Annotated in this window: 46 protein-coding genes and 1 riboswitch (2 of these 47 only partly in view); of the genes, 31 read left to right on the top strand and 15 right to left on the bottom strand. The window is 50.4% G+C overall.

Annotation, left to right across the window (positions count from 1 at the left end):
- Positions 1–62 carry the start of a hypothetical protein gene (locus tag R2083_RS03175; protein ID WP_317537482.1) on the bottom strand. 499 nt of this gene lie to the left of the window's left edge, so only the first 62 of its 561 coding nucleotides appear in the window; the start codon lies at positions 60–62; its stop codon lies off the left edge, out of view.
- Between the two features lie 337 nt (positions 63–399).
- A riboswitch (guanidine-I (ykkC/yxkD leader) is annotated at positions 400–505 on the top strand.
- A gap of 62 nt (positions 506–567) precedes the next feature.
- Here R2083_RS03175 and R2083_RS03170 point away from each other — a divergent pair.
- The 5 genes from R2083_RS03170 to R2083_RS03150 are packed head-to-tail and all read left to right on the top strand — an operon-like array spanning position 568 to position 7,733.
- Positions 568–2,016, top strand: coding sequence for an APC family permease (locus R2083_RS03170; RefSeq protein WP_317537481.1), 1,449 nt, complete (start codon positions 568–570; stop codon positions 2,014–2,016).
- Between the two features lie 13 nt (positions 2,017–2,029).
- Complete coding sequence (locus tag R2083_RS03165; RefSeq protein WP_317537480.1) at positions 2,030–2,755, top strand: urea amidolyase associated protein UAAP1; 726 nt, start codon at positions 2,030–2,032, stop codon at positions 2,753–2,755.
- On the top strand, positions 2,752–3,411 hold the full coding sequence (locus tag R2083_RS03160) for an urea amidolyase associated protein UAAP2 (protein ID WP_317537479.1): 660 nt from the start codon (positions 2,752–2,754) through the stop codon (positions 3,409–3,411). Before R2083_RS03165 ends, R2083_RS03160 begins: the two co-directional genes overlap by 4 nt.
- 27 nt (positions 3,412–3,438) lie before the next feature.
- Positions 3,439–7,047, top strand: coding sequence for an urea carboxylase (uca, locus tag R2083_RS03155; RefSeq protein ID WP_317537478.1), 3,609 nt, complete (start codon positions 3,439–3,441; stop codon positions 7,045–7,047).
- Positions 7,044–7,733, top strand: a complete 690-nt coding sequence (locus R2083_RS03150) for a thiopurine S-methyltransferase (protein ID WP_317530040.1) — start codon at positions 7,044–7,046, stop codon at positions 7,731–7,733. Before uca ends, R2083_RS03150 begins: the two co-directional genes overlap by 4 nt.
- A 33-nt stretch (positions 7,734–7,766) precedes the next feature.
- Here the strand turns inward: R2083_RS03150 and R2083_RS03145 are convergent, their stop codons facing one another.
- The 7 genes from R2083_RS03145 to R2083_RS03115 form a co-directional block, all read right to left on the bottom strand.
- Entirely contained in the window at positions 7,767–11,093 is a 3,327-nt protein-coding gene (locus R2083_RS03145) for a PAS domain S-box protein (RefSeq protein ID WP_317537477.1), read from the bottom strand.
- A gap of 641 nt (positions 11,094–11,734) precedes the next feature.
- On the bottom strand, positions 11,735–12,706 hold the full coding sequence (locus tag R2083_RS03140) for a septal ring lytic transglycosylase RlpA family protein (RefSeq protein WP_411172433.1): 972 nt from the start codon (positions 12,704–12,706) through the stop codon (positions 11,735–11,737).
- Positions 12,703–13,803 carry a rod shape-determining protein RodA gene (rodA, locus tag R2083_RS03135; RefSeq protein WP_317530037.1) on the bottom strand — a complete coding sequence of 367 codons (1,101 nt, stop codon included), beginning with the start codon at positions 13,801–13,803 and terminating at the stop codon, positions 12,703–12,705. The genes R2083_RS03140 and rodA overlap by 4 nt, the downstream gene beginning before the upstream one ends.
- A gap of 62 nt (positions 13,804–13,865) precedes the next feature.
- A complete protein-coding gene (mrdA, locus tag R2083_RS03130; RefSeq protein WP_317537475.1) occupies positions 13,866–15,794 on the bottom strand; it encodes a penicillin-binding protein 2 in 1,929 nt (642 codons plus the stop codon).
- On the bottom strand, positions 15,791–16,276 hold the full coding sequence (gene mreD / locus R2083_RS03125; protein ID WP_317530035.1) for a rod shape-determining protein MreD: 486 nt from the start codon (positions 16,274–16,276) through the stop codon (positions 15,791–15,793). Before mreD ends, mrdA begins: the two co-directional genes overlap by 4 nt.
- 46 nt (positions 16,277–16,322) lie before the next feature.
- Positions 16,323–17,213, bottom strand: coding sequence for a rod shape-determining protein MreC (gene mreC / locus R2083_RS03120; protein WP_317530034.1), 891 nt, complete (start codon positions 17,211–17,213; stop codon positions 16,323–16,325).
- 77 nt (positions 17,214–17,290) lie between these two features.
- Positions 17,291–18,349 (bottom strand): rod shape-determining protein, encoded by a 1,059-nt coding sequence (locus R2083_RS03115; protein WP_090317483.1) that lies wholly within the window; start codon positions 18,347–18,349, stop codon positions 17,291–17,293.
- Between the two features lie 129 nt (positions 18,350–18,478).
- Here R2083_RS03115 and gatC point away from each other — a divergent pair, with 129 nt between their 5' ends.
- From gatC to R2083_RS03050, 13 genes are all read left to right on the top strand, one after another.
- Positions 18,479–18,766, top strand: coding sequence for an Asp-tRNA(Asn)/Glu-tRNA(Gln) amidotransferase subunit GatC (gatC, locus tag R2083_RS03110; RefSeq protein ID WP_090317486.1), 288 nt, complete (start codon positions 18,479–18,481; stop codon positions 18,764–18,766).
- 100 nt (positions 18,767–18,866) lie between these two features.
- On the top strand, positions 18,867–20,315 hold the full coding sequence (gene gatA / locus R2083_RS03105; RefSeq protein WP_317537474.1) for an Asp-tRNA(Asn)/Glu-tRNA(Gln) amidotransferase subunit GatA: 1,449 nt from the start codon (positions 18,867–18,869) through the stop codon (positions 20,313–20,315).
- Positions 20,316–20,361: 46 nt separating this feature from the next.
- Positions 20,362–21,801 carry an Asp-tRNA(Asn)/Glu-tRNA(Gln) amidotransferase subunit GatB gene (gatB, locus tag R2083_RS03100; RefSeq protein ID WP_317537473.1) on the top strand — a complete coding sequence of 480 codons (1,440 nt, stop codon included), beginning with the start codon at positions 20,362–20,364 and terminating at the stop codon, positions 21,799–21,801.
- A gap of 85 nt (positions 21,802–21,886) precedes the next feature.
- Positions 21,887–23,512 carry a class I SAM-dependent DNA methyltransferase gene (locus R2083_RS03095; protein WP_317537472.1) on the top strand — a complete coding sequence of 542 codons (1,626 nt, stop codon included), beginning with the start codon at positions 21,887–21,889 and terminating at the stop codon, positions 23,510–23,512.
- Positions 23,509–24,639, top strand: coding sequence for a restriction endonuclease subunit S (locus R2083_RS03090; protein WP_317537471.1), 1,131 nt, complete (start codon positions 23,509–23,511; stop codon positions 24,637–24,639). The genes R2083_RS03095 and R2083_RS03090 overlap by 4 nt, the downstream gene beginning before the upstream one ends.
- Positions 24,640–24,684: 45 nt before the next feature.
- Positions 24,685–25,224: a transposase gene (locus R2083_RS03085; RefSeq protein ID WP_317537470.1), complete on the top strand. Its 540-nt coding sequence runs from the start codon at positions 24,685–24,687 to the stop codon at positions 25,222–25,224.
- 78 nt (positions 25,225–25,302) lie between these two features.
- Complete coding sequence (locus tag R2083_RS03080; protein ID WP_317537469.1) at positions 25,303–25,497, top strand: type II toxin-antitoxin system VapB family antitoxin; 195 nt, start codon at positions 25,303–25,305, stop codon at positions 25,495–25,497.
- 8 nt (positions 25,498–25,505) lie between these two features.
- Positions 25,506–25,880: a type II toxin-antitoxin system VapC family toxin gene (locus R2083_RS03075; protein ID WP_317537468.1), complete on the top strand. Its 375-nt coding sequence runs from the start codon at positions 25,506–25,508 to the stop codon at positions 25,878–25,880.
- Positions 25,873–29,121 carry a type I restriction endonuclease subunit R gene (locus R2083_RS03070; RefSeq protein ID WP_317537467.1) on the top strand — a complete coding sequence of 1,083 codons (3,249 nt, stop codon included), beginning with the start codon at positions 25,873–25,875 and terminating at the stop codon, positions 29,119–29,121. The genes R2083_RS03075 and R2083_RS03070 overlap by 8 nt, the downstream gene beginning before the upstream one ends.
- 138 nt (positions 29,122–29,259) lie before the next feature.
- Positions 29,260–29,847, top strand: a complete 588-nt coding sequence (locus tag R2083_RS03065; RefSeq protein WP_317537466.1) for an SCP2 domain-containing protein — start codon at positions 29,260–29,262, stop codon at positions 29,845–29,847.
- Between the two features lie 93 nt (positions 29,848–29,940).
- Complete coding sequence (ubiB, locus tag R2083_RS03060) at positions 29,941–31,455, top strand: ubiquinone biosynthesis regulatory protein kinase UbiB (RefSeq protein ID WP_317530024.1); 1,515 nt, start codon at positions 29,941–29,943, stop codon at positions 31,453–31,455.
- 277 nt (positions 31,456–31,732) lie between these two features.
- Positions 31,733–32,713: a fatty acid desaturase family protein gene (locus R2083_RS03055; protein ID WP_317537465.1), complete on the top strand. Its 981-nt coding sequence runs from the start codon at positions 31,733–31,735 to the stop codon at positions 32,711–32,713.
- 164 nt (positions 32,714–32,877) lie between these two features.
- On the top strand, positions 32,878–33,963 hold the full coding sequence (locus tag R2083_RS03050) for an ABC transporter ATP-binding protein (protein WP_317537464.1): 1,086 nt from the start codon (positions 32,878–32,880) through the stop codon (positions 33,961–33,963).
- Positions 33,964–34,037: 74 nt separating this feature from the next.
- Here the strand turns inward: R2083_RS03050 and R2083_RS03045 are convergent, their stop codons facing one another.
- The gene (locus R2083_RS03045; RefSeq protein WP_317537463.1) at positions 34,038–34,613 is read right to left on the bottom strand and encodes a class I SAM-dependent methyltransferase; all 576 of its coding nucleotides are present in this window, start codon (positions 34,611–34,613) and stop codon (positions 34,038–34,040) included.
- A gap of 227 nt (positions 34,614–34,840) precedes the next feature.
- Here R2083_RS03045 and R2083_RS03040 point away from each other — a divergent pair, with 227 nt between their 5' ends.
- From R2083_RS03040 to R2083_RS03020, 5 genes are read left to right on the top strand one after another with little or no spacing between them, the layout of a single operon-like run.
- Positions 34,841–35,737, top strand: a complete 897-nt coding sequence (locus tag R2083_RS03040) for an ABC transporter permease (RefSeq protein ID WP_317537462.1) — start codon at positions 34,841–34,843, stop codon at positions 35,735–35,737.
- A gap of 4 nt (positions 35,738–35,741) precedes the next feature.
- A complete protein-coding gene (locus tag R2083_RS03035) occupies positions 35,742–36,545 on the top strand; it encodes an ABC transporter permease (RefSeq protein ID WP_317530019.1) in 804 nt (267 codons plus the stop codon).
- Between the two features lie 5 nt (positions 36,546–36,550).
- Positions 36,551–37,663: a spermidine/putrescine ABC transporter substrate-binding protein gene (locus R2083_RS03030; RefSeq protein ID WP_317537461.1), complete on the top strand. Its 1,113-nt coding sequence runs from the start codon at positions 36,551–36,553 to the stop codon at positions 37,661–37,663.
- A gap of 35 nt (positions 37,664–37,698) precedes the next feature.
- Positions 37,699–38,007 carry a (2Fe-2S) ferredoxin domain-containing protein gene (locus tag R2083_RS03025; protein WP_317537460.1) on the top strand — a complete coding sequence of 103 codons (309 nt, stop codon included), beginning with the start codon at positions 37,699–37,701 and terminating at the stop codon, positions 38,005–38,007.
- 6 nt (positions 38,008–38,013) lie between these two features.
- Positions 38,014–38,676, top strand: coding sequence for an alpha/beta hydrolase (locus tag R2083_RS03020; protein WP_317537459.1), 663 nt, complete (start codon positions 38,014–38,016; stop codon positions 38,674–38,676).
- Between the two features lie 18 nt (positions 38,677–38,694).
- On the opposite strand, the gene R2083_RS03015 is transcribed toward R2083_RS03020, so the two are convergent.
- From R2083_RS03015 to R2083_RS03000, 4 genes are read right to left on the bottom strand one after another with little or no spacing between them, the layout of a single operon-like run.
- The gene (locus R2083_RS03015) at positions 38,695–39,327 is read right to left on the bottom strand and encodes a response regulator transcription factor (RefSeq protein WP_317530015.1); all 633 of its coding nucleotides are present in this window, start codon (positions 39,325–39,327) and stop codon (positions 38,695–38,697) included.
- Complete coding sequence (locus R2083_RS03010) at positions 39,320–40,777, bottom strand: response regulator (RefSeq protein ID WP_317537458.1); 1,458 nt, start codon at positions 40,775–40,777, stop codon at positions 39,320–39,322. Before R2083_RS03010 ends, R2083_RS03015 begins: the two co-directional genes overlap by 8 nt.
- Positions 40,778–40,783: 6 nt before the next feature.
- On the bottom strand, positions 40,784–41,191 hold the full coding sequence (locus R2083_RS03005) for a response regulator (protein WP_317537457.1): 408 nt from the start codon (positions 41,189–41,191) through the stop codon (positions 40,784–40,786).
- Between the two features lie 40 nt (positions 41,192–41,231).
- Positions 41,232–42,875 (bottom strand): ATP-binding protein, encoded by a 1,644-nt coding sequence (locus tag R2083_RS03000; RefSeq protein ID WP_317537456.1) that lies wholly within the window; start codon positions 42,873–42,875, stop codon positions 41,232–41,234.
- Positions 42,876–43,430: 555 nt separating this feature from the next.
- Here R2083_RS03000 and R2083_RS02995 point away from each other — a divergent pair.
- Both R2083_RS02995 and R2083_RS02990 read left to right on the top strand, forming a co-directional pair.
- Positions 43,431–45,176, top strand: coding sequence for a methyl-accepting chemotaxis protein (locus R2083_RS02995; RefSeq protein WP_317537455.1), 1,746 nt, complete (start codon positions 43,431–43,433; stop codon positions 45,174–45,176).
- Between the two features lie 159 nt (positions 45,177–45,335).
- On the top strand, positions 45,336–46,385 hold the full coding sequence (locus R2083_RS02990; RefSeq protein ID WP_317537454.1) for a hydrolase: 1,050 nt from the start codon (positions 45,336–45,338) through the stop codon (positions 46,383–46,385).
- Here R2083_RS02990 and yegQ read toward each other — a convergent pair.
- On the bottom strand, positions 46,341–47,708 hold the full coding sequence (gene yegQ, locus R2083_RS02985; protein ID WP_411172426.1) for a tRNA 5-hydroxyuridine modification protein YegQ: 1,368 nt from the start codon (positions 47,706–47,708) through the stop codon (positions 46,341–46,343). The genes R2083_RS02990 and yegQ overlap by 45 nt on opposite strands.
- Before the next feature lie 62 nt (positions 47,709–47,770).
- On the opposite strand from yegQ, the gene dnaE reads away from it, so the two are divergent.
- Positions 47,771–51,259, top strand: coding sequence for a DNA polymerase III subunit alpha (dnaE, locus tag R2083_RS02980; RefSeq protein ID WP_317537453.1), 3,489 nt, complete (start codon positions 47,771–47,773; stop codon positions 51,257–51,259).
- A gap of 37 nt (positions 51,260–51,296) precedes the next feature.
- Here dnaE and R2083_RS02975 read toward each other — a convergent pair.
- A protein-coding gene (locus R2083_RS02975; RefSeq protein WP_317530936.1) for an IS5 family transposase occupies positions 51,297–52,060 on the bottom strand; the annotation gives its coding sequence in 2 pieces (ribosomal slippage) (positions 51,297–51,745 and positions 51,745–52,060; 765 coding nt in all).
- A gap of 226 nt (positions 52,061–52,286) precedes the next feature.
- Between R2083_RS02975 and R2083_RS02970 the strand changes: the two genes are divergently transcribed.
- The 5 genes from R2083_RS02970 to R2083_RS02955 form a co-directional block, all read left to right on the top strand.
- On the top strand, positions 52,287–53,552 hold the full coding sequence (locus tag R2083_RS02970) for an NAD(P)/FAD-dependent oxidoreductase (protein ID WP_317537452.1): 1,266 nt from the start codon (positions 52,287–52,289) through the stop codon (positions 53,550–53,552).
- A gap of 268 nt (positions 53,553–53,820) precedes the next feature.
- Positions 53,821–54,432, top strand: a complete 612-nt coding sequence (locus R2083_RS02965; RefSeq protein ID WP_317537451.1) for a hypothetical protein — start codon at positions 53,821–53,823, stop codon at positions 54,430–54,432.
- Positions 54,433–55,014: 582 nt separating this feature from the next.
- The gene (locus tag R2083_RS15375) at positions 55,015–55,272 is read left to right on the top strand and encodes a phosphopantetheine-binding protein (protein WP_411172422.1); all 258 of its coding nucleotides are present in this window, start codon (positions 55,015–55,017) and stop codon (positions 55,270–55,272) included.
- Positions 55,269–56,567, top strand: a complete 1,299-nt coding sequence (locus R2083_RS02960) for a hypothetical protein (RefSeq protein ID WP_317537450.1) — start codon at positions 55,269–55,271, stop codon at positions 56,565–56,567. The genes R2083_RS15375 and R2083_RS02960 overlap by 4 nt, the downstream gene beginning before the upstream one ends.
- Positions 56,560–57,671, top strand: the 5' portion of a protein-coding gene (locus tag R2083_RS02955; RefSeq protein ID WP_317537449.1) for an FAD-dependent oxidoreductase. It continues 157 nt past the right edge of the window; the window shows 1,112 of its 1,269 coding nt (coding positions 1–1,112); its start codon is at positions 56,560–56,562; the stop codon falls past the right edge of the window. Before R2083_RS02960 ends, R2083_RS02955 begins: the two co-directional genes overlap by 8 nt.

Here is a 57,671-nt window from a genome sequence, read left to right as displayed (position 1 = left end):
GCGGATAACCAATTAGCAAAACTGTTAATACATTCCCAAGTTTCGCACGGCTGTATGTTCATGTGTTGACGTTTAACTAGAATTAGACGTCGGAAATGACGCAATATAATGCGTCACAAATGAAATCTAATACGGTATTGTTCATATCATCCCCTTATGTTTTAAGCTAATTGATCAATCTGACTGCCATCATATCAGGCTTATTTAGACCCACAAATACAGAATGAAAACAACAAGACGCTGGAATCCAGTTCTGCAATTTACATATCAAAACAAGCAATAATTCAATCTCCAAAACCATTGCTTTTTCCAAAATTCAAACTTAAAATGCCACCCGTTATTCGCTTTCTAAAATGCCCATTGAACGATTGGCGGCATAGCAACTCAAAAAGCGGTAGCGCAATGGGAAACTAGGGTTCCGGCCGGTTCAGTTAACGGCGTCAGGTCCAAGAGTTTCCGGTCTCGTGATAACGAGGCTCCACGGAGGGATAAAAGCCCGGGAGATTAAGCGTAATGTGCTCGAAGTACATTACAATCCCGGAAAACCCTTTGGTATGGAGACTGGTTATGTCAGGTTCAACAAAACAAATCTCTGCTGCGCAAAATGCCCCTGTGACAAGCGATACGCTTAGCCGCAGCATGAGTGTATGGCACAGTTTCACGCTCGGTTTCGCGGTGGTCTCACCGGTGGCCGGACTGTATGCCATCATCGGTGTGCAAACGGTGGTCGCCGGTGGCGGCTGGTTTGTAGCGCTGGCGGTTTGCTTGCTCATGCAGTTACTGGTGGCGACTGTTTACGCGGAGCTGTCATCACAATTCCCGATTGCCGGTGGCGCCTATAAATGGGCACGGCAACTCGGCGGCGCGATCGCCGGGCAATATGCCGGTGTGATTTATATTTGCTCCACCATCGCCATGGTCACCACGACCGCGTATACCGGCGGCTTCTGGCTCGCCACTTTTTGCGGATCGCCCGGTACTGGCGGCGGTTTGATGGTGCTGTGGGGTGCTCTTTTTCTGCTGCTTTGCACATTCCTCAATTTGGCTCCGGTCAGTATTTTCAATCTGGTGATCAAACTGGGTGTTTACGCGGAAGTCGCCGGGTCATTCGGCGTAGCGCTGCTATTATTTTTTTTCTTCCGCCAGCATCCTGTCTTGGAATTGTTCCAGCACATGGGCACCGGCACAGCCCCCAGCGAAATGGCTGCTTTTCTGGCCGCGTTGGCCATTGCCGGTTGGGCTTTCATCGGTTTTGACGCCTGCTCCACCACAGCGGAAGAAACGCATCAACCGAAACGCATGGTGCCCCGTGCCATTTTCATGTCGCTACTCGTCGTCGGCACAGTCGTTTTGTTCAATTCAGCCGCGCTGATTCTGGCCTTTGAACACGACACCTTGAGAAATTCCAGCCATACCGCCGATCCGGTCACTCCCTTGATAGCCAGCAGCATCGGCGATTGGTTTGAAAAACCGTTTCTGGCCATCGTGATGACGGCTTTCCTGGCCTGCGGCGCGTCCATGGTCAAATACACCTCGCGCATTGTTTTTTCCATGGCGCGCGAAGGCAATATGCCAGCGGTATTGAGTCAAGTCACGGTGAGCAAAACGCCACGCAATGCGATTCTCTTTACCGTTCTTCTGGCGGGTTGCGGATTGATCTTCGGACTCAATGACGATGCCGTGGCCACTATCATCGCGTTCGGTACCGGCGGTTTATACGCCATGTTCACGTTCACCACCGGCTTTGCCTTGTTTGCCCGGCTCACAGGGCGGTGGAATCCCGCGCTGGGCGAATTAAAACTGGGTGCATGGGGATTAGTCATCAATATTCTGGCATTCATCTGGTCATTGTTTGAGCTCATCAACATCGCCTGGCCGCGCCCTTATGCCATCTCCGCGGATGCGCCGTGGTGGCAGTTATGGGCGACGCCGCTGGTACTGGGATGTATTTTAACTTGCACCACACTGTACATCCTGTGCAAAAAATGGATGCCCAGCAAGTCAACCCATTTTTAATGAGGAATTCATCATGAATCAACACAATAAACCCATCTGGCAACAACTCATTCCAGGCGGATGCCATTGGTCCGGGGTACTACGGCGCGGCACCACGCTGCGTCTCACCGATGTCAGCGGAGGCGCGAATGCTGCTGTGCTATTCTTCAATCAGGAAGAAAAGCTGGAGCGCTACAACATGGCCGACACCCTGAAATCGCAGCATACTTTCCGCCTCACCAAAGGCCATGCGTGCCATTCCGATATGGGACGGATATTTTGTTGCATCACAGCCGATACCGCCGGTTGGAACGACACCGTATGCGGCTTGAGCGATGCCAATCTGATCCAGCAAAAATACGGCACCGCACGTTATCAGGAGCACCGTAATCAAATGTTCCGCAGCGGCCTGGACGGCATGCTGATCGAACTGGGGAAATGGGGGCTGGGCATGCGCGATGTCGTCGCCAACATCAATTTTTTCAGCAAAGTGACCGCCGATCACATGGGAGAACTTCAATATCACGTCAATCACAGCAAAGCGGGCGATTATGTCGACCTCAGTTTTGTCATGAATACCTTGATGATATTGTCCGCCGCACCGCATCCGCTCGATCCGGGAAAGCCGTATCAGCCCGGCGCGGTCAATCTGGAACTGTTTGATACGCCAGCGGATGCAACCAACGAATGCCTGCATATCGCCGAAAATATCCGCGCACTGCAGAACGCGCAACACTTTTATTGCGAGGGTGAAAAATGAATACCTCTACTCTATTTGTAAGCCATCTCGATCCCAGCCATGCGGTGATCAATGAAATCTGCCCGGCCGGTGAACCGTGGGTCAAAGGAATCAAACACGGACAAACCTTCCGTATTGTCGATCTAGAAGGCAACCAAGCGGTCGACACGCTGTTCTATAACGCGCACGACGCGCAAGAACGCTACAGCGCAACCGATACCGTCAGCCGACAGAATAAACTATACCTGACTTCCGGCAGCAAGCTGTATTCCAATTCCGGCAATGTCATGCTGACCATCACCGCCGATACCTGCGGGCGGCACGACACATTGGGCGGCGCTTGCGCGGCGGAAAGCAACACCGTGCGCTATGCCTTGGAAAAATTACCGATGCACAGTTGTCGCGACAATTTTCTGCACGCCCTGGCGCATGATCCGCTGTGCCAGCAATTGGGCATGAGTAAACGCGACCTGCCCAGCAACATCAACTTCTTCATGAACGTGCCGGTCACGGAAACGGGCGAATTGGAGTTTGCCGATGGTGTTTCGGCCCCCGGCAAGTATGTCGAAATGCGCGCGGAAATGGATGTCGTGGTATTGATCTCGAATTGTCCGCAGCTGAACAATCCGTGCAATGCCTATAATCCGACACCGATACGTTTACTGATTTGGGATTAACGTCAGTTTCAGATTCCGGAGGATCGTATGTTCAATAAAGTGCTCATCGCCAACCGTGGCGCCATTGCTTGCCGCATCATCCGCACGCTGCGCCGCATGAACGTCACCAGCATCGCGGTATACACCGAAGCCGATGCATTATCGCGGCATGTCAATGAGGCCGATGAAGCTTATTGCATCGGTGACGGTATCGCGGCCGACAGTTACCTGCGCACCGATAAGATCCTGGCCATCGCGCAGCAATCCGGCGCGCAGGCCATTCATCCCGGTTACGGGTTTCTCAGCGAAAACGCCGATTTTGCCGGGCAATGCGCGGCGCACGGCATTTGTTTCATCGGTCCGACACCGCAGCAAATGCGCGCGTTCGGCCTGAAACACACAGCCCGTGCGCTGGCGCTCGAAAATCAGGTACCGCTGCTGCCTGGCACCGGTTTGCTGGCGAATCTCGACGACGCCTGCCATCAAGCCAAGCACATCGGCTATCCGGTGATGCTGAAAAGCACCGCCGGTGGCGGCGGTATCGGCATGCGTTTGTGCTGGAACCAGGATGAACTGAGCGGTGCTTATGAATCGGTCAAGAATCTCGCGCAAAATAATTTCAAGGATGCCGGTTTGTTTCTGGAAAAATTTGTCGATCAGGCACGCCACATCGAAGTACAAATCTTCGGCGACGGTAACGGCCAAGTCGTCGCATTGGGCGAACGCGACTGTTCCATGCAACGGCGCAACCAGAAAGTCATCGAGGAAACACCCGCGCCCCATCTCGCACCGCCACTGCGCCAAGCATTGCTGGACACGGCGGTGCGTCTCGGCAAAGCGGTCAATTATCAATCCGCTGGCACGGTGGAATATATTTTTGACGCCGCCAATGGCCAATTCTATTTTCTCGAGGTCAACACGCGCTTGCAGGTGGAACATGGCGTGACCGAGGAAGTGACCGGCATTGACCTGGTGGAATGGATGGTACGGCAAGCTGCGGGCGATTTGCCGCCGCTCGATTCCTTCACCATCGAACCCCGTGGCGTATCGATTCAGGCGCGGGTTTACGCCGAAAATCCGGCCAAAGACTTTCAACCTTCCAGCGGCACACTCACGGCGGCGGAATTTCCCGCAGCGGCGCGCGTTGAAACCTGGGTCGAGCGCGGCATCGATGTATCCGCGTTTTACGATCCGATGCTGGCGAAGATCATTGTGCACGCGCCGGACCGGGAAAAAGCCATCGCACGGTTGCAGGCTGCATTGGAAAGCAGTTCGTTGCAAGGCATCGAAACCAATCTGGATTACTTGCAGCAAATTCTCGGCAGCGTGCAATTTCGCAACGGGCAATACACCACCGGCTTTCTCAATGGATTTCACTATCGCGCGCATACCTTGGACGTTTTAGTCCCTGGCGTGCAAACCACTGTGCAGGATTACCCCGGACGGCTCGGCTACTGGCAAATCGGTGTGCCGCCCTCCGGGCCGATGGATGCGCTCGCTTTCCGCTTGGCCAACCGGCTGGTTAATAATTCCACAGACAAAGCAGCGCTGGAAATCACATTGACCGGCCCAACGTTGCGTTTCAACAGCGATTGCCTCATCGCCGTGACCGGCGCAACGATCGAAGTCTATCTGGACAGCGAGCCGCTGCCCTTATGGCAATCGCACGAAATCAAAGCCGGAGCCATTCTGCAATTCGGCAAGATCAAGAATCAGGGTTGCCGGGCATACCTCGCGATGCAAGGCGGATTTCAAGTCCCGGATTATCTGGGCAGCAAATCGACTTTCACGCTAGGGCAATTCGGCGGCCATGCCGGGCGTGCGCTGCGGGCGGGCGATGTGCTGCACATCGCGGCGGAATATGAACCGGCGCAAACCGTGCTGGCAGCGGAATTGATCCCTTGCTACACGCATCAATGGGAAATCGGTGTGTTGTACGGCCCGCACGCCGCGCCCGATTTTTTCACTGATGCGGATATTGAAACGTTCTTCAACACGGATTGGAAAGTGCATCACAATTCCAGCCGCACCGGTGTGCGCTTGCTCGGCCCGAAACCGCAGTGGGCGCGTAGCGACGGCGGCGAGGCCGGTTTGCATCCGTCTAATATTCACGATACGGCGTACGCCATCGGCGCGGTCGATTTTACCGGCGACATGCCGATCATTCTGGGGCCGGACGGCCCGAGTCTGGGCGGTTTCGTTTGTCCCGTAACCGTGGCTCATGCTGAATTATGGAAGGTCGGACAACTCAGACCGGGCGACCAGATCCGTTTCCGCCCGCTGACCATGGAACAAGCACAAACGCTGGAAAAACAGCAGAACGAATCGATCCGGTTGTTGCGTTCGCCGCCCGCATTAGCATCCAGCGGTGCGATTGCAACGTTGCCGAGCCCGATTCTGCATCAGATCGCGGAAAGCCCGCAGCAAATGGCAGTGACGTACCGCCAATCCGGCGATCGTAACTTGCTGGTGGAATATGGCCCGATGGTGCTCGATCTGGATTTGCGTTTTCGCGCGCATGCCTTGATGGAATGGCTGCAACACGCCAATTTGCCCGGCATTATCGATCTGACGCCGGGAATCCGTTCGCTGCAAATTCATTTCGACGCGCAAATTCTGCCGCGCGACAGCCTGCTGCAAACCTTGCTCGCCGCGGAACAATCGCTGCCGGACAGCGCCAGCATGTCGGTGCCATCGCGTATTGTGCACCTGCCGCTATCTTGGGACGATGCGGCGACACGCTTGGCGATCGAGAAATACATGCAATCGGTGCGCAACGATGCGCCGTGGTGTCCGAGCAATATCGAATTCATCCGCCGTATCAATGGACTGGATAGTATCGAAGCGGTGCATCGGATCGTGTTTGACGCCAGTTACTTGATTCTAGGCTTGGGCGATGTGTATTTGGGCGCGCCGGTCGCGATACCGGCCGATCCGCGGCATCGCCTGGTCACCACCAAGTACAATCCGGCGCGCACCTGGACGCCGGAAAATGCCGTGGGTATCGGCGGCGCGTATTTGTGCATTTACGGCATGGAAGGCCCGGGCGGTTATCAATTCGTCGGACGCACGCTGCCAGTGTGGAACCGCTACCGTCAAACCGCCGACTTTAAAGATGGCAAACCTTGGCTGCTGCGTTTCTTCGACCAGATCCGTTTTTATCCGGTCAGCGAAAGCGAGCTGCTGAAACTGCGCAAGGATTTTATCCGCGGGCAATTTCAACTGCGCGTTGAAGAAACCACGTTCAGTTTGCAGCAACATCACCTGTTTCTGCAACAAAACCAAGCGGCAATCCATGACTTCAAAACCCGGCAGCAAGCCGCCTTTGAAGCCGAGCGCGAGCGCTGGAGCATCAACGGGCAAATGGAGTTCGCCAGCGAATCGGATCTCGACGAAGCCGATGCGCAAAGCGAGCTGGATTTACCCGAGGGCAGTCACGCCATCGCCTCGCCAGTCACCGGCACCGTGTGGAAAATACTGGCCCAGGAAGGCCAGCAGGTTAAGGCTGGTGATGTGTTGATCGTCATCGAAGCGATGAAAATGGAAATTGCCGTGGAAGCTCCGCTCAGCGGCACCGTCGAACGCATTCTGTGCCGCCAGGGGGATGGTGTCTCCGCCGGGCAATTGCTCGCCGCACTGAAGAAGACTGCGCCATGATTGACGATAATCCGCAAGAACACAGCAGAAAAACATATTGGCTGGAACGGTGGGAGCGGAATGACACCGGTTTTCATCAGAACGGGACCAATCCGTATTTGCTTGAGTTCTGGCACACGTTGCAATTGAGTCGTGACAGTACCGTCTTCGTGCCGCTGTGCGGCAAGAGTCAGGATATGCTGTGGCTGCGTCAACAGGGACATGCGGTGCGGGGTGTCGAGTTAAGCGCCACGGCGGCGCAGGCATTTTTCAGCGAAAACGCTTTGACAGCCCAGAGCCATGCGCATGGCCGCTTCACGCGCTGGGAAGCGGATGATATCGCTATTTTGTGCGGCGATTTTTTCGATCTGAGTACAGAAGACATGTGCAATGTCAGCGCCGTATACGACCGCGCCGCGTTCATCGCGTTACCGCCCGATCTGCGTAAACGTTATGTGGAGCATCTTCTGCGGATTGTTCCGGCAAATACGCAAATCCTGCTCATCACACTCGACTATCCGCAGTATGAAATGAACGGCCCGCCCTTTGCGGTATCCTTGCATGAAGTAACCACGCTGTTCCGGGCGCATGCCGGAATTACCCTGCTGTCGCAGCACAATGTGCTGGCACAAAATCCGCGTTTCCGGGAGCGCGGAGTCAGCCGCTTGGAGGAAAGCACGGTTCTGCTGAAAACATTCGCGCGGTGACATTGCGGCAGACCGTCAGAATTGCTGGTCAACTTACGCTTTTTTGCGGTTTTCCTGGTCGATCAATAATTGTTCAAATTCTTGCTGGGGAACCGGGACCGAATAAAGAAAGCCCTGCACATAATCGCAGCCGAAATGCGTCAGCAGATCCTGCTGCGCTTCGGTTTCAACTCCTTCCGCGATGGTTTTGATATCCAGTTTATGCGCCATGACGATGATAGCCTCCACCAGCGCACGGTCGGTTGCATTGCCCATTAACTGATGCACAAAGGAGTAGTCGATTTTAAGAAAATCGATATCGAATTTTTTCAGATAAGATAACGAGGAAAACCCGGTGCCGAAATCATCGATGGAGACTTCAATACCATTATTGCGAAGTTCCAGCAAATTCTGCTGCACCACGGCGGAATCCTTTAACAACAAGCCTTCGGTAATTTCCACGTTGATGCAGTCGCCGGGCAGTCCCAGCTGGATCAGACTGTCGAGCCAGCGGTAATCGTTCATGTGTTTGAACTGAACCGGCGAAATATTCACACTGATTTGTATGATATAACCCAGCCTTTTCCGCCATTGATCGATTAGATCGATCGATTCCCGGAATACCATTTCGCCGATTTCCAGGATGAGACCACTTTCCTCCGCCAGCGGGATGAAGATAGCCGGACTGATCATGCCTCGTTTCGAATGATTCCAGCGCAGCAGCGCTTCGGCCTTGACGATGCGTTCGCTGGACAACTCCAGGATCGGCTGATAATAAACACGCAGTTCGTTCTTGACGATGGCCTGCCGCAAATCTTGCATCAACAGCATTTTTTCATGTGCCGCTTGTTGCATGGAAGGGGTGAAGTAGCAAAAACGGTTACGCCCTTCCAGTTTCGCTGCGTACATCGCCTGGTCCGCATGCTTCATCAGGCTTTTCCGGTCGGCGCCGTCTTGCGGATAAAAAACGATACCGATACTGGTGGAAATGTAATGATCAGCCCGGTTATGCCGGAGTTTAAAAGGTTTGTTCAGTTTCTGTGTAATCTGCTGCGCGATCGTTTCCGCCGCCTTATTGTCGCCGCACTTCGACAGAATAATCGCAAATTCATCCCCGCCCAAACGGGCAACGATATCGGTTTTACTGGCACAGGATTTAATGCGCGAAGCCACTTCTCTCAGCAGTTCATCCCCTTTGTCATGCCCCAGCGTATCGTTGATATCCTTGAAATGATCCAAGTCCATCAGTAATAACGACAACGGTGATTTGCCGCGCTGCGACTTCTTGATTTCCTGATCCAGCAGTTCCTTAAACAAATTACGGTTGGGCAATCCGGTTAATGGATCGTAATTAGCTTGAAACAGAATGATTTCGTCTTTTTTCTTTTTCTCAGTGATATCGGAAAACTGCGAAACGTAATAATGAACATGCCCGGATGGATGACGGATCACACTGATATTGAGCCATTTGGCATAAATCGAGCCATCCTTGCGCAGATCCCAGATTTCCCCCTGCCAATGGCTCTCATCCAGAAGCTTGCGCTTCATTTCCTGATAAAAGGCTTCATCGTGCCGGTTTGAGCGGAACATGGCCGGATCTTTACCCAGCACATCCGCCATCTCGTAGCCGGTCATGCGGGTAAAGGCGGGATTAACCTGAATAATCCGGTTGTTCTCATCCATGACCATAATGGCCTCATTGCTCGACTGATAAATCGCGGCCGCTAGGCGCATCGAGTCACTCGCCTGCTTTTGCTTGGAAATATCCTGATAAATTCCGAGCACGCCGATGATTTCCTCCTGGGTACTGAGCAGCGGCACTTTGGAAGTCTCTATCCAAAGCTTTTCACCGGCGGCATTATTCAAGGGTTCTTCGTAATACAGCATGGATGTTCCCGAACTGATCACCCGCTTGTCGTCATTACGGTAGTGGTCGGCTTGTTCCTTTGTCCAGCTCAGATCGTAATCAACTTTACCGATAATCTCCTGCGGTGATGCCATCCCGGCATCTCGCGCAAAAATAGGATTGCAACCGAGGTAACACGACTGCTTATCCTTCCAGAAAATCCGTACCGGAACCGTATCGACGATCGTTTTCAGCAGATTGCGCGATTCCGCCAGTTCGGCTTCCTTCATTTTCAGGTCGGAAATATCGGTAATTGTGCCGACGAACCCCCGCACATCGCCATTCTGATCGCGTTCCGCCTGTGCTTGCCCCAGAATCCAGGCCGTTGTTTGTTCTTTAGTTTGAGAACGATATTCGCACATAAACGGCTGTTGCCACTGCACTGCTTCATTCCATTCCGCGATGACTCTTTCCCGGTCCTCCGGATGAATGGCTGCAATCCATCCATGACCTGCCGCTGCACTGGCATCCAGACCGGTCATATGGCACCAGCGTTCATTCACATATAAACATTTACCCGCCGCATCGGTGCGAAAGATGCCGACTGACGAGGCTTCGGTCAAACTGCGGAAAAGCTGCTCATTATTGCGCAGCGCGATTTCCATCTGTTTTTGCCGGGTAATATCGACAAAGACACCCTGCCAGCGCGTATTGCCATCCGCCTCGCGCTGCGGTATCGAATGACCACGCAACCATTTCTCTCCGAACGAAGTTTGCACGGGAAACTCATAAAACCAGGGGATCAGCTTTTCCATGGAATCCCGGATGGATTTTTCCAAAGCCGGTACCGCATGGCCGGGTATCATTTGAAACAAAATTTCAACATCCGCCATGCATTCAGCCGCAGTGCGCCCAATCAAATCGGCAATGCCTTCACTCATGAAGGGAAGTGAACGGCATCCGGCGGCATCGACACAAAATTCATACACTGCGCCCGGTATGCTGGTGACCAAATTACGGAAACGCTTTTCACTGGCTTGCAGCTCGACAGTCCGCTGAATTACAGTGTGTTCGAGATTTTGCTTCAGCGCCAGGCTTTCCGCTTCGGCCGCCTTGCGTCCGGTAATATTCCGGAAAATGCCGCGCGTCGCAACCGGCTGACCATCTGCAACGTACAAGCTGACATTGCCTTCGACCATGATGGTTTGCCCATCCTTAGTCTGAAAAGGGATCTCAATCAATCCGGTATTTTCTCCCGCCATGATCCGCTGAATGAATTCCTGACACTGCACATGGTGGCTGGGATGAACGATATTGAAGATAGTCAATGTTGCCACTTCGCCGGCTGTATAACCGAGCGCTTCGCGCCAGGCGCGATTGACAAAAAGAAGACGGCCATCCGGTGCAACACTCTGAATTAAATCTTTCGTATCATCGAACAATTCTCTCAACTGTTTTTCACTCAGAACAATCGAAGCGGGAATTGCTGTATCACAATCTAAAGGATCCTTCGGAACAAAACCATCACTATTCATGCAATGAACTTACAATAAGAAAAAATTCGGAGTCGTGCTGTTGCTCAATCTTCGGATATCGAGAGATAAAATTTCTCTCTAAAATACAAATGCCTGCGAATTATAGCGTATATGCAGTTGTTAAAAAATAGGGAATTCATCCTATAGAAATGGGTGGAATTAACGGCTATTATCACTCTCCGCAAAAACCGGTGACCGGCATCAAAGCAGCGCTACCATACTCAGCGGCACGGCATAAATGCTGCAAAAGCTGGCCAGCGCTGAAAATACACCGCGTTGAACGTATTTAACGGTAAATCATCCAATCTACCAATTTCAACATGTAAATACTTTTAAATTAATCGGTTAATGAATCTTTACATCGAGGTTACACCCGTATGTGACAAATGTCACAAGCATAATTTGAATATAAGGGTATATTTCCTCTCTGTTTTCATCTTCAAAGGTACTCAGTAGGTATTAAACTTAAAATCAGTTATCGCAATATCGATAGAAATATCGAAGCCGGAATGTAAAAATTGTCGTGATACTTTTACTGAGGAAGATGTTTTTACATTCGACCGTAGCTTGTGCGATGAATGATTTTATGACGAGGCCCTTTAATCCCTATTGCTTGCAATAGGGATTTTTTTTGCCCCGGCTTAGTCGGTCACCAGTACGGGTGTTATCGCCAGTTGCTGGCTGATGGTGTTGGCTGCCAGTTTCGCAACCGTTTGGTCGGGATAAGGACCGGCGTGAATTTTATACAAGCCGTTATTTTTTGTAATACTGACGGCGTCCTTGAGCGATGGAAGCTTCTGCCGGACTTGCGTGAGAAAATTATGCGCGTTATCGGATGAGCCGAATGCACCCAATTGCAAGTAAAACATATTCATCACCGCATCGCTATCGGCTGCGGACAGCGATGCCGACGGTTTGGCGCTGGCCAATGCGGCCGAACCTTCCGGCACGATGCTTTCGACTTCAACACGGCCGCTGCCACCCGCCAGAATGCCCAATTTATAGGCTGCGGTATACGATAAATCGATCAAGCGGTCGGACAAAAACGGTCCGCGATCATTCAAACGCACGATCACGGATTTGCCATTATCCAGATTGGTCACCCGGGCATAACTGGGCAAAGGCAAGGTAGGATGCGCCGCGGTCATGGCATACATATCGTAGACTTCACCCGAGGCGGTATTATTGCCATGGTAACGGCGGCCATACCAGGAAGCGATTCCGCGTTTTTTATACGACTTCAATTCCGTCATCGGTTTGAAATTCTTTCCCAAGGCAACATAAGGCTGCATATTGGCCTGCCGCAACGGTTCGGCCTTGGGCACCGCATCCGGAACCAGATGCAAGTCAGCCGGGGGATTATCCTCCGGACCATCGTCCAGATAATATCCTCCGCTTTTTCTGGCGGCTGAACCGGGGCCCTTGCCGGTATCCGGTAGAGACGCAACCCATTTGTTTTTTTGCTTCGATGCGATAGTGCCGGGATATTGCGGTGTAGTGCTGCAAGCGGTCAATAACGCTAACACCATCACCGAGGCCATTCCAGCGCCCGGCGCGGTTCTTGCGGACAAATAGTGATGCGCCTTGTGAAATCTTGAATACAGGTTTGTCATGTCTTTACAAGTTTAGGATGCGTCTGAATACTCATCAAAATACCAAAACCAAGCAACATTGTCACCATCGACGTGCCGCCATAGCTGATCAATGGCAGCGGAACACCGACGATCGGAAGGATACCACTAACCATGCCCATGTTAACGAAGATATAAGTACAGAAAGTCAGTGTAATTGAACCGGCAATCAAGCGCGTAAACTGTGTCGAGGCATTGGCGGTAATCACCAGGCACCGGCCGATCACCAATAAATACAGCAGCAGCAATACCGTATTCCCCATCAATCCGAACTCTTCGGAAAAAACCGCAAAGATAAAATCAGTGCTCTGTTCCGGCAGAAAATCCAATTGCGTCTGCGTGCCGTTCTGCCACCCTTTGCCCACAATCCCGCCGGAACCGATGGCGATGGAAGATTGTATGGTGTGATACCCCGCACCGAGCGGATCCTGTGAAGGATCAAGCAGCGTGATAATGCGCCGCCGCTGATAATCATGCATGACCGTCCAGAATACCGGCAAACTGCCCGCCACCGCCACCATTAATCCGATAATGATGCGCCACGACAACCCCGCCAGAAACAGCACGTAAAAACCGCTCGAGGCAATCAGAATGGCGGTGCCGAGATCAGGCTGCCGCAGAATCAGCAAAACCGGCAATAATAGCAGCACCGTCGCGCCGATATAGTCTTTCAGACGCAACGTGATCTCATGCTTGTCGAAATACCAGGCCATCATCAGCGGTATAGCGATTTTCATCAATTCGGACGGCTGAATGCGTGTCACGCCGATGTTCAACCAGCGTCTCGCGCCATTGTTGATTTCACCGAACAAAGCCACGCCGACCAGTAAAACCAGCCCGAGGATATACATGGGCAAAGCCAGCCGCATAATCTGCTGCAACGGAATATTCGCAACCAGCCACATGATCACTAGCGCAATCAGCATATTGATCACTTGATTGCTGACTCTGGCCATATTCGCTCCGGTAGCGCTGTAGAGCACGATCAATCCGACAGCCATCAATGTCAGCAGCCCGATCAGCAAAAAACTATCGATATAGCGTGTCAGAAAGTGCCAGATTTTTTTAATGTCGTCCATGCTGGAGAGTTTCAGTATATTGGCGGATGCTTCATCCGTAATCGCCTGCCGGTTTGTATTACCTATAAATGATCATGATAGTGATGATTATGATCATGATCCGCGGCTGGTTCGGCCAATTGCGCAATCGCCGCTTCGGACGGTTTTCCCAATAAGAAGTAATCGAACACTTGCCGCGCTATCGGTGCCGCAGTCGAACCGCCGGTTCCGGTATTTTCCACCAGCACCGCCAGGGCAATTTTGGGATTCTCGGCCGGTGCATAGGCGATAAACATCGCATGATCGCGATGCCGCTCGTTGATCGCTTTTTCATTGTAGCGCTCCCCTTGTTTGATGGCGATCACTTGCGAAGTGCCGGTTTTACCGGCGAACGTATACGCCGCATTGGCACCGGCTTTTGCCGCAGTGCCGCCGGGACGGGTCACATCCACCAACGCGTTCTTGACCACCTCCAGATTCTTCGGCTTGAGATTCAGGCTGTACAGCAGCTTCGCCGGGATATCCTCCACTTCCCCGGTCTGGCTGTTCTGAATCTGTTTCACCAGTCGTGGCGCATACGCTTTGCCGTTATTCGCAATGACCATGGTGGCGAACGCCAGCTGGAGCGGCGTAGCCAGATTATAGCCCTGCCCGATGGATACGGAGATGGTATCGCCAGCGTACCACTTCTGTTTATATTGGCTCATCTTCCAGGCGGACGAAGGCAGCAATCCGGCCACTTCGCCTTCGATATCAATCCCGGTTCTTTTGCCCAGACCGAATTGACCGATAAAGCTATGGATATTGTCGATGCCAAGATCGTTGGCGAGACTGTAGTAATAGGTATCACATGAAACAACCAGCGATTTATGCAAATCAACCCGGCCATGCCCGCCCGGTTTCCAGTCGCGGTAACGGCGATCGACGCCCGGCAGGGAAAAGAAACCGGGATCGCTCATGCTGTATTCCGGCGTGCGTTTTCCCAGTTCGAGCGCCGCCAGCGCCATGAATGGCTTGAATGTCGAACCGGGCGGATACACACCGCGCAGCGCCCGGTTGTTGAGCGGTCTGTCAATCGACTTGTTGAGCAGATTCCAGTTTTCCTGATCGATACCGCCGATAAAAAGATTGTTGTCGTAGCCCGGCTTGCTGACAAACGCAAGCACTTCACCGTTATTTGGATCCAACGCAACCAGCGCGCCACGGCGGTCGCCGAATGCTTTTTCCGCGGCTTCCTGCAACCCGAGATCCAGCGATAAAATCAGATTACTGCCGGAAAGCGGCGGCGTGCGTGACAATACGCGAATGGAGCGGCCAGCCGCATCGGTCTCGACTTCCTCAAAACCGGTGATGCCGTGTAATTGTTTTTCATAACTCTGTTCGATACCGATTTTGCCGATGTGCTGGGAACCGCGATAATTATGCAGCTCGCCGTCGCGTTCCAGCTGATCGAGATCCTGATCGTTGATGCGGCTGATATAGCCGACAATATGCGACACAATCTCCTTTTCCGGGTATTGCCGCAGCACGCGCGCCTTAATTTCAACCCCCGGGAAACGGTAACGATTCACCGCAAAAGTGGCGATTTCCTCATCGGTCAAGCGGCTTCGAACCGGCAGGCTTTTAAAGCGCTTACTTTCCTTCAGCAATTTTTTGAAACGCTGGCGATCGGTCGGCGTGATCTCGATAATGTCCGCCAATTCATTCAATGTCGCTTCAAGATCCTTGATCTGACTGGGCACGACTTCCAGCGTGTAGGCGGAATAATTCTGCGCCAGTATCCTGCCGCTGCGGTCATAAATCAGCCCGCGATTGGGCACCAGCGGCGAAATGGAAATCCGGTTCGCTTCCGCCAGCGTCTGATAGTGTTCCTGCTGGATAACCTGCAAGTAATAGAAACGCGCATACAGAATCAACAACAGGATCAATACAAAACCCGCGCTGATGCTGAGGCGAAGACGGAATTTATGTAATTCGGCCGGATGATTTCTCAGTTCAACATGTTGTTTCATAAAGCATCAGGATCTGGTTTTTGCCGCAGCAGCAGCGTAAACAGATAAGAAACCGGCACCCACAGTAACGCTCCCGCCACCGTAGCCAGGTAATATTGCCAATCCGGTAATAAAGAATCCGTCGATAGTGCAACCAATACAATGATCCACTGCATCATCAACAACACCAAACCAATCTGCGGCGCTTGTTTTACCGGCGTGAACAGCCGCAACCGGCGGCCAAAAACCAAAGTGAGATAGACCACGATACAATAAGCCAAGGCGTGCTGCCCCAGTATGCCAGCGTTACCGACATCCATCATCAACCCCAAGCCGAAAGCAACGCTCATACCCATTTTGTGCGGATAATTAATATTCCAATACGCGATCGTAAGCGCTAAAAAGTCCGGGCGTAACAACAGGAATTCGCCCTCTAGCGGCAAGAAATTCAGAATCAACGCAACAATCAAACTGGCGGCGACAAACCAATTACTGGCAGGCACGAACACATCCTGTCTGATGTACTGGTCCTTGTTGACATGGCCCGCTTTAATTTTTCCCGGGTTCAATTGCAGGCGTCTCTTGAGATTCGTTGGATTCGGGTTGCACCAGCGCCAGAATCAAAACTTGCCGGTTCCGGTCCACACCGGCAACGGGGGTACTGATAATCTGCGCGAAATCACCGGTCGGATCGCGTTCGATTCTTAACACCGCCGCAACAGGAATACCGGGAGGATAAACCCCGCCGATTCCGGAGGTCACCAGCAGATCACCACGCTGAATATCGGTGTTAACGGATAAATAGCGCAATTCCAATTCATCGTTTCTACCGGTGCCGGACACCACCGAACGTAAACTGTTGCGCACCACTTGCACCGGCACCGAATGATCCTTATCGGTCAGCAGCGTAACTTCCGACGACCAGGGATACAGCTGCGTGATTTGCCCGACGATGCCTTGATCGTCAATCACCGCTTGACCCAGCTGGATATGATGCCGACTGCCTTTATTCAAAGTAATCTTATGACTGAACGGGTCGCGCGGCGTGTACAGAATTTCTGCCAGAACCGCTTTGGTTTTAGTGGCCGTTTCAATTTGCTGCACCGCGCCCAGCAGTTTGCGCAGTTGCGCATTCTCGGCTTCCAGGGCATCCAATTTCAGCAGCTGTTCACGATTGTCCAGATAGAGCCGTCTGAGCTTCTCGTTTTCTTCCAGCAAATAGAAACTGGCGATGAATTCGCCGATTTGGTCGTAAATGCTGGCGGGAATATATGCAATTTTCTGCAATGGAAAGATGATCACCCCGATGGTCTGGCGGAATTGCGGGAAATACTTGAGACGCGTATCTTCAGCGATGAGTAAACAGGACAATAAGGTGAATACAAACAGCCGCGTGAACGGGCCGGGGCCATGTCTGAAAAACTGAGGAACTGTTTCCATTACGTCCCGTATTCAACTATCGATTTATTTTTCAACCAATAAGGAAAGAGATAAAAATAATTAACCAACTAATAGATTTAATCGCGGGCAAAAATGCCGATGGACCGATCCATGTTCTCCAGCGCGATACCGGCGCCGCGCACCACGCAGGTCAATGGATCATCGGCGACAATAACGGACAAGCCGGTTTCTTCCATCAATAACCGGTCAATATCGCGCAACAACGCGCCACCACCGGTCATCACCATGCCTTTGTCGGCGATATCCGAACCCAATTCCGGCGGCGTATGCTCCAGTGCCGATTTAACCGCGCTGACGATGCTGTTCAACGGTTCCGCCAGCGCTTCCAGAATTTCGTTACTGGAAATGGTGAAACTGCGCGGTATGCCTTCCGCCAGATTGCGGCCTTTCACTTCAATTTCGCGCACTTCCGAACCGGGAAAAGCCGAACCGATTTCCTTTTTAATGATTTCCGCGGTGACCTCGCCGATCAGCATGCCGTAGTTACGGCGGATATAATTAATGATCGCTTCGTCAAATTTATCCCCGCCCACCCGCACCGAATTGGAATACACGATACCACCCAGTGAAATCACGCCCACTTCGGTGGTACCGCCGCCGATGTCGACCACCATCGAACCGGTGGGCGACTCAACCGGCATATCCGCACCCAGCGCCGCCGCCATCGGCTCCTCGATCAACTCCACCTTACGTGCGCCTGCGCCATAAGCTGCTTCGCGAATCGCACGGCGTTCCACTTGCGTGGAGCCGTACGGGACGCAAATGACAATGCGCGGATTGGCGGAAAGCAGGCGCGGCGGATTCACTCTGCGGATAAACATCTTGAGCATCTGCTCGGTCACGGTAAAATCGGCAATCACACCATCCTTCATCGGACGGATCGCGGTAATGTTACCCGGTGTGCGGCCCAGCATTTGCTTGGCGGCGAGACCCACTTGCTGGATCATTTTTTTGCCGTTGGCCCCGCTTTCTTCACGGATTGCGACTACAGAGGGTTCATCCAGCACGATACCTTGGCCGTGGACATAAATCAGCGTATTCGCCGTGCCCAAATCAATCGCCATGTCTGTCGAGAAATAGCTTCCAAGGATATTGTTGTTCAAGAAATTAAACATAGTGGCAGAATCCGTTATTAATAATTATGATGAGAGCGAATAATAAATAAAACCATCAAAAAATAATACGCCGGTTAAAACGGGGCATGATACTCTAATAGTTATTTGAATATAAGGTTACCGATTAAAATGACTTTATCTGTTAGCGACGTAAAACGCATTGCTGATCTTGCGTATATCGAAATTGACGACAATGAGGCCAAAGAAACTTTGACTCAGTTATCCGGTATTTTCAATTTGATTGAATCCATGCAAGCGGTCGATACATCGACAGTGGAACCCATGTCTCATGCGCAAAGCGTCGTGCAGCGTTTACGTGAAGATGAAGTTACTGAAACCGACCAACGCGAATTATATCAATCAATAGCACCGCAAGTCGAAGCCGGTCTGTATCTGGTGCCGCAAGTTATTGAATAGCAGAACAGACTATCGTAGCAAGGCAAGCCAAAGAAAGCACAAGACTTAAAGAACAGCGCAATTATACGCAACATTTTATTTTTCTCTCATCAGTAAATCCATGTTTAACGCCAGCCTTAAACAGCTCTCGATTCAGCTTGCCGGAAAGAAAATTTCCAGCACTGAACTGACCAGCGAATTCCTGCAACGCATCAAGCAGCTTAACCCGGAATACAATGCCTTTATCACTGTCAACGAAGACCTAAGCCTGGCGCAAGCGCGCGCAGCCGACCAAATGATCGCGGCCGGACAAGCCGGTCCGTTAACCGGTATCCCGATTGCGCAAAAAGACATTTTCTGCGCCAAAGGCTGGCTAACAACGTGCGGTTCAAAAATGCTGTCGAATTTCGTTTCACCGTACGACGCCGGTGTCATCGAACGCTTCAATCAAGCCGGTGCGGTCAACATCGGTAAGACCAACATGGACGAATTCGCCATGGGGTCGAGCAATGAAACGTCCTATTATGGCCCGGTGAAAAATCCCTGGGATCATGCTGCGGTACCGGGAGGCAGCTCGGGTGGCGCAGCCTGCGCGGTGGCCGCCAGATTGGCCCCGGCAGCGACCGGCACCGATACCGGCGGCTCGATCCGCCAGCCCGCGGCGCTGTGCGGCATTTCAGGAATCAAACCAACCTACGGACTGGTGTCGCGCTACGGCATGATCGCTTTTGCTTCCAGCCTGGATCAAGGCGGCCCGATGGCCAAATCGGCGGAAGACCTGGCGCTGCTGCTGAATGTCATGACCGGCTTCGATCCGCGTGACTCCACCAGTCTGCAACGCGAAGCCGAAGACTATGCGCGCGATCTGCAAAAACCGTTAGCGGGCTTGCGTATCGGTCTGCCGAAGGAATATTTCGCCGAGGGCATGAGCAGCGACGTTGCCAGCGCAATCGACAAAGCGTTGGATGAATACCGCAAACTGGGTGCGCAAACAGTCGAGATTTCCTTGCCGAACGCGCCGCTGGCAATCCCGGTTTATTATGTGCTGGCGCCCGCCGAAGCATCGAGCAATTTATCCCGCTTTGACGGCGTGCGCTATGGCCATCGCGCCGAGTCGTACAGCGATCTGGCCGATATGTACCGCAAATCGCGCGCGCAAGGATTCGGTCCCGAAGTGAAACGGCGCATTTTGATCGGCACGTACGTGTTATCGCACGGTTACTACGATGCCTATTACATCAAAGCGCAAAAGCTGCGCCGCCTGATCGCGCAGGATTTTGCCGAAGCCTATCAACAATGCGACATCATCATGGGTCCGACGACACCGACGGTCGCCTTCAATCTGGGTGAAAAAAGCGGCGACCCGATCCAGATGTACTTGTCCGATATCTACACCAGCGCGGCCAACCTGACCGGCATGCCGGCTATGTCGATTCCGATCGGTTTCGGCGACAAAAACCGCCCCATCGGCTTGCACATCATTGGCAATTATTTTAAGGAAGCGCAGATGCTCAACGTTGCGCACCAATACCAATTGGTCACGGATTGGCATAGCCGGTCACCCGTTTAAAATTAACCTTCATTTGTGAAATACATATTTAGCTGGAAAATTCATTATGCAGTGGGAAATTGTCATCGGTCTTGAAGTACATGCGCAACTTTCAACGCACTCCAAAATCTTCTCGGGCGCTTCCACCGCCTATGGCGCACCGCCCAACACGCAAGCGTGCGTGATCGACCTGGCGCTGCCCGGTGTGCTACCGGTGTTGAACAAAGGCGCGGTGGAACGGGCGATCAAGTTCGGCTTGTCGGTCGGCGCGAAAATCAATTCGCCATCGATTTTCGCGCGCAAGAATTATTTTTATCCCGATTTACCGAAAGGCTATCAAATCAGCCAGTACGAATTGCCGGTGGTGCAAGGCGGCACGATTGCGATTCAAGTCGACGGCACTGAAAAAACCGTCCGCCTGACGCGCGCGCACTTGGAAGAAGACGCCGGTAAATCATTGCACGAAGATTTCCACGGCATGAGCGGCATCGATCTGAACCGCGCCGGGACGCCGTTGCTGGAAATCGTTTCCGAGCCGGACATGCGCAGCAGCGCGGAAGCGGTGGCGTACGCCAAAACGCTGCACGCGCTGGTGCGCTGGATCGGCATTTGCGACGGCAACATGCAGGAAGGCTCGTTCCGCTGCGATGCGAATGTCTCGGTGCGCCCGCGCGGCACGGAAAAACTCGGCACGCGCTGCGAAATCAAGAATCTGAACTCGTTCCGCTTTCTGGAAAAAGCCATCGATTACGAAGCCCGGCGGCAAATAGAAATTCTCGAAGACGGCGGTTCGATCCGCCAGGAAACCCGGCTGTACGACGCTAACAAAGACGAAACCCGCACCATGCGCAGCAAGGAAGACGCCAACGATTACCGTTACTTCCCCGATCCGGATTTGTTACCCGTGGAGATCTCCGCAAGCTGGATCGAGCAGGTCAAATCCGCTTTGCCGGAATTGCCGCAAGCGCGGCGGGACCGTTATGTAGCGGAATTCGCATTGTCCGCCTATGATGCGGCCGTGCTGACCGGCTCGCGCGAAATGGCGGATTACTTTGAAGCCGCCGTCCGGGAATTGCCCGCACAAGCCAAACTGTGCGCCAACTGGATTATGGGTGAGATCAGCGCGCAGCTGAACAAGGAAGGCATCGACATCGCCGCCTGCCCGATCAACCCGGCGCAGCTCGCCGCGCTGCTGAAACGCATCGGCGACGGCACAATCTCCGGCAAAGCCGCCAAGACGGTATTCGAAAGTATGTGGAACGGCGAACTGGACAAGAATGCCGACGCCATCATCGACGCCAAAGGACTCAAGCAAATTTCCGACGACAGCGCCATCGAAAAAATTGTCGATCAAGTACTTGCCGCCAATGCACAGCAAGTCGCCGATTACCGCGCCGGTAAGGAAAAAGCCTTCAACTCGCTGGTCGGCCAGATCATGAAAGCCACCCAAGGCAAAGCCAATCCCGCGCAAGTAAACGCCATATTGAAGAAAAAGCTGGACGGCTAAACAACCGCCTGATGGACTGCCCTTGCACCGGATCAACAGAATGAGGCCGTAAAGCGCTTTCTGCCATCGAGGAAATGAAGCCGGTATGAAGAAAGCCACGAAAGAGATCAAACAAGAACCGCTGGAAAAGCAACTGTGGAAAGCCGCCGACAAGTTACGTAAGAACATCGACGCGGCCGAATACAAGCATGTCGTGCTCGGATTGATGTTCCTGAAATACATTTCCGATGCGTTCGAGGAACTGCATGACCGGCTAGAAAAAGGTGAAGGTGATCTCGCCGGAGCCGACCCGGAAGACAAGGATGAATACCAGGCGGAAAATGTCTTCTTCGTTCCCGCCGAAGCGCGCTGGCCGCATCTGGTGGCGCACGCCAAGCAACCCGCTATCGGCACTCATGTCGATACCGCCATGGACGCGATTGAAAAGGAAAATCCATCGCTCAAGGGCGTGCTGCCCAAAGTCTACGCGCGGCAAAACCTCGATCCCACCTCACTGGGTGAATTGATCGACCTGATCGGCAATATTGCGCTCGGCGATGCCAAAGCGCGCAGCCAAGACGTACTCGGCCACGTGTTCGAATATTTCCTCGGCGAATTCGCCTTGGCGGAAGGCAAGCAAGGCGGCCAGTTCTACACCCCGCGCAGCATCGTCGAACTGCTGGTGAATATGCTCGAACCGTACAAAGGGCGCGTATTCGATCCGTGTTGCGGTTCCGGCGGCATGTTCGTGCAATCGGAAAAGTTTGTCGAAGAACACCAAGGCCGCATCAACGATATCTCCATCTACGGGCAGGAAAGCAACCAAACCACCTGGCGGCTGGCGAAAATGAACCTCGCCATCCGCGGCATCGACAGCTCGCAAGTGAAATGGAACAACGAAGGTTCGTTTCTGAACGATGCGCACAAAGACCTGAAAGCCGATTTCATCATCGCCAACCCGCCGTTCAACGTCAGCGACTGGAGCGGCGAACAACTGCGCGGCGACGCGCGCTGGCAATATGGCACGCCGCCGCCCGGCAATGCCAACTTCGCCTGGCTACAGCATTTCGTCTATCACCTATCGCCCACCGGCATTGCCGGGGTGGTGCTGGCGAAAGGCGCCCTCACCTCCAAAACCTCCGGCGAAGGCGACATCCGCAAGCGCCTCATTACCGATGGCAACCTGATCGACTGCATCGTCAACCTGCCCGCCAAATTGTTTCTGAATACGCAAATTCCGGCGGCATTGTGGTTTTTGAATCGGAATCGCATTGCCGCAACCGTAGGGGCAAATAACGTTGGGGCAAATGATGTACGGGCAAATAATCATTTGCCCCAACAACACCCCCGCCCCCACGAAATTCTGTTCATCGACGCCCGCAACCTCGGCCATTTGATCAACCGCCGCACGCGCGAATTGTCGCATGACGACATCCAACAAATCGCCAGCACCTACCACGCCTGGCGCAATGCCGCCGTCATTCCCGCGCAGGCGGGAATCCAGCCGTATGAAGACATCAAAGGCTTCTGTGCATCGGTGCCGATTTCGCGCGTCGCCGAACTGGATTACGTCCTGACACCGGGACGATACGTCGAGCTGCCGGACGAAGAAGACGATTTTAATTTCCCCGAGCGTTTTGCAGCGTTGAAAGCGGAATTTGAGGCGCAGTTGCAGGAAGAAGAAGCGCTGAACCGGGCAATTGTTGAGAGTTTGGCGAGGGTGAAGGTGTGAGTGAGATTCAAAGTATAGATTCACCAAAATGGCGCGATTTAAAAATCGGGGATATTTTGACACTGGAATATGGCAAGGCACTTCAGAACTATCGAAATGGAAATGGTTATTTTGATGTTTTTGGTACAAATGGAAAAATTGGTGTTACAGAATTATACCTTCATGATGGACCATCGCTAATAATCGGAAGAAAAGGCGCTTACAGAGGTGTTCACTTAGCAAAGTTTCCTTTTTTTGTTATAGACACTGCTTTTTACACAAAAAACAAACTCGAAGATTTGGATGTAGTCTATTTGTATTATTGGTTTAAATGCATTGATATAAACTCAATGGATAGCGGCTCAGCTATACCATCAACTAATAGGGATGAAGTATATGATTTAGATATTCTATTACCTCCTATTGAAGAACAAAAAGCCATCGCCTCCGTCCTCAGCAGCCTTGACGACAAAATAGACCTGCTGCACCGCCAGAACAAAACCCTCGAAGCCATGGCTGAAACGCTTTTCAGGCAGTGGTTTGTGGAGGAAGCGGAGATTCAATCAGAAAATCAATTGACTCTAGGAGAGTTAATTGAAAGTGTCTCGATAACACATAGACTCCAGACAGATACGATTATTTTTCTCAATACTTCTGATATTTACAAAGGGGATGTTTTAAATAACTCTCAAGTCAATGTTAACTCGTTACCTGGTCAAGCAAAAAAATCAATACAACGGAATGACATTTTATTCAGCGAGATAAGACCAGCAAATGGAAGATGGGCATATATACATTTTGATGCAGAAGATTATGTTGTATCTACAAAATTAATGGTGCTGCGATCAAAAGGATTTTTGAGTCAAGCTTTTGTTTATTTCTTCTTAACAAATTCTCAAACTGTAGATTGGTTGCAGCTATTGGCTGAATCACGTTCAGGTACTTTTCCGCAAATAACTTTTGATCAGTTAAAGGATCTAAAAATAAATATCCCTTCGAAATCAATCCTGAGTAATTCAATTGAATGGTGCGAATCTGCACTTAAAAAAATTAATTCCAATTCAACACAAATCCGCACCCTAGAAACCCTCCGCGACACCCTGCTCCCCAAACTGATGAGCGGCGAGGTGCGGGTCGATTATCCGTAGGGGCAAATAATCATTTGCCCCAACAACACCGCATAAAAGAACACCATGACCTACAATCCAACCATCCATCGGCGCAAATCGATTCGATTGCAAGGTTATGATTATTCACAGGCTGGAGCCTATTTCATTACCGTTTGCACCCATAACCGGGCGCCGTTGTTTGGGGAAATTGTTGATGGGTTTATGGCGTTGAATACAGCGGGGCAGATCGTTGAAAAATGCTGGTGTGCGATACCCGAGCATTTTCCGCAGGTCACATTGGATGAATTCGTGGTGATGCCCAATCATGTGCATGGAATTATTACCGTTGGGGTAAATAACGTAGGGGCAAATGATTATTTGCCCCAACCATCCAAAAAAACACCCCGGCCATTACAACATGGCACATCCCGCACGATTGGATCGATGGTGAGGGGATTCAAAATTGGCGTTACCCGGTGGTTTCGCGCCAATACCGATATTCATGCGGTTTGGCAGCGCAATTATTATGAGCACATTATCCGCAACGAGGATGCTTACCTGAAAATCGCGGAATATATTCAAACCAATCCGCAGCGCTGGGAAGTCGATACTTATTATGTATAAGGGCCAATGATTATTGGCCCCTACTTGTCTTCGTGCACAACAAAGTGCATCATTCGATGACGTATCCGGAGGAAAGCCATGAGAACCACCATCGTATTGGATGACGAATTACTGGAAAAAGCGCAAGCCCTGACCCACGTTCAGGAAAAATCCGCCTTGGTTAAAGAAGCCTTGAAAGCCCTGATCGAGCGCGAGAGTGCCAAAAGGCTGGCCAATTTGGGCGGTACCGAAGCGCAGTTGGAAATCATCCCTCGCCGGCAAACCAGCGAATAACCGCCGGAATGATTCTGGTCGACACCTCGGTCTGGATTAACCATCTGCGCAATAACGATCCGCATTTAGTCCGCCTGCTGACCGGAAACAGCGTATTAGGTCATCCCTTTGTTCGTGGCGAACTGGCGCTGGGCAATTTGCGCCAGCGTGAAACCATTCTGGCCGCACTGGATAACCTGCCCCAGGCCCCCGTTGCTTTTACCGATGAAGTGAATGTGTTCATCGAAAAACATGCTTTATATGATTTGGGCATCGGATTGATCGACGCGCATTTGCTGGCTTCCACACGGTTATCCGGCCATACCCGGTTGTGGACACAGGATAAGCGGCTTCTGGCGGCTGCGTTACGGCTTAATTTGGCAGCACCGGTTCACGATGTCTAAACTCACCGAATCCGCCATTGAAGCACTAGCAATTCAACTATTCGAACAGCTCGGTTACAGTGCTATTTATGCGCCCGATATCGCGCCCGACGGAGATCAGCCGGAACGCACCCGCTATGACGAGGTACTGCTCATCGGCCGTTTAAGCAAAGCGTTGCAACGCATCAACCCAGGTATGACGGCTACAGTATTACAGGCTGCCTTGAAAGAGGTTGAGCGCATTCACTCGCCCGAATTACTGACTAACAATGAAACCTTCCACCGCCTGCTGACCGAAGGCGTCAAAGTCAGCACTCAGCACGAAGGCAATGAGCGCGGAGATATCGTCTGGCTGATTGATTTCGACAACCCCGGCCATAACGAATTTGCCGTGGCCAGCCAGTTCACCGTGATCGAAAACAACCTGAACAAGCGTCCGGATCTGGTGGTGTTTGTGAATGGCATGCCGCTGGTGGTGATCGAGCTCAAAAATGCCGCCGATGAGAACGCCAGCATCCAATCCGCATTCCGGCAACTGGAAACCTATAAACGCAGCATTCCTAGTTTGTTTACCTACAACGCCTTGCTGGTGATTTCGGATGGATTGGAAGCCAAAGCCGGTTCGTTGTCGGCGGGATTCAGCCGTTTTATGACGTGGAAGATTCCCGATGATGTCGGGGCCATGCATGGTGTGGTAGGGGCAAATAATCATTTGCCCCAACAATATTTGCCCCCACGGGTTGAATTGGAAACCCTGATCAATGGCATGCTGAACAAAAGAACCTTGCTCGATCTGGTGCGGCATTTTGTGGTATTCGAGCAATCCAAGAAAGAAGACCCCAAAACCGGTGTGATCAGCATCAATACGGTGAAAAAGATTGCCGCCTACCACCAATATTATGCGGTAAATGCCGCCGTGGCTTCCACCTTGCGCGCCGCCGATATGAGCTCATCCAGAGTCATGCAAAGCCCGGCCAGTTATGGGTTGCCGGATGTGACGCAGCAGCCCAGGGGAGACAAAAAAGCCGGTGTGGTATGGCACACGCAAGGCAGCGGCAAGTCGCTGTCGATGGTGTTTTATACCGGCAAGATCGTGCTGGCGCTGAATAATCCCACGATTGTCGTCATTACCGACCGCAACGATCTGGATGATCAACTGTTCGATACTTTTGCCGCGTGCAAACAATTGCTGCGGCAAGAACCCAGGCAGGTAGAAAACCGCCAGCAATTGAAAGAACTGTTGCGTGTCGCCTCCGGTGGCGTGATTTTCACCACGATCCAGAAATTCCAGCCAGAGGAAGGCAACGTGTATGAAGAGCTTTCGGATCGCGGCAACATCGTGGTGATTGCCGATGAAGCGCACCGCACGCAATACGGATTCTCGGCCAAAACGGTGGACGACAAGAATGCCAGTGGTGAAGTGATCGGCAAGAAAACGGTGTACGGTTTTGCCAAGTATCTGCGCGATGCGCTGCCGAATGCCACTTATCTGGGTTTTACCGGCACGCCGATTGAAAAGACCGACGTCAATACCCCCGCTGTGTTTGGCCATTATGTGGACATTTACGATATTGCCCAGGCGGTGGAAGACGGCGCTACGGTGCGCATCTACTACGAAAGCCGCTTGGCAAAAGTCGCGTTGAGCGAGGAAGGCCGGAAACTGATCAAGGAATTGGATGATGAGTTGGATCAGGACGAACTGACCGATACGCAGAAAGCCAAAGCCAAATGGACGCAAATGGAAGCGCTGATCGGCAGCGAGCGGCGCATCCGGAACATCGCGCAGGATCTGGTGAGTCATTTTGAAGCACGGCAGGAAGTGTTTGCCGGTAAGGGCATGATCGTGTGCATGTCGCGCCGCATTGCCGCCGATCTGTATAGTGAGATCGTCAAGCTGCGCCCGGATTGGCATGCCGATGATCTGAACAAAGGTGTGATCAAGGTCGTGATGACGGCGGCTTCCTCCGACGGCCCGGTCATGGCGCAACACCACACTACCAAGCAGCAACGCAAGCTACTGGCCGAGCGCATGAAGGACAACAGCGACGAACTGAAACTGGTGATCGTGCGCGACATGTGGCTGACCGGGTTCGATGCGCCCGGCATGCACACGCTGTACATCGACAAACCCATGAAAGGCCACAACCTGATGCAAGCGATCGCTCGGGTGAATCGTGTTTATGGCGACAAGCCCGGCGGATTGGTGGTGGATTATCTCGGCATCGCGTCGGACTTGAAAGAAGCGTTGTCATTCTATTCCGATGCGGGCGGCAAAGGCGATCCGGCCTTGCTGCAGGAGCAGGCGGTACAGCTCATGCTGGAGAAACTCGAATTGGTAGCGGCGATGTACCACGGCTTTGCGTATGAAGATTATTTTGCGGCCGATACTTCGAGAAAACTAGCTTTAATCCTGGCAGCTGAGGATCATATTCTCGGCTTGGACGACGGCAAGAAGCACTACATCAATGAAGTGACCGCACTGTCTCAGGCGTTTGCCATCGCCATCCCGCATGAACAAGCACTGGATGTGAAAGAGGAAGTAGCTTTCTTTCAGGCGGTGAAAGCGCGCTTGGCCAAATTCGACAGCAGCGGCGGCAAAACCGATGAAGACATCGAAACCACCATCCGGCAAGTCATTGACCGGGCTTTGGTATCGGAACAAGTGATTGATATCTTCGATGCCGCCGGAATCAAGAAACCCGATATTTCCATCCTGTCCGAAGACTTCCTGGCCGAACTCAGAGATTATCAGCATAAGAATGTCGCGTTGGAAGTGCTGAAAAAACTGCTCAACGATGAGCTGACAGTGCGTACCAAAATCAATCTGATGCAAAGCCGTTCGTTGATGGAAATGCTGGAAAACGCCATCAAGAAATATCACAACAAAATTCTGACTGCTGCCGAAGTGATCGAGGAGCTGATCAAGATCAGCAAGGAAATCGTTGCGTCTGATAAGGAAGCCGGCAAACTTGATTTATCCACCTTTGAGTATGCCTTTTACACTGCCGTCGCCAGTAACGATAGCGCCCGCGAGCTGATGCAAAACGACCAGTTACGCGAACTGGCCATCGTATTAACCCAGCGCGTGCGCCAAAATGCTTCCATCGACTGGACCATCAAGGAAAGCGTGAAAGCCAAGCTGAAAGTGATCGTGAAACGCACGCTGCGCCAATTCGGTTACCCGCCGGATATGCAATTGCTGGCGACTGAAAGGGTGTTGAAGCAGGCTGCGATGATTGCCCATGAGCTGGCAACAGCCTGAGCATGCAGGAAGACATGCAGACCGGTATAATGGATAGCGGTTATAGTGCTATACTCGAGAGCCTGTTGTAAGGGTGGAAGAAATAACCGGGGCTTTTTCTTTTATTCCGCTTATTACAATCTTCTAACGTTAAATATAATGCTGACATCCGTTGTAACCACGTCTATCAATCATGTTTTACGCAGTGAGCGGTGGGCATGCGAGCGATTGCAAACTTTTACCGGCAAAACGATCGGTATCCGGGTGCCGCCGTTGGTTAACTTCAGTGTGCTCATCGACGCATCAGGAGAAATGCAACAAGCCAGCAACGCTATATGCGCAGACGCGACGCTTACTTTTTCACCGTTGATTGTGTCCAAGTTGCTGACACGGGAAACAAGCGCATTCGATTCGATCGCCATTACCGGCGACCAATCACTGGCGGATGAATTGATCGCGATTGGCAAGCAAATCGATCTTCGTGTCATTTTTGAGCAGGATCTGAGCAAAACGATCGGTGACATTCCCGCCCATCGTGTCGGGCAAGCAAGCGAGCATCTCATACGATGGCCGGTTGAAAATGTTGAGCGCTTGTCGCAGGCACTTGCTGAATATTGGACCGAGGAAAGCGGTTTTCTGACAAAACCCGCGGCTATCGAATACTTTGCACAAGAAGTGCAAAACTTGCAATTCGATGCCGAGCAATTGGAACAACGATTAAACCGGCTTACCCGGCAAAACATCTAAGACATTGAAAAACCATCAGACATGAATAACAATCCATTGGCGTTGTTTTAACGGCCCCGCCAGGCTTCTCTCACCACCGTTTTCTCATCATCCATGCGCCTATTCCGCCTCCTAAAAATTCAATACGTCGCGTTCCAATTCGGATTGGACGAATTTGTCCTGAGCCATAGCCGGCTAAGATTCCTGCGCGTCATTGTCAAGACATTAACCTTCTGGCGGAATCTGGATAAACCACGCGGCGTAAGGTTACGGCTGGCTTTGGCGACGTTAGGCCCGATTTTCGTGAAATTCGGTCAAATGCTGTCGACCCGGCGCGATATATTACCGCAGGATATCGCCGACGAACTGGCCAAGCTTCAGGATCAGGTGCCGCCTTTTGCTTCCGACTTGGTATTTACCATCTTGGAAAAAGAATACGGCCAGAAGGTTGAAGAAGTTTTTTTCAAGTTTGATTCGACACCCATCGCCAGCGCATCGGTCGCGCAAGTTCATCTGGCGGTGTTGCATGACGGCACCGAAGTCGCTGTTAAAATATTGCGTCCCAATCTCGCAGAAGTCATTGCCCATGACATTGCGTTGATGGACACCGGCGCCTGGCTGGCTGAAGCGCTATGGTCCGACGGCAAACGCTTGAAATTGCGTCAAGTCGTGTCGGAATTCGCCCGGCACCTAGATGACGAACTGGATCTGATGCGCGAAGCGGCCAATTGCAGCCAGTTACGCCGCAATTTCCTGGATTCTCCACTGTTACTGGTGCCCGAAGTGTATTGGGATTACTGCCGCAACAGCGTGATGGTGATGGAACGCGTCAAAGGCATTCCGATCAGCCATGTCGACGAATTAATCGCGCAAGGCACCGATATCCCGCAACTGGCGCGCGTTGGCGTGGAAATATTCTTCACCCAGGTATTCCGCGATGGTTATTTCCATGCCGATATGCACCCGGGAAACATCTTTGTCGGCAAGGATGGCCGCTACATTGCGGTCGACTTCGGCATTATGGGAACGCTCAGCGATGAAGACAAAAATTATCTGGCACAGAATTTCCTGGCTTTTTTCCGCCGTGATTACGCGCGTGTTGCGCAAGCGCACGTCGAGGCCGGATGGGCGCCTAAGGATACCCGGGTAGACGATTTCGAATCCGCTGTTCGGGCTGTCTGTGAACCGATTTTTGACAAACCGTTGAAAGAAATTTCGTTCGGACGGGTACTGCTGCAATTATTCCAGGCCTCGCGGCAATTCAATGTCGAAATCCAGCCGCAATTGGTACTGCTGCAAAAAACCCTGCTCAATATCGAAGGCCTGGGGCGCGACCTGGATCCGAATCTGGATCTGTGGAAAACAGCGAAACCTTTCCTGGAAAATTGGATGTCGGAACAAATCGGCTTGCGCGGATTTGCCAGCCGGGTACAAAAAGAAGCACCCAACTGGGCTGTCATCCTGCCGGAATTTCCCCGCCTGGTCCATCAGATGCTGTCCGAGAACCGCAATCACGAACTGGAAAAAAGAATGACCGATCTGGTCATTGAAGAGAAACGGCAAAACCGCTTGCTGGCGCTTATCGCAATCTTATTGGCAGGATTGCTGGCTTGGCAGATATTTCAATAATCACAAACGCCATTAATCCAAGCCCAACGATATCGCCTCAATTCGTAACCTGTTCCACGCCCTGTGACGAAAACAAAAAATTTATAGCACACCCGGAAATTCCAGACACCGGAGTCTGACCGCAAAAATAGTATACACGGACGTCCCTCCTCCTTCCTGCTCTCCCCCGGTTCGCCATAATCATTAAACAAATCACGTACTAAAATCTGGATTTGTAAGTTTATTTTCAAGATACAGGGTTTCCGGGCCATTACTGTGTTACAGTCCCTGCATCGCTATGGCAAATTCTATTGATAAAGCCGAGCTGAAAGCACTCTATCAGCATCGCTGGCAACCCAACCTAAAAATTCCTCTGTTTTACGGCATATGGATAGGGCTCGGTATCATCGCCTGGCAAGCCCCGCATTGGTCCATCGTTTGGCTTTGTTATCTGGCGATGGGTTACATGCAGATGGGCATCGTGACTTTTATGCATGATTGCACACACAGCGTGCTGTTTAAGGCCAAGTGGAAGAATTGGGTATTCGGCGTTTTCACCATGATACCGCTGGTCATTTCATTCACCGCTTTCAAAGAAGATCACCTTCTTCATCATCGTTTTAACCGTTCCGCTAAAGATCCGGATGCATTCACGATGGGCAAGCGAGGGATCGGTGATCACATTCTCTTTTATGCCTATGCCGTCATTGGCGTACTGCTGACAGCCATCCAGTTCGTTATTATTTTTCCCATCCAAAAATTACGGGGCGCGAAAGCCCTCGCGCATTGGAGCGAAATAGCGCTGCATGCGATGATTACCGTCAGTATTTTTGAATGGGCCAGCAGTCAGGGAATTGCGGCTGAGGTTTTCGCACTATGGTTCTGGCCGCTCATTTTCTTTGGATTTTTCAATAGCGTCCGTTTTGTGGCGGAACACTATGGAACGCCCTGGAATGCCGGTCAGCTTGCCGGTACCCGCACCATTATCAGCAATCCGATGAATTCATGGTTCTGGAACAATATTAATTATCACATCGGGCATCACGTATACCCTGCGGTACCTTGGTACAACCTTCAGAAACTGCATGTGCTCATGCTGCCGGAAATTAACCGCCAGAATGCCATTATCGATAAAAGCTACTGTGCGGTTTTCTTGGATGCCATGATCAATGGACCGGAAAGTTTGAGACGGAATATCGTACGCAATGAAAAACGGAACACTACATCAGCAGATGCTGATTCACCATCCGCTCCCACTGGCACATCTCTAAATAATTAATCGATTTAATTATTCCCGATCCCTGTGATCAGGAATAACAGCCCAATGCTGGCAGGTTTGGTACATGCTCCATCAATTTAACCAGCACGATCGGCCATTGAATTTATACATTCAGCACGGCAATAAACTTTGATAAAGTATCAGTTTTCTCACCGGGAAACGTAATGGCACTGCTCGAAATCCGGAATGTGATCAAGCGGTTTGGACAATTCACTGCCGTCGATAACATCAGCATAGCCATTAAAGCCGGTGAATTCTTTACGCTGCTGGGCCCGTCCGGTTGCGGCAAAACGACATTGTTACGCATGATCGCTGGGTTCGACGCGCCCGACGGCGGGAAAATTCTGCTGGACGGTGAAGACATCGTCAGCTTACCGCCGGAGCAACGCCCGTTTCATACCGTTTTCCAGAGCTACGCCTTATTCCCTCATATGACGGTTGCCAGCAATATCGGATTTCCGCTGAAAATGGCGGGTAAAACACCGGCGGAAATTAAAACCCGGGTGGCCGATACTTTGGCGGAAGTCGAGCTGACTCCATTCGCCGATCGTTACCCGCATGAATTATCCGGCGGGCAAAAACAACGCGTGGCATTTGCCCGGGGGCTCATCAATCAACCGCGGCTATTATTGCTGGATGAACCATTGGGCGCTCTGGACGAAAAGTTGCGGGAAAACATGCAACGCGAGCTGATCAATTTGCAAGCCAACGCCGGTGTCACGTTCATTTATGTCACGCACGCTCAGAACGAAGCCTTGGCGTTGTCGCATCGCATTGCCGTGATGAATCAAGGCAGAATCGAACAGATCGACGAACCATCCCGGATTTACAATTTCCCAGTCAACCGCTTCGTGGCCGATTTCATTGGTAAGATCAATCTGCTGAGTGCCCGGGTGATCGAGGTTTCCGCTTCGGATTTAAAATTAACAGTGACAGGACTGGGAGAAGTCATGGTGCCGTTCAGCGGCCAAGTCAAAGCGGGCGATCAAGGTGTTTTCGCCGTGCGTCCAGAACAAGTCCGGATCGTTGCACAATCCCCGGAGACAGCGGTTGAATCGCAATTACTCGGAAAAATAAAGGATTTCCTGTATATCGGCGATGTCACCACGTATATCATCGCACTGGCCAACGGCACATTGATCGAAGCATTGCTTCCCAATTCCGTACCGGGTCATGCCAAGCTTTTTGACATCGGCGATTCCGTAGTTATCAGCTGGCAAGAACAATCCGCGCAATTTTTGCCTGATTGACCCAATTCCGGGTTTATTCCTTGCAAGCAAAAGAAACAGGATTCTGCGCAAGCCGGATTGCATCGGCCGCGATACTATTCGCTCTTATTGTTTGCGATCGCAATCAGGCTCAATGGATTCGGTAAAAAATGATCGAAACCACAAAGCTTCAAATCCTCCTCAGTCCAATGCGATCGATGATTCTCCAGGGGATTTGCCTGGACTTCTTGTTCAATAAATTCCTTCGGCGTGCTGATCAGGACAGAACCCTTGCATACCCGCCGGCATTCTTTTAGAAAAATGACACCCTGCTCTTTATCAAAATGCTCCAGAATATCGATGGCAAGCACTAAGTCGTAAATTTTATCCCCTAGCGTCGGCAGCAATTTCAGCGCCTCGCCGATGAACAAATTGGTGTATGAATACTCGTGCACCGGAGTAATATAGCCTGCAAAACCTTCAATCCCGTCGATTCTAATCTTCCATTGATCCCTACTGCGTTGGCGTCCATTTGAACCGTCAATTTCAAAAAGATTTACATTTTCCAAATTTGTGCGCAGCAAAAATCCATACTGTCCCATTCCAATGCCAATATCGAGAATTGATTCCGGATTCTGCTGCTCAGCGAAACCAACGATTGTGCTGAGCTGATTACTATAGCTAAATGGCATTTTCTTTTCCTTTGATGGGATTCACGTCAATTGATTGATAAGTTTTCACGGGGTCTAAGTATAGGGGAAAAATAAATGCGTTTTATACCAAAAAATGTACCGGCCAGGTCGCTGTACATCGAATCGATGCCTATATTAATTAAAAATCCCTTTCATGACCCTGGTGTAAAATAATCGCACGGAAACTTCAAGCTGCATTCCACTGGATCAATAGCCCAATTAAAAACATGCAAACATCCAGCCGCCTCGTGAAATGGCTCATCAGCGCACCGCCGCTCGCTTTCTTGCTGATATTCTTTGCCGCGCCGAGTTTGATCATGATCTTTACTTCATTCCGCCTGCCAGGTGAATTTGGCGGACTGGCGCCGGTTCATATCCTGCCGGGAAATACAGTCGAAGATTCCGGCTTGACGGTTGAAACGTATCGATTTTTCTTCAGCGATTTCATCTACTTCGAGATATTCCTCAAATCGTTCACAGTAGCCGCCTTCACCACAGTCATTTGCATCGCCATGGCTTATCCGCTGGCGTTGTTGATCGCCCGCAGCGGGAAGAAATTCCGTAACTTGATGATCATGCTGGTGGTGCTGCCGTTCGCCAGTAATTTTCTGATCCGTATTTATGCCTGGATGATCATCCTCGGCCCGGAATCCGCGCTCAGTCACATGATCAACAGCGTACTGGCAGTTTTCGGCATGGCGCCGGTCACCCTGCTGTTTTCTCCGTTCGCGGTTCTGATCGGGATGATTTACGTGCACTTACCGTTCATGATCCTGCCGTTGTACACCAATCTGGAAAAACACGACCCCATTCTGCTGGATGCCGCGCAGGATCTCGGCGCAAACCGCTGGCAGCGCTTCCGGTATGTCACCTGGCCGCAGTCGCTGCCCGGCATATTTTCCGGGTCGGCGCTGGTTTTCATTCCCGTTCTCGGCATGTTCGCCATTCCCGACATTCTGGGTGGAACGGGCGATATCATGATCGGCAACCTCATCAAGGATCAATTTCTCGGCACGCGCGATTGGCCGTTCGGTTCGACGCTTTCCATCATGCTGACGCTGGCGGTACTGGGCATCGCCGGATTATTTTCCTGGCTTGCCAAACCGGTCACCCGAATTACATAAAGCCATGCCTAATTTTCGTGCAAAACAATCCTCATCGCACCGCCTGACCGCTTTGTGGATCGTCTCGATTCTGGTGTATGCCTTTTTGTACATTCCGTTGATCATTGTGGTTGTATTTTCATTCAACGATTCGAAGCTCAATGCCGAGTGGGTGGGATTTACATTTCATTGGTACAAAGCGTTATTGCACAATCATGAAATGCTGGAAGCCGCGCGTAATTCATTGATCATCGCGGTCAGCGCCAGTTTTCTTGCCACCGTGCTGGGCACCATGGCCGGTTTGGCGATTCATCGCTACAAACTCAAAGTATTGCCGGTTCTAGCCTTTACCCCGGTGGCTATGCCGGAAATCCTGCTGGGCGTTTCATTGCTGCTGTTTTTTCTGCAAGTGCTCAACCTGACGCTGGGCATGCTCTCCATCATCATCGCCCATACGACTTTTTGCATTGGATTTGTCGCAATTATCGTACGCGCACGCTTGCAGGGCATGGATGAATCCATTTTTGAAGCGGCCCGGGACCTGGGCGCAACACCGTGGCAGACTTTCCGGCAAATCACGCTGCCACTGATCAGACCTGCCATCATCGCGGGTGCATTAATGTCGTTCACGCTATCGATCGACGATTTCGTCATCACCTTCTTCACTAAAGGCGTGGGTGATCCGATTCTGCCGATCCAAATCTATACGATGATCAAAGTGGCGGTCACGCCGGAAGTGAACGCCGTCTCCACTTTATTGATGCTGCTGACATTAACGCTGATTATCATCGCCACGCGCTTCGATAACAGCATGCTGGGCAAATCCTAATCGTCATGATCGATTCGTTGCCGCGTTGGGTTCGTTTGAGTGTGACATTATTCTTCGTCGTGGTAGCCGGATGCGCGCCGCAATCAGACGATGCCGTGCACGATCAAGCGGCTGCGCGCGTCCTGCAACTATTCAACTGGAACAATTACATCGCGCCGGAAACGATCGAGCGCTTTGAAGCGCAATGCGATTGCCGCGTCGAACAAGATTATTTTTCCGACAATGAGGAAATGCTCGCCAAACTCGCTGCGGGCGCGACTGGCTATGATTTGATCGTACCAACCGGCAACGCCCTGGATACCCTGATACGCCAAGGCGTTCTGATTCCGCTGGATAAAGCATTGCTGCCGAACCTGAAAAACATTCATCCCGCTTACCTGAAGACACGCTTCGACCCGGACAATCGCTATTCCGTTCCGTATGCTTACACGCTGACATTACTGGGATTCAATGCCCACAAAATGCGCGAACTGGGTTTGCCGGTGGATACCTGGGCCGTTATCTTCGAACCGGAATACCTGCAGAAAATAAAAGGGCGCGTGACCGTGCTGGACAGTCCGCGCGAGTTGATGGCGGCGGCGTTGTTATACCTAGGTTATGCCGCGAACGATCAAGATGAGGCGCATTGGAATCAAGCCAAGGAACTGATCATCCGCGTCAAACCTTACTGGGCTGCATTCAGTAACACCAGTTACATCCGCGAAATCGCCATCGGCGATTTATGGGTGGTGCACGGTTATTCGAACGATTTATTTCAGGCGGCCATGGATGCGCAAAAAACCGGACGGCATTTCACCATCGATTATGCCATTCCCAAGCAAGGCGCGGTCATGTCGCTGGATAGCATGGTGCTGCATAAAAGCGGAAAACATACTGACTTAGCACATCAATTTATTAATTTCATGCTCGATGGCAAAAATTCCGCCGAACTGACCAACTTGATCGGGTCTGGCAATCCTAACCGCGAAGCCAAGTCATTCATCAAGCCGGAATTAGTGCACAATAAAGTGATATTTCCGGACGAGGATACGTTATCGCGGCTGGAGATGATCACGGATCTGGATCACAAACAACGCCGGGTGCTCAGCCGTATGTGGACGGAAATAAAATTGCGTTAAACTTACCTTCTTTCACATTCTTTCCAGGAATACTCATGAGTTATTATCAGCACCATGTTTTTTTCTGCACCAATCAACGCGAGGGTGGCGCCAAATGCTGCAACGATTTCGGTGCGCAGGAACTGCGCGATTATGCCAAGCAGCGCATTAAATCGCTGAAGCTGAGCGGCCCAAAAAAAGTCCGCATCAACAACGCCGGATGCTTGGATCGCTGTGATGAAGGCCCGGTGATCGTCATTTACCCGGAAGAAACGTGGTACACGTATATCGACAAGGACGACATTGACGAAATCATCGACGAACATCTGATCAAAGGAAACATCGTTGAACGCTTGAAAATCTGATTCACTTTGCTGACACGCATTGAGACCGATAACTTGGCACTGGCTACGCAAAAGTTTTTCATCGATGGCCCCGCGGGCAGGCTCGAAACCGTTTTGGGCGAACCTCAATCGGTTCCCAAGGGAATTGCCGTCATCGCCCATCCGCACCCGCTACACGGCGGAACCATGGATAACAAGATTGTGCATACTTTATTCACGACTTTGCTGGAACTTGGATTTATTACCGCTAAATTCAACTTCCGGGGCGTGGGCCTGAGCGAAGGTCAATTCGATCATGGCAGCGGCGAGATCGACGACGTGCTTGCAGTCACGCAGACCCTACGCGAACAGTTCACACATCAAGTCACGGATATTCCACTGCTACTGGCTGGGTTTTCATTCGGTGGAGCGATTCAACTGCACGTTGCCGAGCGACTGGCTCCGGAGTTTCTGATTCTAGTCGCACCCTCGGTGGTTAATCTGCAAGCGCCGCCAGTGCCTGAAACGACGCAATGCGCTTTGATCGTGCAAGGGGACAAGGATGATATTGTATTACCTGAAGCGGTGTTGACATGGGCGGCGCCCGTATCGCAACCCATTGTTTTCATACCCGGCGCCGGGCACTTCTTTCATGGCAAGCTGACGATACTCAAGCAGCTGATACTCAACTACTTTTCCAACCAGCTTTAATAAAACCCGCAGCGGATTTTATTCCACCAGCCGGTGTTGTATCGCGTACCGTACCAGTTGCGCATTATTCTTCATATTCATCTTTTCCAGAATGCGCGAGCGGTACGTGCTGACCGTTTTGACACTGAGCGACAGTTTATTGGCGATGGCAGTTAACGATTCACCGGCAACAATCAGTTTAAACACATGAAATTCGCGATCCGAAAAGGTCGTGTGGGTTAATTTATCCGATTCCATCACCGGATTGAATAACAGCTTCTCGGCCAATTCCGGATTGACGTACTTCCCACCTTTCGCCAAACGGCGAATCACGTTAATCAACTGATCCGTAGGACTGTCTTTGGTCAAATAACCGGAAGCACCGGAGCGGATCGCGCGGATCGCATATTCCTCTTCCGGATACATACTGAGCACCAACACACATGACGAAGCATTGGTCGTTAATATTCTCTTCAGAATATCCAGACCGTTGATATCGGGCAGGTTAATATCCAGCAGCGCGATGTCCCAGTCAAATTCCCGTGTTTTCTTTAGAATATCCTTACCGTCTATGGCTTCCGCAACGACATTGATATCGTCCGTCTCGTTAAATATCCTTTTCAGGCCATCACGAAATAAAGCGTGATCATCCGCAATCAGAACGTTAATCATGAACTAATTCCCCGACATTGGTTACCGCAATGGTCAGCGGTATTTTGAGTGTTACGACACTGCCCTGAAGGGGAGTACCGGCTATTTCCAGCGTACCGCCAAACTGTTGTGTTCTCTCTTTCATGCCTATAATTCCAAATGACTCGGGATTCAGCAGTTGTGATTCCGTAATGCCAACGCCATTATCTTTAATGGTAATCACAATATCCGTATCATCTTCAATGAGTTCGATATCCACTCTCGTGGCGCGCGAATGCCGGGTGATATTGATAAATATTTCCTGAATTATTCTAAAAATACTGGTTTCAAAGTTCTTGTTATTACAAGATATGGCCGATATGACGGATTCCAAGTAGCATTTTATATTAGTACGCTGTTCAAATTCACGCACCAGCCATTCGATGGCACCATACAACCCGAGATTATCCAGTACATTAGGCCGCAAATTGATTGACACCCGGCGCGCAGTCTCAATTGCCTCGCCCGTCAAGGCATACAGCGATTTTATCCGCTCATGCATGGGATCCGCCGTAATTTTTTTTGACAGCCAATCCAGATCCATTTTCAGAACGGTCAATGTGCCGCCCAGAACATCGTGTATTTCCCGGCCGATCCGGGTTCTTTCCTCTTCCCGGACATCCTGCAGATGCGTCGTTAAATGGCGCAGATTCTCGATCATCCGCTTTCGTTCCGTAATGTCTTCAATCATGCATAAATAACAGATTTCCTGGCCATCCATGGATTCAAACGGCACCAGGGACATCTCGATCCAGATGATGGACATATCCGTCCGCAACACTCTTTTGACTATTTTGCTATCGTGCGATTGATGATGAATGAAAAGCTCGATCTCCTTCCGATAGGACAGCACATCGTCCGGGTGAATAATGTCCGATTGATTGAGGTGGAGAAGCTCGTCTACGCTGCGGCCCGCAATGCAGGCATACATTGGATTGACATCATAGTATTTTCCTGTCTGCAAGTTGATAAGGGCAATTCCCAGCGGCGCTTTCTCAAACACTGTCTGGAACCGCTTTTGCGCCTTTCTGCTCCCCTCTTCCAAGCGCTTCCGTTCGATTGAATACCGGATGACACGCGCCAGAACCCCTTCGGTCAGACTGCCTTTCACCAGATAATCCTGCGCACCCGCCTTGATCGCTTTGATCGCCAGTTTTTCATCATCTCTAAATGACAGAACTGCAATAGGAATACTCGCGGCACTTTCACGCAGCCGGTTGATTGTCGTAACCCCATCGCTATCTGGCAATGTCAGATCGGACAGAATTAAATCAAACGGCTGCTTGCGGATTAATTCGAGCGCGGAACTTAATCGTTCGGCATGAACCACGGTAATCTGATCGCCCATCGCGAGCTGTAAATCATTTTGTACGAGTATGGCATCCGTTTCATTATCTTCAATCAACAAAATATGAATTTTAGATGAAGTCATGATTAATCAAGGCTCTGATAAAACAGAAGAAGTAAACCAAAAATCCTTGATCGATTTTGCAGTTCTTATACAATCGTCAAAATCCACCGATTTTCTGATATAACTATTGGCATGATGGTTGTACGCCGCTTTGATATCTTCTTTTGTCACGGAAGAGGTATAAACGATGACGGGAATTCTCTTGAAATCGGGGTCTGATTTCAGCTCGGTTAAAACTTCCAACCCGCTTTTTCTCGGCATATTTAAATCCAGCAGGATGATATCCGGACGCGGCGCAGATAGAAATTCCCCTTGCCGCCTTAAAAACTCCAGTGCGTAAACGCCATCCTCAGCGACATACACTTCACAATTTCCCTCACAGAATGCAAAAGCCTCTTTGATCAATAACACATCGGTCGGATTATCATCGATCATCAGGATCATTCTGGGATCAACATTTCTTTTTTGTTGCATCTTAATAACTAACTTTCGGAATTGTGAAATAGAACGAAGAACCGATGCCGGGCGCTGATTTGACCCAGATTTTCCCGCCGTGATGTTCCACCACTTTCTTGCAAATGGCCAAACCAATCCCGGTACCGGCATATTCGCGGCGGCTGTGCAAACGCTGGAATACCCGGAAAATACGTTCCAGATACTGCTCTTCAATGCCTATGCCGTTATCGATGACCGAGAAAATCCATTCGCTTTGATTTTCTTCTACTCCGACATGGATTTGGGGCAATTGATCTCTGCGAAACTTGAGCGCATTGTTGATCAAATTGGTAAACAACTGAATAAACTGGAAGCGAATACCTTTGATCACGGGAAGTTTATCGTGGGTCACTACCGCGTTGCATTCGCCCACAATGACGGATAAGTCAGTCAACACATTCTCCAACAGCAGCTCGCAATCAATTTCTGCGAGCGTTTGGCATGCATTGACTTGTGCATATGTCAGCAAGTCATCAATGAGGATTTGCATCCGGTTGGTACCGGCCACCGCATGTGTAATCAATTCCCTGGCGCGTTCATCCAGTTGCTGATCGCAATATTTTTTAAGTAGTTGAACGAAGCTGTTAATGGCACGGAGCGGCTCTTGCAGATCATGCGTAACAACATACGCAAATTGTTCCAGCTCATCATTAGAGCGGGCTAATTCCGCTACTTGCTCTTCCATTTTTTGTTCCAGTTGCTTGTAATTCGTTACTTCAGTTCGTATCCCCACGTATTGATAGGGCAATCCGTCACCGTCAAGAAAAGGCACTATCGTCGTGTCGACCCAGTAGTACGTGCCGTCTTTGGCGCGATTCTTGATTTCTCCTCGCCAGACCTGACCCTGGGTGATAGTAACCCATAAGTCTTTCATGAATTCTTTAGAATGGTAGCCGGAATTAACAATGCTATGATCTTGCCCGATTAATTCACTGGTCGAGTACTTGGAAACCAGGCAAAAATTTTCATTAACATAGCGTATTTTTCCGGTTTTATCGGTTATCGCAACGATGGAGTGAGCGTTAAATGCGCTTTCGATCATCCGGACATCATGCACTAATGCATTTTGGGCGTCAGCAAGCTTTTTTTGTTCCAGCCATAATCCGAGGTCACTGGCGATATTTTTTAAAAATAACGTGTCTTCATTTTCCGGCCAGCTGGTAACACGCATATCCTCGGAAAGTACGCCCACTTGACCGGCAACATCGCCATTTACCAGCAGCGGGACAGAAAATTTATGAATCAACAAAGACCCGGGTTCGCCTGCTGCATAAAAATTGCCATCAATTTCTATGAAAGGAAAAATCAGATCATACGACTGCCACGCAAGCCGCATGTGTTCAATCAGCTGCTGGCACAGTTCATCAACAGAATGTATCCGCAACATGGCGCGTGAAATTTCATATAAACACGCCAGTTTAGTCAGTCTCTCCTGCGTCTTGGTCTCGGCGATTTCTGAATGATCGTTGCCATCATGAGATATGCATGAAAGCAATTGCATTCCATGCGCTGGCATTTTTGCAATTGATTTCGCCCCGGAATGCATCCCTTGATTATCCGGTGCATCCCAGAGCACATCTGGAGAAAATTTTTCTACCCAACCGGATTCTTTCCGTGCATTCATTCGCCATCAATCCATATGCATATATTCAGATATCTGATCATCGCTACCATCTCAATCATTAGCTGCCATTCCGGTTGGATACTTACTAATATTGATAACCGTCAATAGTATCTGCCTGGAGCGTTAAAAACTATAGGAATATTCTGATTGTATTTTCTGATCATTGCGTTAATTCCCCTCATCACACCCAATAAAAATGATCTAAATATGAGAATCTTGCCATCGCGAGGATTGCTCAAATCAAAATTCCGTTCATCAAAATTTCTTTTATGAGCAATTTTTCTCAATTACATATTAACCTAAAAAATTACCAAGCTATCGTTCGGAAATAAGGCAATTTATTAACTTATTTACAAGCAATGCAAGAAATTCCGCTGATAAAACATATGTTATATGCTCTTCAATTCTCATTTCACAATAACCTTTCAAATCTATAAGATAATTCCTATATAACAAGAGGAATATTTTCCTCATAAAAAAAGAAATCACCGACAGAATCTATTTTTTTATATACCGTAAGCCCAGTCTCATACGAACAAACCTCAAGGATAAATCATGAGACTGAATCTTCCGGTGACAAACACCGAGTATCCCATCGATGATGATACGTTAATCGTATCGACAACGGATACTAAAGGCAGGATAACCTATATCAATTCCACATTTGTCGAGGTCAGTGGTTTTTCAGAAGAAGAACTGATCGGCAAAGCACACAATATCGTGCGCCATCCGGACGTGCCTCCCGAAGCATTTGAAGATTTATGGGCCACATTAAAACAGGGCTTACCCTGGACCGGCTTGGTTAAGAATCGCCGTAAAAATGGCGACTTCTACTGGATCAACGCCAATGCAACACCGTTAATAGAAAATGGCCAGATCACCGGTTATTTATCGGTTCGCACCAAAGCATCACAGACGGCAATCGAGCAAGCAGCACCAGCTTATCAGCAGATTCTCGAAGGCAAAGCAAAAAATCTGAAAATCGAGAAAGGACAAATTGTACGAACTGATTTCATCGGAAAACTGCAAGCTTTCCTGAAAATGACCACCAGAAAACGCATTGCACTTGCAATGACAATACCCGCTCTATTTTTATTGACGGTCGGCGGTATAGGCTGGTGGGAGTTGTCGCAAACTCAGGCATCCGCATCACTCAGTGGCATGATTGCCGCAATAACAGCAACCGGGATCGCATTAATAGCCTATCTGGCCTACGGCATGGTCAAAAATACCCTGGTACCGCTACAACAAGCGATTGATATCGCCAATAAACTGGCCGGTGGCGATTTGACGCACAAATTCTCGGTGAGCCGCGGCGATGAATTTGGCGAACTACTGAAAGCGTTGAGTCAGATGGGGGTTAACCTGCGCGCAACGGTGCTGGATGTGCAGAAAAATGCTGCGTCGGTACGTCTAGCTACTGGAGAGATCGCTTCGGGTAACCTGGATCTCTCACAGCGCACCGAAGAACAAGCTTCTTCACTGGAAGAAACAGCATCCAGCATGGAGGAACTCACCGCGACCGTGCGTCAAAATACGGATAATTCAATCAATGCCAATCAGATCGCGATGACCGCCAGCAACATCACCACCAAAGGCGGCGAAATGATGCAGGAAGTGGTCTCGACAATGTCATCCATCAGCGAAAGCTCAAGCAAAATTGCAGACATTATCAGTGTCATCGATGGCATAGCGTTTCAAACCAACATCCTGGCACTCAATGCCGCCGTTGAGGCTGCGCGAGCCGGTGAACAAGGCCGCGGATTCGCCGTGGTAGCAACCGAAGTGCGTAATCTGGCGCAGCGAAGCGCTACGGCGGCGAAAGAAATCAAAACTTTGATAGATGACTCAGTAAAAAAAGTCGATCAAGGCGCTGCATTAGTCAATGAAACCGGACAAACCATGAATGAAATTGTCATGGCCATCAAAAATTTAACCGAAATTATGTCGGACATCACTTCCGCTTCCAAAGAGCAAAACACCGGTATCGAGCAAGTCACGCAAGCGGTATCGCAAATGGATGAAGTCACGCAGCAAAATGCAGCGCTGGTCGAACAGGCCGCCGCTGCAGCCGCTTCACTGGAGCAGCAGGCCTACGAATTGGTCGGCGCTATTTCTATTTTCCACCTGTCACAGAGCAGCAGCAAAAAACCGGCAACCGTGGTTCAACTGGCTGACAAGAACAGCACGGAGCATGATGGACTGACTGGCGATGCTACAGTGCGTAGCGCCAGATCCAAATCACCAAGAAGAGCTAAAATCGCTGTCGGCGATCACAATAACCAATGGAGTGAATTCTAGTAGAAGCCGTGCCCCTTCTCTAGTTTATCCCCGGCCTCACCACAATGGCCAGCCTGAACAGCTGGCCATTGTTGTTTTAGAATCCGTGCAAGTTAGGGTATATTCACTGAAATTAAACAGCGATAAACAACCCGAATGCCGCAGCGTAAAATAATACCCATGCCTGGAAACACAATTCCTTTGTATACAGCGCACTACACAGCACCATCCTGGCTGCCCGGTGGCAACCTGCAAACACTCTACCCTTACTTCAATAAACCGGCACAACGGTTTACCTACCGGCGCGAGCGCTGGGAACTGGATGACGGGGACTTTATCGATGTCGACTGGAGCGATGGTTCGGACGAATCTCCTCTGGTCGTATTTTTTCATGGTCTGGAAGGCGGTTCATCAAGCCACTATATTCTCAGTATGATCAACAGCCTGAAACGCCATCATTGGCGTAGCGCCGTCATTCACTTCCGCGGTTGTTCCGGTGAGCCTAACCGCTTATCGCGCGCCTACCATGCCGGTGATTCCAGTGAAATCGACTGGATGCTGCGGCGGATCACGACTCAGGCGCAAACAACTGACACAGTGCAACCGGTGTATGTGATGGGCGTTTCGCTGGGCGGAAATGCGCTGTTAAAATGGCTAGGAGAGCAAGGAGAGCGCGCCAAAGAGCTAGTAGCTGGGGTTGCAACAGTATCCGTGCCGCTCGATCTGGCGGCGGCTGGCGCGGCTCTGGACAAGGGCTTTAATCAAGTCTACACGCGCCATTTCCTAGATACACTCAAAGACAAAGCCTCTGATAAATTAAAACAATTTCCAGGTTTGTTCGATGCCCATGCGCTGAAAAAATGCGCGTCGATTTATGATTTCGACAATATCGTCACAGCACCCTTGCACGGTTTCCGCGATACCGATGATTACTGGCGGCAATCCAGCAGCAAGCAATGGTTGCCGCATGTACAGGTACCTACATTGGTGATCAATGCGCGGAACGATCCTTTCATGCCGGCATCGGTACTCCCCGCTCGGGCTGAAGTATCGCCCATGGTTACATTGGAATTTCCGGAGGAAGGCGGTCACGCCGGATTCATGCAAGGCCCGTTCCCAGGAAAACTAAGCTGGCTGCCGCAAAAAATTCTCAGTTTCTTCCATTACCAGTGCCAGCAAGCTGGCTCAGAAGAAGCGCGCGACAAAAGCGTTCTGCACATTTCCGGCTAACGGTATCTTAACGCGATGGCCGCTGCCGGGTGCAATCTGCACTGGCCGTCCAGCGCCATCCAGCATGTGCGATAACTCGACAACCTGGTTGCCTGCGGGATGAATAATCTCAAGCCGGTCGCCGACTTGGAAGCGGTTTTTCACCAATATTTCCGCCATACCGTTGGTTTCATCAAAACCGGTGATATCGCCGACGTATTGACTACGGTTGGATTCCGAATGCCCGCGCAGATAGTTTTGCGTTTCCTGCGTGCTATGGCGCTGATAAAAACCGCTGGTGTAGCCGCGATTCGCCAAACCTTCCAGCTCCCCTAACAAGGCCAGATCAAACGGTTTATTGGCCACGGCGTCATCGATCGCTTTGCGGTAAACCTGCGCCGTGCGCGCCACATAATATAGCGACTTGGTGCGTCCCTCTATTTTCAGTGAATCGACACCGATCTTGACCAGCCGCTCGACATGCTCGACCGCACGCAAATCCTTGGAATTCATGATGTACGTGCCGTGCTCGTCTTCCATGATCGGCATGAGCTGGCCAGGACGCTCTTTTTCTTCGATGAGATACACCTGATCGGCGGCTGGATGCCGTGGAATCGAACCGCAACCGCCAGACAGGGCGGATTGTTCGGACTGCTGCATCGCCTGACCGAAATCAAAATCGATTTTGCCAATCTCCTGAATGTCACCACTCGGATTCTCTTCGGCGGATTTCACTTTGTAATCCCAGCGGCATGAATTGGTGCACGTGCCCTGATTCGGATCGCGATGATTAAAATAGCCCGACAGCAGGCAACGGCCGGAATACGCAATGCACAACGCGCCATGCACAAACACTTCGAGCTCCATGTCGGGACAATAATCACGGATCTGCGCCACTTCATCGAGCGACAATTCACGCGACAAAATCACCCGCGTCAAGCCGATTTTCTGCCAGAATTTAACACCCATGTAATTCACGGTATTGGCCTGAACCGACAGGTGAATCGGCACATCCGGCCATTTCTCCCGCACCATCATGATCAATCCCGGATCGGCCATGATCAGCGCGTCCGGCTTCATATCAATGACCGGCGCCATATCGTCCAGATAGGTTTTCACTTTGGCGTTATGTGGCATGATATTGCTGGCCACGAGGAATTTTTTCCCCAGCGCATGCGCTTCCGTGATCCCGGTTTGCAATTGTTCCAACGCGAATTCATTGTTACGCGCACGCATCGAATAACGTGGCTGCCCGGCGTACACCGCGTCAGCGCCAAACGCATAGGCAATGCGCATTTTGTCCAAAGAACCGGCTGGAAGTAAAAGTTCAGGTGATTTCAACATAAGGTAGAATAACGCTCGATTGTATAAATGACAGAGTTTCCGCGAACTCGAATTGTACCACCATGCCCGCTCACCCTGCTTTCATTCACTTACGGCTGCACAGCGAATACTCCATTCTGGATAGCACCATCCGGATTCCGGATGTCGTTGCCAAAGCGGTAGCGGATCAAATGCCAGCGCTGGCGCTAACCGATCTCGCCAATGTGTTCGGGCTGGTGAAATTTTACCAAAGCGCCCGTAAAAACGGCATCAAACCGATACTCGGCTGCGATGTCTGGATCACCAACGAATCCGACCGCAACAAGCCGATCCGGTTGTTATTGCTGTGCCAGTCGCGCGACGGTTACTTGTTGCTATCCCGCTTATTGTCACGCGCTTACCGGGAAAATCAATATCACGGCCGGGCCGAGATCAGGGAATCGTGGCTGCATTCCGATGAAGGGGGAACGCAAGGACTCATTGCGCTGTCGGGCGCCCGCTTTGGCGACATCGGCCTGGCCATTTTGCAGAATAATCCGCAACAAGCCGAAATTCAGGCACGCAAATGGGCCGGTTTGTTTCCCGGGCGTTTTTATCTTGAAATCCAGCGCGACGGCCACCCGAATGAAGCCATGCTGGTGCAGCAATCGCTGGCGCTGGCGCGCCAATTGAATTTACCCGTCGTGGCCACGCAGGCGGTACAGTTTCTCAATGCGGAAGAATTCCGCGCACACGAAGCCCGGGTGTGTATCGCCGAAGGTTACACCCTGGATGACAAACGCCGCCCGAAAAATTTCACCGGACAGCAATATTTCAAAAACCAGGCCGAAATCACGCAACTGTTCGCCGATATCCCCAGCGCACTGGCGAATACCATTGAAATTGCCAAGCGCTGTAATCTGGTGCTGGAGCTGGGTGTCAACCGCCTGCCGCTGTTCCCTACACCCAATAACGAAAGTCTTGATGCGTATTTACGCGACCAAGCCGAAATCGGCCTGGAAAAACGCATGGCTGAACTGTTTCCAGATGCCCAAGTACGTGCCGATAAGCTGCCGAAATATCAGGCGCGCCTCGAGTTCGAGGTAAAAACCATCATTCAGATGGGATTTCCCGGTTATTTCTTGATCGTGGCCGATTTTATCAACTGGGCCAAACACAACAACGTGCCGGTCGGTCCCGGGCGCGGCTCCGGCGCCGGTTCGCTGGTGGCGTATTCATTGGGCATCACCGATCTCGACCCGCTGCGCTACGATTTGCTGTTTGAACGTTTTCTCAATCCCGAGCGTATTTCGATGCCGGACTTCGATATCGACTTCTGCCAGGACCGGCGCGAATTGGTGATCGAATACGTCAAGCAACGCTATGGCACCGGCAAAGTCTCGCAAATCGCCACCTTCGGCACGATGGCGGCCAAGGCGGTGATCCGCGACATCGGCCGGGTCATGGACTTGCCGTACAACTTTGTCGATCAGCTCGCCAAATTGATACCGTTCGAGATCGGCATGACGCTCCAAAAAGCGCGCCAGCTCGAACCGCAGCTCAATCAGCGCGCCGCCGAAGAGGAAGACGTGCGCAATCTGCTGGAACTGGCGGAAAGCCTCGAAGGCATCACGCGTAACATCGGCATGCATGCAGGCGGTGTGCTGATCGCGTCGAGCGAGATCACCGATTTCTGTCCGATTTACTGCACCGAATCCGCCGATTCGGTGGTCAGCCAGCTGGACAAGGACGATGTCGAAAAAATCGGCTTGGTGAAATTCGACTTTCTTGGACTGCGCACGCTGACCATTCTGGATCGTGCCGTCGGCTACATCCGTCAGTCGCATCAAAACAGCGGATCGGCCGCTACTCAACCTTTTTCACTGGAAACGCTGCCGCTCGATGATGAAGCGACGTATGCACTGATGCGTAAAGGCAACGCGGTCGGTATTTTCCAGTTTGAATCGCGCGGCATGATCGACCTGTTGCAAAAAGCCAGACCGGATCGCTTTGAAGATATCATCGCGCTGGTCGCGTTGTACCGCCCCGGCCCGATGGATCTGATTCCGGAATTTATCGACCGCAAGCATGGCCGGAAAACGATCGAATATCTCGATCCGCGCCTGGAGCCGATCCTTGGACCGACGTACGGCATCATGATTTATCAGGAACAGGTCATGCAGATCGCACAGGTCATCGGCGGCTACAGCCTGGGCAGCGCGGATTTGCTGCGCCGCGCCATGGGTAAGAAAAAAGTCGAGGAAATGGCGCAGCAACGCGATATTTTCGTCTCCGGTGCAGTCAATAACAACTTGAGCGAAGACAAAGCCACCGAACTGTTCGGCTTGATGGAGAAATTCGCCGGTTACGGCTTCAATAAATCGCACGCCGCCGCATACGCCCTGATCGCTTTCCAGACCGCCTACCTGAAAGCGCATTACCCGGCCGAATTCATGGCAGCGTGCTTATCCGCTGACATGGACGACACCGATAAAGTGCAAATTTTCGTCGAGGACAGCATCGCCAACGGTTTGACGATTCTCCCGCCCGACATCAACTTGTCCGACTACCGTTTTGTTCCCGTGGACGGCAAAACCATCCGCTTTGGTCTCGGCGCGGTCAAAGGCACCGGAGAATCGGCAGTCAATTCGATCATCGCAGTACGCGGACAAACCGGCCCGTTCAGCGATTTATTCGATTTCTGTAACCGCGTCGACCGGCGCATCGCCAACCGCCGCGTGATGGAATCGCTGATCCGAGTCGGCGCGTTTGATACCATCGACACCAACCGCGCCAGCCTGATCGCTTCCGTCGGTGTGGCAATCGAATCCGCCGAACAGATGAGCCGGGCTGCCAGTCAAACCAATTTGTTCGGTGAAACCGGCGACCACTCGCATCTGCAAACGCAACTGATTCAAACTGAAGCTTGGTCCGAGCGGGAAAAGCTGCACCAGGAAAAAATCGGCCTGGGCTACTACTTCAGCGGCCATCCGTTCGATACCTACGCAGCGGAATTGAAACGCTTCATCCGCACCCGGCTCGACCGGCTGAATCCAAGCCGCGAACCGCAACTGATCGCCGGTATCATCCACTCGGTGCGCGTGCAAATGACACGCCGCGGCCGGATGTGCGTCATCAATCTAGACGATGGCAAAGCGCGTGTCGAACTGGTCGTTTTCAGCGAATTGTTCGACGCCAATCGCGCTTGGTTAAAAGAAGATCAACTACTAATTGCCGAAGCCAAAATCAGCAACCGCAACTACAACGGCGAAGAAGGCGACGAACTCCGGATCACCGCCGAACAACTCTACGACCTCGCCGGCATCCGCTCACGCTTCGCCAGACAACTTAGAATCAGCTGCGATGCTAACACCATTGGACAAATCTCCAGCCTCAAAGCTTTACTGACACCCTTCACCTCTCAGGTGCAAAAAAACTATGCGAATTACTGCCCGGTTACAGTCGTCTATAGCAATGATTTGGCGAGCGGGGAACTGGAATTGGGGAATGATTGGCGAGTTTATTTGCATGATGAGTTGTTGCAGGCGTTGAAAGCGCATTTCGGGGATGGGAACGTTGAAGTTGGTTATTGAAATTATTAATCCACCCTTCCAGCCAAACTAGGGCCTGTTAACACAATCTGATTGCTTCGACGATGAGAGCGAAGTGGATAAAGGAGATGAAGACGACATCGAGCTTATCGAACCTGGAGAAGATGCGGCGAAATCCCTTGAGCCTTCTGAACAATCGTTCGATCTCGTTGCGTTTTTTGTACATGGCACGGTTGTATTCCCAGGGTGACAAGCGATTTGCTTTGGGCGGAACAACCGGGATGTAACCCAAATCTAGTGCCAGTTGCCGGGTTTGGTCGCCCTCATAAGCACGATCCATCAGCAGGTAGGTGGGCGTATTGACGGGACCGAGGGAAAGCAAAAGCTGCCTGCCCTCTGGCGCATCGTGGGCGTGACCGGGCGAGAGGGCAAAGCTTATGGTTGTTCTGGAATCTGCGGCAACCAGATGAATTTTGGTGGTCCATCCACCTCGAGATTTTCCGATGGATTGGGGGCCGTTTTTTTTAACGCACCCGTACCGTCGGGATGGACTTTGATGCTGGTGCTGTCCAGCGAAACAGTTTCAATACGGATACGGATGATTTGCTGATGCTGAAGTTGCCCAAATACATGGCTCAGTACACCACTCTTTGCCCAGCGATTCATGCGGGTATAGATGGTATGCCAGTTGCCGAATCGCTTGGGAAGTCCTCGCCACTTGCAGCCATGCTCGGCAACGTAAAGAATGGCATTGAGAACTTGCAGATTGGAATGGCTGACGTTGCCACGCTGACGCGGCAGGCAGTGCTCGATCTGTTGATATTGAGTTTCGGTGATTTCCATCACCAAATTATATCAAATAGCGTTAACAGGCCCTAATTTAGCTTTCACACAAGCTTCATAGGCTACTTTATCGGCATTAATACATTATAGGTGTATGTTTTGATTTTGGGATGGACGGATCAGGAACAGTCTGTCTAGCTTGCAAATCAATACTCGTGTCGTGATTTTAGATATGTTACATTGCCTGTGTTTTTTCTGATATTTGTTTATTCTTATAACTTTATTTATGAATTTTGGTAACCATTCTCACCAAAAGATTAACACTGTAGCCATACTGGGTAGCGGACCTGCCGCCTGTGCACTGGCAATTTTGTTGTGCCGGGCTGGTTTGCAGGTGGCCATGTGGCATAAACCCAAGACAGCACCGCTTATTGTAGGTGAATCACTTGTACCGGCTGTTATTCCGATGTTGCAAACTCTTGGCGTGGAAGACGCGATCCGCGGCTTTAGTATGTTCAAGCCCGGGGCGACCTTTAATTTGAGCAAGGAAATCAATTTTTCGTTCTTCTTCAAAAACCTCACGGGTACTACCGCAACCTATGCCTATAATGTACCACGCGATCAGTTCGACATTGCTTTATTAGAGGTGGCAAAGAAGAATGGCGCAATGGTTTATGAATCGCCCGCTAACCTCGAGTGCATTCCAAATACTGACAAAGTTATCTTGACCCCGGATACGCTTGCTGCGACCAACGGTTTCTTTGCGCAACATCCTGACATGATTGTCGATGCAACGGGTCGAGTACGCTTGTTGCCAAAACTGCTTAACATCGGAAGCAAAGAAGGTACACGTAAAGATACCGCCTTATTCGCTCATGTTGATCAAACCCATTTGGATTATGAAGGCCATGTACATACAACCCGGCTGGATCATGGATGGAGTTGGCGAATTCCTCTACCAGGACGCGTTTCGTTGGGGATGGTGATCAATTCGCAGCATTTGCCGAAGTTCGGCGAAACCAAAGAGGAACGGTATGACAATTTACTGAAGCAGGATTCCGTGCTGAAAACCGTTGCTGCTAACGCACAGCGAATTACTCCCGTGATGGAATATACGAACTACCAGTTGATATCTGAACGAATGTTCGGCGATGGTTGGGTGCTGGTAGGTGATACAGCTGGATTCATTGATCCCGTGTTTTCAAGTGGACTCTTTCTCGGCATGCAAGGCGCTTTCAAACTCGCACAGACCATTTGCAATGGATCTCAAGCCGCATTCCAGCAATATGAAAATGAAGAAAAACATCACTTAAAGATTTGGCAAGAAATCGTCAGCTACTATTACGATGGACGACTGTTCACGTGTTTCAAAGTCGGGCAGAGTATGCAAAATAATCTTATAGTTAAACTACTTTATCCGCATATCGACAAGCATATGGGTCGAATTTTCAGCGGCGCAGCATCAACATCGCCCTACAGTGTCGGCCTGCTGCGTTTTATTACTCAATATGGCATGAAAGGAGAAGATCCACGTGAATTAATGATTCATTAGAGTGAGCACATTGTTCATGTTATTCGAATGACACAATTTTTGATGTCGAGGTCTAGTATTCTGCGGAATCTTCTTGAAACCAAGCCCAATGATTTTCCATGCCATGATCAAACTATGTATAGCCTTGTTTATTGGGAATTTTTTCCATTGCGGCTGCAAAACTGAGTACGCCTTACCTTAGAAATCATCAGATTGGGTTAAATCTCTACTATAAACAAAACGCTTATGCCGCACATTGATCGTTCAAAAAAATCAAAGGGGAATATAAATGAAAATTAAGAACCTTGGCTTTATCGTCATATTGGTGCTCAGCTGTGTGTTGATAACGGGATGCAGCTCAATCGGGACTCCAGGCAGTACCAACGAAACTGCTCCACTTATCTCCGGGTATACCTGTTGCAACTTACGCAATGAAGGTGGCGGAGACTGGATAAGTGAGCTGACGTATGCCAAATGGGACATGATTCCGCTAGGAACTCCCGCTTCAGTGACCGAGTATGGGCGAAACCGCGCTCATTTAAATCTGGGCGGCAAGCCGATACGCCTGGGTCAAGATTACACGCGCAAATCCCTGTCGCTTGAGCAATATGTAAGACGAATTATTGTCCCGGAAGACCCTAACATCAAACTGGCGACCTTTCCAAAGGAAATACAGAACGCCATTAAACTTGGCAAAGTAATGAATGGCATGACCAAGGAGCAGGTCATCATGTCAGTTGGTTATCCCTTAACGGATGAAAATCCAACTATGGATGCGCCATTATGGCGGATGTGGATTGACAGCTTCAGTGAATATCAATTGCTATGGAATGAAAAGGGTCAGGTCAAGGACATCATCACCGATCCAGTCACCAAAAATCTTATCGTATACACAAAATAACCGGTAATTTGACGCGGAAAAAACAGCGAATGACGGTCTGAATGAATCCTGATCGCCTTGAATACTCGACGAATAATGAATGAGCCTTTTGAGGCAGATGCCCGATTTTATCGAGCGCCTGGCTGAGTGGAAGCCGGGCGGTTTTTCCTGTTATGTTTGGGAAATTCCTAATGAATTGGCTTCGCTTTTCTTCACCGAATTTCGCCATCTTTTTTACAGGTTCCGAATATACCCTCGAGATTCACTGTCCAATCCATCCGCGCGCCGCATCTATCAAGCACTTGTCATTGTATGTCATCAACTTGGCATATATACCCTTGCCAACCTGCTAATTAACCATAAAAATGACCGTCATTAGAGAATTTCGCTTTGATATAATAACAATCATTACTAGCACATCGGATGCGGTTTTAAGCTAATGAACATTAATGAGTTGTGTGAAAGTTAACGAATGAATCCATGAAAAATCATGCCCTTCACACAAATAGTTAATAATAAATTGATTCTCAAGGGACCAAGGGACTGAACAATGCATCTGATTATTCCCCAATCAACCCAACACTCAACCATCCTGCGTTGCGCATGATAACCCCAATTTCTTCCTCCGAGATCGCTGAAAACATCTGTTTTTTCATTCGCAGTCATCTCGTGGCGAGTGGCACTGAAGTCACACCGGCAACTCCTTTGGAGCATTTGGGTCTCGATTCGTTTTCATTGATCGAGATAATTCTTTTCGTAGAGCGGCAATACCACTTGCAACTCTCTGACGAGGCGCTCAGTCAAGAAAATATCTGTTCTTCAGAAACACTGGCAAATTACGTCCACCAAAAGCTTTCATGAATCCCGATGAATCAGGATGGCCCGACACGCTGTTACTGAGCGGCTCGGATTATTTCCAGCTGTTGCTCGACAGACACCATCGCCGGTATGGGCTGCAGGGCAACGTCGGCCGTTTTGCGGTGACCGTAGAAGGACCATTGGATATTGACCGATTGAAACAAACCCTCAACGGCGATCCGATTTTCTGCTGGTTACATTCTCTGCGGTTAAAAAAACAGTGGCCACTCCAGTTGCCTGAATGGATACGGATACCGTCGTCGCACCCCATTCCGATCGAAAAGTTTGAGGTGCCCCAAAAGGATGACGGCATCCTCAATGAGCTTTTCGCGAAGGATATCCAACCCCGTGACGACCCTCCCTTTCAAGTTGATTTGATTTCCCGTGAACACGGCCACACGACTCTGTTGCTCACTTGGAGCCACCTGTTAATGGATGCTCAGGGCGCAGAATTTTTAGTGCGTTATTTAGGAAATGCTCTTGGTGATCAACCAATACAGCTATTTGCCTCAAAGAATTCACCCTTCACTCTCATTGAGCAATTGAAGCAAACGCAGAAAACCAGGGATTTCATTTTTTTTGAAAAAAAACCCATGCCGATTTCTTTTTTGGGAAAAAGCGGCAGCCGGCAAGCCAATTCCTATCACACACTGTATTTCTCTGAAGCAGAAACTGAGCAAATCGCTGTCCACTGTAAACATTACGGCGCCCGATTCGGGAGAAGTCCGTTTTTGCTTGCGGCGTGCATGCACAGCTTTAGTGATTTGCTTAAACGCAAGGGAAAGACGGTCACCGCGATTTGGGTGCCTGTTCCTCACAATAACAGAAAAAAAGGCGCCTTCGGCCCAGTCGTCGGAAATCACCTATCGTATTTGTTTTACCGGCTTTTCCCTCAGCACCTGGAAGCTCTGCAAAAAACCGTTGCTGTTATCCAGCAACAAATGATCGACCAAATGCGCAAAGACATTCCAGCCAGTTTTAGTATTATGATGGATTTGTTGCTGAGGCTCCCGCTGTGGTTATATGAAAAAATTGTCAAATCTCCCACCCACGGCGCGCTGGCCAGTTTCTTTTTTTCCGATACCGGCAAAACGCTGGATGATTTTAACATCTTCTGCGGGTTACCCGTCAGTAATGCCATTCATTATCCTCCCAATAGCAGCCACCCAGGTTTTACCATTATCTTCATGGATTTCCAGCAGAAGCTTCACGCCATTATTGCCTATACCGAAACCACTGTGAGCAAGGAAGATATTTCCTGGTTTGAGTCATCTTTACGGAAAAATCTTCTTGAGTGAACAGCTTCTTACTCATAGCAATATAGCTCACCCCGATATCCTTATCATCGGTGGCGGCTCAGCAGGTATTGCGGCAGCGGTAGGAGCAGCAGAGACAGGAGCAGATGTCGTATTATTAGAAAAAAACGCCACTCTCGGAGGTAAAGCAACTGCTGCTTATGTAAGTACGATCTGTGGGCTTTATTACCGTAATGACGATCCCGTTGTTAGGTATGCGGTCGGCGGTTTCCCTCACATCTTTGCTGAGAAACTCCAGGTTTTAAGCAGTTCCTACCCTTTTTTTTATAAAAACGGTCTTCGCTTTTTGCCTTACGATCACTTCGCGTTTATTCGACTTTGTGATGAGATTGTGCAACAAAAAAATATAACGCTTTACCTTCATGCGCATTTAATACAAATTGAAAAAGATAATCAGCGCATTCATAAAGTCAGCGCAATCATCCATAATCGACCTATTACCTTTCAACCCAAAGTCGTGATAGACTCGGCCGGCGAATCCGTCGTTTCACGTTTTGCTGGTGTGGATACTGTCGAAAACGAAAAATATCAAGCCGCAGCGCAAACTTTTATTATGGCGGGTATTGCAACAAATGATGAGCAAAAGCTCAGTCTTAGTCTTTTACGCAGCATCCGAAAAGGTATCGAAGATGGGTTGTACCCAAAACACTATGAAATGTTGTCGATAATTCCTGGCAGCCTGAAATTTAGTCGGGCTGTTTTCAAGCTAGGACTCCCTTTAGAAGTAGGGAATGATCTATCCGAGATTACTCGATTGCAGTTATTTGCGAGAAAAGCAGTGACTGAAATTGTGGATTATTTAAAAACTCACAACAATTTATTCAAGAATGCTGTGCTGTCAATGATAGCTCCCGAAGTGGGCATCCGCACCGGACCACGTAATGTCGGAAAGATCGCTCTACAAAAAGAAGATGTCATAAATTGCCAAAAAGTGCAGGATGCTGTAGCTCGGGGGACTTGGCCCATTGAGTTATGGGTACCAGGAAAAAAACTTCATCTGGAGTACTTCGCTTTAAATGATCACTACGACATACCGGGAAGGGCACTACAATCAGCCACTATAAAAAACCTATTGTTTGCTGGCAG

The organism is Nitrosomonas sp. Is35, assembly GCF_033063295.1.
In the GTDB taxonomy this organism is placed as follows: Bacteria; Pseudomonadota; Gammaproteobacteria; order Burkholderiales; family Nitrosomonadaceae; genus Nitrosomonas.
This window is presented reverse-complemented; position numbering and strand designations above follow the sequence as displayed.

Excerpts from the sequence above, each read along its gene's own strand:
- R2083_RS03170 (WP_317537481.1), top strand. The coding sequence starts at position 568 with ATGTCAGGTTCAACAAAACAAATCTCTGCTGCGCAAAATGCCCCTGTG.
- R2083_RS03165 (WP_317537480.1), top strand. The coding sequence starts at position 2,030 with ATGAATCAACACAATAAACCCATCTGGCAACAACTCATTCCAGGCGGA.
- R2083_RS03160 (WP_317537479.1), top strand. The coding sequence starts at position 2,752 with ATGAATACCTCTACTCTATTTGTAAGCCATCTCGATCCCAGCCATGCG.
- uca (WP_317537478.1), top strand. The coding sequence starts at position 3,439 with ATGTTCAATAAAGTGCTCATCGCCAACCGTGGCGCCATTGCTTGCCGC.
- R2083_RS03150 (WP_317530040.1), top strand. The coding sequence starts at position 7,044 with ATGATTGACGATAATCCGCAAGAACACAGCAGAAAAACATATTGGCTG.
- R2083_RS03145 (WP_317537477.1), bottom strand. The coding sequence starts at position 11,093 with ATGAATAGTGATGGTTTTGTTCCGAAGGATCCTTTAGATTGTGATACA.
- R2083_RS03140 (WP_411172433.1), bottom strand. The coding sequence starts at position 12,706 with ATGACAAACCTGTATTCAAGATTTCACAAGGCGCATCACTATTTGTCC.
- rodA (WP_317530037.1), bottom strand. The coding sequence starts at position 13,803 with ATGGACGACATTAAAAAAATCTGGCACTTTCTGACACGCTATATCGAT.
- mrdA (WP_317537475.1), bottom strand. The coding sequence starts at position 15,794 with ATGAAACAACATGTTGAACTGAGAAATCATCCGGCCGAATTACATAAA.
- mreC (WP_317530034.1), bottom strand. The coding sequence starts at position 17,213 with ATGGAAACAGTTCCTCAGTTTTTCAGACATGGCCCCGGCCCGTTCACG.
- R2083_RS03115 (WP_090317483.1), bottom strand. The coding sequence starts at position 18,349 with ATGTTTAATTTCTTGAACAACAATATCCTTGGAAGCTATTTCTCGACA.
- gatC (WP_090317486.1), top strand. The coding sequence starts at position 18,479 with ATGACTTTATCTGTTAGCGACGTAAAACGCATTGCTGATCTTGCGTAT.
- gatA (WP_317537474.1), top strand. The coding sequence starts at position 18,867 with ATGTTTAACGCCAGCCTTAAACAGCTCTCGATTCAGCTTGCCGGAAAG.
- gatB (WP_317537473.1), top strand. The coding sequence starts at position 20,362 with ATGCAGTGGGAAATTGTCATCGGTCTTGAAGTACATGCGCAACTTTCA.
- R2083_RS03095 (WP_317537472.1), top strand. The coding sequence starts at position 21,887 with ATGAAGAAAGCCACGAAAGAGATCAAACAAGAACCGCTGGAAAAGCAA.
- R2083_RS03085 (WP_317537470.1), top strand. The coding sequence starts at position 24,685 with ATGACCTACAATCCAACCATCCATCGGCGCAAATCGATTCGATTGCAA.
- R2083_RS03080 (WP_317537469.1), top strand. The coding sequence starts at position 25,303 with ATGAGAACCACCATCGTATTGGATGACGAATTACTGGAAAAAGCGCAA.
- R2083_RS03075 (WP_317537468.1), top strand. The coding sequence starts at position 25,506 with ATGATTCTGGTCGACACCTCGGTCTGGATTAACCATCTGCGCAATAAC.
- R2083_RS03070 (WP_317537467.1), top strand. The coding sequence starts at position 25,873 with ATGTCTAAACTCACCGAATCCGCCATTGAAGCACTAGCAATTCAACTA.
- R2083_RS03065 (WP_317537466.1), top strand. The coding sequence starts at position 29,260 with ATGCTGACATCCGTTGTAACCACGTCTATCAATCATGTTTTACGCAGT.
- ubiB (WP_317530024.1), top strand. The coding sequence starts at position 29,941 with ATGCGCCTATTCCGCCTCCTAAAAATTCAATACGTCGCGTTCCAATTC.
- R2083_RS03055 (WP_317537465.1), top strand. The coding sequence starts at position 31,733 with ATGGCAAATTCTATTGATAAAGCCGAGCTGAAAGCACTCTATCAGCAT.
- R2083_RS03050 (WP_317537464.1), top strand. The coding sequence starts at position 32,878 with ATGGCACTGCTCGAAATCCGGAATGTGATCAAGCGGTTTGGACAATTC.
- R2083_RS03045 (WP_317537463.1), bottom strand. The coding sequence starts at position 34,613 with ATGCCATTTAGCTATAGTAATCAGCTCAGCACAATCGTTGGTTTCGCT.
- R2083_RS03040 (WP_317537462.1), top strand. The coding sequence starts at position 34,841 with ATGCAAACATCCAGCCGCCTCGTGAAATGGCTCATCAGCGCACCGCCG.
- R2083_RS03035 (WP_317530019.1), top strand. The coding sequence starts at position 35,742 with ATGCCTAATTTTCGTGCAAAACAATCCTCATCGCACCGCCTGACCGCT.
- R2083_RS03030 (WP_317537461.1), top strand. The coding sequence starts at position 36,551 with ATGATCGATTCGTTGCCGCGTTGGGTTCGTTTGAGTGTGACATTATTC.
- R2083_RS03025 (WP_317537460.1), top strand. The coding sequence starts at position 37,699 with ATGAGTTATTATCAGCACCATGTTTTTTTCTGCACCAATCAACGCGAG.
- R2083_RS03015 (WP_317530015.1), bottom strand. The coding sequence starts at position 39,327 with ATGATTAACGTTCTGATTGCGGATGATCACGCTTTATTTCGTGATGGC.
- R2083_RS03010 (WP_317537458.1), bottom strand. The coding sequence starts at position 40,777 with ATGACTTCATCTAAAATTCATATTTTGTTGATTGAAGATAATGAAACG.
- R2083_RS03005 (WP_317537457.1), bottom strand. The coding sequence starts at position 41,191 with ATGATCGATGATAATCCGACCGATGTGTTATTGATCAAAGAGGCTTTT.
- R2083_RS03000 (WP_317537456.1), bottom strand. The coding sequence starts at position 42,875 with ATGAATGCACGGAAAGAATCCGGTTGGGTAGAAAAATTTTCTCCAGAT.
- R2083_RS02995 (WP_317537455.1), top strand. The coding sequence starts at position 43,431 with ATGAGACTGAATCTTCCGGTGACAAACACCGAGTATCCCATCGATGAT.
- R2083_RS02990 (WP_317537454.1), top strand. The coding sequence starts at position 45,336 with ATGCCTGGAAACACAATTCCTTTGTATACAGCGCACTACACAGCACCA.
- yegQ (WP_411172426.1), bottom strand. The coding sequence starts at position 47,708 with ATGTTGAAATCACCTGAACTTTTACTTCCAGCCGGTTCTTTGGACAAA.
- dnaE (WP_317537453.1), top strand. The coding sequence starts at position 47,771 with ATGCCCGCTCACCCTGCTTTCATTCACTTACGGCTGCACAGCGAATAC.
- R2083_RS02970 (WP_317537452.1), top strand. The coding sequence starts at position 52,287 with ATGAATTTTGGTAACCATTCTCACCAAAAGATTAACACTGTAGCCATA.
- R2083_RS02965 (WP_317537451.1), top strand. The coding sequence starts at position 53,821 with ATGAAAATTAAGAACCTTGGCTTTATCGTCATATTGGTGCTCAGCTGT.
- R2083_RS15375 (WP_411172422.1), top strand. The coding sequence starts at position 55,015 with ATGATAACCCCAATTTCTTCCTCCGAGATCGCTGAAAACATCTGTTTT.
- R2083_RS02960 (WP_317537450.1), top strand. The coding sequence starts at position 55,269 with ATGAATCCCGATGAATCAGGATGGCCCGACACGCTGTTACTGAGCGGC.